The organism is Sporolactobacillus sp. STSJ-5 (assembly GCF_024385605.1).
Lineage (GTDB): Bacteria > Bacillota > Bacilli > Bacillales > Sporolactobacillaceae > Sporolactobacillus.
Window position 1 is genome coordinate 288,358 of sequence record NZ_JANFOJ010000002.1, and the last position, 57,671, is coordinate 346,028.

The following is a 57,671-nucleotide window of genomic DNA, read 5'->3' on the forward strand; positions in this document are numbered from 1 at the left end:
AGAACATTGGACAATTCAAGTTGCATTTGTCCATGCAGCTACTTCGGTTCATCAGTACATTATTAAGTGTTTATTTTTGAATGGAATTGCAGTTTATACTGATGTAATGCTTATGAATAATTATGAAAGCGCTATATTTATTTGGTGGAATTAGTCTCAGAGCTTTTTCAGAGCGGAAATATACGGGCTTCGGAGGACACCTATAAAAACGAGGGGTTAAACTAATGATCAAAGCTTTTAGTCACGCTATCCACTATCCACACAAAGAGAGATGATTGAGAAGAAGAAGGACCCCTCGTTTATGCGAATGAACAATGACAGAAAAGATCGTAATTTAAGAAAGCAATGAAAATAATTTTTAACGTATAGATGTCTAGACAAGTAATTCTAATGAGTGATAAAATAAAAGAAAAAAGGAAGCGATCGTATGACGACTAAAATTGAAGGATGTTCTATTTACAGTCAAAATGAATGGTTAGAAAAAAGCAGTCTTCTGATCGATAAGGACAAAATTGTCAGTATTGGATCAAATGAAAATCAGACGGCGGACCGGACATTGCAATTTCCTTCAACTTACAAGTGTTTACCGGGCATGATTGATATGCACATTCATGGTGCAAACGGTGCAGATACAATGGATGCAACTCCCGAGGCATTGAGTACGATAGCTACTGCTCTTGCTAAAGAAGGGACAACATCATTTTTAGCGACAACGATCACGCAGTCAGTTCCTCTAATAGAAAAAGCCTTAGTCAATGCTGGTGAATTGATCGGTCATCAGAAACGTGGAGAAGCGGAAATCATCGGAATTCATTTGGAAGGTCCGTTTATTAATAAGGAAAAGACCGGAGCACAGCCTGAAGAGTATATTCTTGAACCGGACTGTGATTTATTCGACCATTGGCAGCAACTCTGTGGGGACCGTATTAAGGAAGTAACGATGGCGCCAGAAGTTAAAGGCGGATTAGATTTTATCCGTCATTTAAAAAAACAAAAGGTTGTCGCGTCAATCGGTCATACGAACGGTATTGATGAGGATGTAATTCGGGCGATTGATGCAGGGGCAACACAAGTTACCCACCTGTACAATGGAATGAGAGGTATGCACCATCGCGAGCCGGGAATTCTTGGAGGAGCATTATTGCACCATGATTTATACACTGAGTTGATTTGCGACGGACATCATGTGTGTCAAGGAATGGTGAATCTAGCCTATAAACTAAAGGGCAGTGATCGAATGATTCTGATCACCGATTCCATGCGTGCAAAATGTCTGAATAAAGGCGTTTACGATCTTGGTGGTCAGGATGTGTTTGTTGATAATGGACTTGCCTTGCTTAAAGACGGTACGATCGCAGGCAGTGTATTGAAAATGAAGGATTCGTTGCGAAATATCCTTGCTTTTACTGATGCAACACTGAGCGATGTTGTACAAATGGGTGCGATTAATCCGGCACTGCAATGCGGCGTTTTTGATCATAAGGGATCGATTGAGAACGGAAAAGATGCTGATTTGATTGTTCTAAATGAACAAAACGAACTCGTTTTGACGATCTGCCGGGGAACAATTGCCTATCAAAAGAAAGAGGTGCATTAAGATGAAAATTATTGCTGTTAAGGATAAAAATGAGATGAGCAGGAAGGCTGCTGAATTAATCATAGAAACTGTTCGCAAGAAACCGAATGCTGTGCTTGGGCTTGCGACTGGAGGGACACCTGAAGGGACATACAGAGAACTTGTTGCCGATCATCGTCAAAACGGAACAAGCTATCAACAGATTACGACAGTAAATCTTGATGAGTATGCCGGTATTGATCCAAAGGATCCCAATAGTTATCATGCCTATATGGCAAGTCATTTTTTTAATCATGTTGATCTTCCGGAGAATCAGAGCTATCTTCCAAGTAGCTCAGATCTTTCAGAGGAAGAGTCCAAGCACTATGATGATTTGATTGCCAGTCTTGGAGGTATCGATCTTCAACTGCTTGGAATAGGTCGAAACGGTCATATCGGATTTAATGAACCGGGAACGCCTTTAACGATTGGCACACATGTAGTACAATTAACGGAATCAACGCGTAAAGCCAACGCTCGTTATTTCAGGAGTCTTTCGGATGTTCCTGAACGAGCAGTTACTATGGGCATCGGAACCATTTTAAAGAGCAAAAGAATTCTTTTGATTGCATCCGGGGAGGAAAAAGCTGAGGCAATGAGCAAGCTGATCCACGCGTCTTTGCCTGACAGCAGCTTTCCTGCTTCTGCCCTTACACAGCATCCGGATGTTACCGTGATTGCCGATGAACCTGCATTATCTCTAATATCGATGAGCAAGGATTGATGAAATGATTGACCGTAAATCTCCGGTACCGATGTATTATCAAATTGAACAATACATTGAGCAGTTAATTGAAAACAGGAATTTGAAATCCGGTGATCAAATCCCATCTGAACGAGAATTTACCGATCAGTTTCATGTGTCGAGAATGACTGTGCGACAGGCTGTTATGAATTTGGTACATTCGGGGGTACTTATACGTATTAAAGGAAAAGGTACGTTTGTTTCGGATCAGAACAAAATTGAGAAATCTCTGCTTGGATTAAACGGATTCTCAGAGGATATGATCAGCCGTGGGATGAAACCTGGCAGTATTATGCTGAGTTTCACACGTGTGTGTGCTTCTGTCAAAGTAGCGGATCATCTCGCATTAGACGAGCATGATGATGTATTTGAAATCAAGCGAACACGTCTTGCTGATGATGAGCCGATGGCAATCGAAACCTCATATATTCCAGTTAAAATGGTACCTAATCTCACTGAGGAACAAGTCAGTCCGTCACTTTATCAATATATTGAGAGGCAGTGCGGGCTTCCTTTTGATCATGCCATTCAATCGATTGAGGCATCTGTTGTTACAGCCGAGGAAGCGAAGGTTCTGGATATTCCAAAGGGTTCTCCGATTTTATTAATCGAACGCTGCTCCTATTTGAAAAATGGATGTCCAATCGAATTGACAAAGTCATTATTCCGGGCTGATCGCTATAAATTTATGGCGACACTTCCTAGGGAATAAGCATTTAACTGTGCTTATTCTCTTTTTTATTTTTTAATACTACGTTTAAGGAGATAATAGCCAATGAGGATGGCTTTAAAAACTATTTATGATAAGAAAAACTTATTAATTAGATTTAATTAAATAAAATTTACTTAATTAAAAAATTCCCTTATGATTAGAGTAGAGAAAAGTGTAAAAACAGACGGGATGGTGAAACAATGGTGGCAGCTGCAGAAACAAGGGCATTGAAAAAAAATGATTTTTTCAATGCTCGAAACACGTTTAAAAGCAATGGGAAAACCATAAGTTTTTATCAATTAACCGCTTTGTCGGAATATGGTGACGTCGAGAGATTGCCTTATTCAATAAAGGTGTTATTGGAAGCCGTTCTGCGACAATGCGATGGAAAAGTGATCAAAAGAGAACATGTAGAAAATTTAGCGAAGTGGGGAACTGCAACCCTTGATAAGAACATTGACGTTCCGTTTAACCCTTCACGAATTATTCTTCAGGACTTTACGGGAGTGCCCGCAGTCGTGGATTTAGCTTCTTTGCGTAAGGCTATGGCCGATTTAGGCGGAGATCCGGAAAAGATTAATCCGGAAAAACCGGTCGATCTTGTTGTCGATCACTCGGTTCAAGTTGATCGATTCGGATCGAACCAAGCGCTTCTTTTTAATATGGAGCGGGAATTTGAGCGAAACGAAGAACGGTATAAATTTTTGAAATGGGCGCAATCCTCATTTGAAAATTTTCGAGCAGTACCTCCTGCTACCGGCATTGTTCATCAAGTGAATCTTGAATATTTGGCTTCTGTAGTTCATGCAGTGGACGAGGGAAAAGGAGAACTATTGGCATATCCGGATACACTAGTCGGAACGGATTCGCATACGACCATGATCAATGGGTTGGGCGTTCTCGGATGGGGCGTCGGAGGTATTGAAGCCGAAGCAGGTATGCTTGGGCAGCCTTCCTATTTTCCTGTACCTGACGTGATCGGTGTTCGGATTGTCGGCAGCCTCCCTAATGGAGCAACTGCTACAGATTTAGCACTTCGAGTGACACAGCTCCTGCGCGAGGAAAGTGTTGTCGGAAAATTTGTTGAATTTTTCGGACCAAGTCTTTCACACATGTCGCTTGCTGATCGTGCAACGGTTTCCAACATGTCACCGGAAAACGGAGCAACTGCAACTTTCTTCCCGGTAGACCAGGTCACTTTAGATTACTTGCGCCTGACCGGACGTACGGAAGAACAGGTTCAGCTCGTTGAAGATTATTGCAAAGCAAATGGAATGTTCTATACACCGGAGGCAATGGATCCTCACTTTACAAAGGTCTTAGAGATGGATCTGTCAGAAGTCCAATCGTCATTGGCGGGACCAAAACGTCCGCAGGATCGAATTGCGTTAACAGGAATGAAAAATGAATTTGAATCCTCGCTAACACGTCCTGCAGGGAATCGCGGCTTTGGCTTTGACAAAGAGGAATTGACGAAATCAGCTGAAGTCGCATATGAAGACGGATCAAAAGAAAAGTTAAGTACCGGTGCTGTGGTCATTGCGGCAATTACGAGTTGTACGAATACAAGTAATCCGAGCGTCATGATTGGAGCTGGATTAGTTGCAAAAAAAGCGGTTGAAAAGGGATTGACAGTTCCGGCGTATGTCAAGACAAGCCTGGCTCCAGGCTCTAAAGTAGTAACCGACTACTTGGAGAAGGCAGGACTTATTCCTTACCTCGAAAAATTAGGATTTAATGTGGTTGGTTACGGATGCACCACATGTATTGGAAATTCCGGACCGCTTCCGCAAGCAGTAGAAAAAGCAATAACTGATCAGGATCTTACTGTATCTGCTGTTCTATCCGGTAATCGCAACTTCGAAGGACGTATCCATCCGCTAATTCGTGCCAACTATCTTGCTTCTCCGCCGCTTGTTGTGGCATACGCATTGGCAGGGACGGTTGATTTTGATATGGATCATGAGTCATTTGGAAAAGATCCTCAGGGGAATGATGTCTACTTTAAAGACATCTGGCCGTCAAGCGACGAAATCGAAGCAGTCATGAACCGTTCCGTTGGCCCTGAGAGCTTTAAGAAGGAATATGAGCGTGTTTTTGTTGAAAATGAGCGCTGGAATGCCATTCAGACAAGCGAAGGCGAACTGTATGATTGGGATGAAGCTTCTACTTATATTCAAAATCCGCCTTTCTTTGAAAGTCTTTCTGCAGAATTAAATGAAATTAAACCTCTTGAATCCATGCGAGTTATTGGGAAATTCGGCGATTCGGTGACAACCGATCATATTTCACCGGCCGGTTCAATTGCTCCAAAAAGTCCTGCAGGACAGTATCTGCTTGAGAAAGGCGTTAAGACCTACGATTTCAACTCGTATGGTTCCAGACGCGGCAACCATGAAGTCATGATGCGCGGAACGTTTGCTAATGTTCGGATCCGCAATCAAATTGCACCAGGTACTGAAGGCGGATTTACCACCTATTGGCCGACTCATGAATTGATGCCGATCTATGATGCTGCGATGAATTACAAAAAGAACGGTACGGACTTGATCGTCTTGGCAGGCAAAGATTACGGTATGGGGAGTTCAAGAGACTGGGCAGCAAAAGGAACCAATTTATTAGGAATTAAAGCGGTCATTGCACAAAGCTATGAACGAATTCATCGAAGTAATTTGGTGATGATGGGTGTGCTTCCTTTACAATTCTGTGAAGGACAAAGTGCTGATTCACTTGGATTAACCGGGGAAGAAGCCATTACTGTCTCAATAGACGAAAATGTAAAACCCGGTGATTCAGTTCAGGCAGAAGCAGCGTCCTCTGATGGCCGGAAAATTCAATTTGAAGTGATTGTTCGTTTCGACAGTGAAGTGGAGATTGATTATTATCGCAATGGCGGTATCCTTCAAACTGTTCTCAGAAGAAAACTTGCTGAATAATTTTTTCAACTAAATGTATTATTTATGTTTAAGTGGGCATGATAATGAACGAAGGAGTTCATTTAGTGCCTTCAAACATTCGGATTGTTTTCTAGGGAGTGGGTTCCGTTGGAAAGGTCTATGATTGATCCTATGGTTGTCACAAAGTTCTTTTTTTAAAGGATTTCCAGAAAAGATTCGATTTGGATGAAAAAACTTCATATGACTTCTTCAACAAAAAAGAGGCTGTCCTTTAAAAAGGACAGCCTCTTTCAAATGATTAATTCATTTGCTTCGGTAGATCAAATAGGAAAGCAATCAGTGCGCACATGCCGCGGTCAAAATTCTGCAGATGAAAGTGCTCATTCGGCGCATGAAAGTTTTCACTGTCCAGCCCAAATCCCATAAGTATGGGAGCAAGACCAAGCTTGTCATGAAATGTATTAACGATTGGAACCGATCCGCCCTGACGAGAAAGAATCGCCTTCGTGTGAAACGCTTCTTCGAGGGCATTATGTGCAGCTTTGAGAGCCGGATGATCCACGGGCATGCTGAATGGTTCCGCATGATCCATCAGCTCAACGTCCAGCTTCACACCGGCAGGAAGTTGTTCTCTAAGATGTTTTTTAAGAAGTGCACCAATGAGTGCAGGATCCTGATCAGGAACGAGTCGGCATGTAATTTTTGCTATTGCTGTCGAAGGAATAACTGTTTTTAAACCTTCCCCTTGAAATCCGCCAAAGAGGCCGTTTATTTCTAATGTCGGCCGCGACCATATACGTGCGACAGTAGAATAACCTTCTTCACCATATAATGAAGAAACATCAAGTTCCTTTTTCAATGCTTCGTCATTAGACAATTTCGTGCACGTGATCCGCTCCTCATCGGTAAGTGGTATCACTTGGTCGTAAAAGCCGTCCACCGTAACATGTCCTTTTTTATCATGCAAGGTTGCCAGCAACTCAACCATTGCATGGAGGGTATTTTGCACAGCACCGCCGTAGACGCCTGAATGCAGATCGCCCTTTGGACCCTGAAGACGAACCTCAAGCCCGCAGAGTCCTCGAAGTGCATAGCTTACAGCCGGCTGATCCATACTCAGCATGGTCGTATCTGATACAAGCAGTACATCCGCTTTAAGCAGATCAAGATGATCATCAACAAAATCGTCCAGATGTGCACTGCCGATCTCTTCCTCGCCTTCGAAACAAAATTTAATGTTAACCGGCAGTTCACCGGTTGCCTCAAGAATTACCTCTGCCATTTTTGCCAGCATAAATACCTGCCCTTTATCATCACTGGTTCCCCGGCCGTATATAATATTGTCCTTAATAACCGGTTTAAATGGATCGGTGTTCCATTTGTCGATCGGATCCACCGGTTGTACGTCATAATGGCCGTAGCATAGAACAGTCGGCTTGCCTGCGGCTTTAAGATAATCTGCATAGATGACAGGATGTCCCGCCGTTTCCAAAATCTGCACATGCTCCAGTCCTCCGTTTGCTAAATCATCGGCAAGCCATTGTGCAGCCTTTCTTACGTCTGCTTTGTGCGTAGAATCGGAACTGATGCTCGGAATAGAAAGAAATTCAATCATTTGTTTTAAATATCGATCACGATTTTTTTCAAGTATGTTGTTGATTTGATTATCCATGGAAAAGCCTCCTGTATTAAAATAACCTCTCTATTGTAACAGATTGATTTAGCGTAAGACAAAGTGGTGATCTGAGGTTTGAAAAAAGAAGTTGAGGGTAATACTACGTATATAACGAAAAATTCACATAATTTACGCTTATTCAAAAAAAACAGGTAAACTAATTAAAATGGTGGATAAGCAGAAAGGTGGTCTTGTAATGAGAAAACGTGACAGTATTAAAGAATTGATTCAAAAAAACAAGTCAGAAATTCTCAGAGATGAGAAGCTTTTGGAAAAAATCGAAGTTAAAATCGACGATAGGCATGCAGTAAAATAAATTGCGAGAAAATGATAACGGATTCAAGATAGCGGCAACTAAAAAACAGCGTTCATCGCTGTTTTTTGGTTTTTACTTAGTATACATATGTTAAACTGATTACAGTTCTTTGTATGCAGTTCAGAGGTGAATAAAAATGGCACAAAAAGAAATTGAAGTTGTTCCCTATAATGAGGATTGGATTAACGAATATAAAAGAGAAGCTGCACGTATCGCACATATTATGGGAACAAATTTGCAGGCAATTCATCATATTGGAAGTACGGCAATTCCAGGATTAGCTGCCAAACCGACAATTGATATTCTTGCTGAAGTACAAAGCTTGGGGGATACTGATCTCATTCAAGCTGGATTTTCAAAATTAGGTTATGAATCATTTGGCGAGCACGGTATTCACGGACGCCGTTATTTTGTAAAAAAAGACGGATTGGGAAATCACTTGATTCATCTTCATATCTTTGAAGCAGATACAGAGAATGTCATCAGGCATTTGGCATTTCGCGATTATTTGCGAACACATGATGATGATGCGGCTTTTTACAGCCAATTGAAGATCCAATTGGCAGAGCAATTTCCTGATGATCGTGAGGACTATTCAGCAGGTAAAAATGAAGCTTGCAAGCGAATTGAAGAAATTGCATTACAATGGTGGTATGAGGCATAACGCAAGGTAAGAGGGGTGCGAGTTATTAAAAAGAAAGTTATTTACAGTGCTATTGCACTACTAGCGGTCACTGCGGTATCCATTCTTATATTTCTGCACTTTGGGAAAAGTGCCGCACCAAAAAAAGAACCGAAACTATTGAACTATAAAATTGTTGCACTTGGCGATTCATTGACAGAAGGGGTAGGAGATCTTGAAAATCAAGGCTATGTGGGAGCAACGTATAAAGCACTCAAGGTAAAGAAAAATGTTAAGAATGTATCCATACGGGATTTGGGACATCGGGGCGATACATCCTCAGATCTGTTAAAGAAATTACAGCAGCCTAAATTTATTGAATCGATAAAGGAATCAAATACGGTATTCCTGACGATCGGCGGTAATGATATTGTTGCTGTTTTACACCAACATTTTCTCGATCTGCATCAAAGTGATTTTACAAAGCGCCGAAAGGTTTTTTCATCGAATTTAAACAAAATATTGTCTGAAATACGCGGGTTGAATCCGAAAGCACATATCTATTTTTTTGGTCTGTATAATCCGTTCGAGGATTATTTGGGTAAAGCGAATAAAGATTTTGTCCCGATCCTGAATGAGTGGAATACAAACAGCAAAAGAATCAGTGAAAGCTATGCTCCTATCTCTTTTGTGCCGACCAGTGATCTGTTCCAGGGGAAAACCGACAGTTTGCTCTATGATGATCATTTTCATCCCAATAAAGAAGGCTATGCAAAAATGTCTCATCGTCTGCTTCAGTATATTAAAAACAGTAACGTGAATAAACAACACTGACCGATATGTTTCTGTGGATAATGCATCGAATCAGGGATTGTCGGTTTTTACGGTAGGGGCATATAATCAGACTATAAAGGATTGAGGGGGAACCGTCAGTGGCAATTGTATTATATCAGGATCAGTTTATTGATCGCAGCAAGGCAAAAGTTGACATTGAAGACAGAGGCTATCAGTTTGGAGACGGCATTTACGAAGCGATGATGGTTTACAGCGGTCGTATTTTTTTATTAGATCCTCATATGAAGCGTCTTGAGCGCAGCGCACGCGAACTCAACTTAACATTACCATACAGTGCCGATCATATTGTTGATAATATAAAAAAATTAGTTGAACTGAATCATCTTGATGACGGCGTCGTTTATTTTCAAATCACACGAGGTGCGGCTCCTCGCCAGCATTTTTTCCCAGACAATACACCCACAGTCATTACCGGCTCGGTCTCAAGCAAGATACGTGATGTTTCTAAAAGACCTCAGGGAATTAAAGCGGTTCTCGCTGATGATATTCGCTGGCTGCGCTGTGATATTAAAACACTCAATTTGCTGGGCAACGTGCTTGCAAAGCAGAAAGCGCATGTGTCAGGTGCAGGTGAAGCCATTCTGCATCGCGGCTCAACAGTTACTGAAGGTTCCTCAAGCAATGTGTTTATCATTAAAGATGGAACACTAATAACACATCCCGCCGATCATCTTATTCTGAATGGAATTACACGGCTCTTTGTATTTGATCTCGCAAAAAAGTTGAATATACCGCTTGTTCAGCGAGAGTTCACCGTTGATGAACTGCTTGACGCCGATGAAGTATTCATTACAAGTACAAGCAACGAGGTGAATCCGGTGCTTCAGATTGATGATCACTTGATCAATGGCGGGGAACAGGGCCCAATCGAAAAGAAACTGATTGATGCCTACGATGCAGAGGTAGAGAGGATTCGAGCTGTTCCGCTCGCATAAATCATTTGTATCAGGGGCGTTAATAGAATAAGATGTCAAAATAAAAAGCGCGTCTCGCTAAATGCGAAACGCGCTTTTTATTTGCCCTTCATTCCATATGCATGATTGGCCACCAATGATGTCCATTCTTTTCAAGCAACTCATCCGCAGAAGCCGGTCCCATGGATCCAGCTTCATAATAGTCAACGGGAACTCGGCGTTTTTTCCAAGAATCAACGATTGAATCAATAATTTCCCACGAATAGGCAACTTCGTCCCATCGCGTGAAATTTGTAGAATCGCCTTTAATGCAATCAGCCATGAGCCTCTCATAGGCGTCTTGCATATTTTCCATCGCGAGTTCATTGTTACGAAATTTGAGCGAAATGGGAATCGTATTACCTGTTTCCCCAGTTTCTTTTACATTTAACTTAAGCGAAAGACCTTCATCTGGTGAGATATAAATCACGAGCAAATTTGGACCCACGTGATTGACATTATGGAAGTAAGGGTTCTTTGGCAATTTCTTAAACTGAATAACAATTTGAGTAGACTTTTCAGCCAGACATTTACCTGTACGGATATAAAAGGGTACCCCTTGCCAACGATAATTATCAATTAAAAACTTAGCAGCAACAAAGGTTTCGGTATCCGAATCGCTTCTAATATTGTCTTCATCCAAATAGGCTCTTAATTTTTTTCGATCTGGCGTTATCCCTCTGGAATACTGTCCGCGAACGATTTGTTCGACAACGTTGTTAATATGCATAGGACGGATTGCTTTTAAAACCTTGACCTTTTCGTAACGCACATCATTTGTTTCGAATCGGGCAGGCGGTTCCATTGCGATGAGTGTCAAAAGCTGCATAATATGATTTTGAACCATGTCTAGTAACGCGCCGGTTTGATCGTAATAATTAGCACGATCTCCGACACCAAGAGTTTCACTGAGCGTTATTTGAACGTTTGAGATATAACGGCGATTCCATATTGCCTCAAAAATAGGATTTGCAAACCGCAATACTTCAATATTTTGAACCATCTCTTTGCCGAGATAGTGATCAATTCGGTAGATCTCTTTTTCATTAAATGCATGAAGCAGACTTTCATTTAATTCTTTTGATGAATCAAAGTTATGTCCAAATGGTTTCTCAATAATTAAACGTTTCCATCCCGGAGTCGTTGATAATCCGGATTTTTTCAAATTTTGTGCGGCCTGTGCAAAATAGCACGGAGCAAGGGAAAGGTAGAATATCCGATTTCCATGCAGTTGGTAGCGTTCGTCAAGTTCATCACAAAAACTTTTTAATGCAACAAAATTTTCCGGACGTGTGATATCAAGTCGACGATAATAAAAACGTGATAGAAAATGCTTGCGCGGCCCAGCTTCTGAAGGCAGCGAGTCGTTAATCAAATCCCGAAATGATTCATCAGTGTGTGCACGGCGAGCTAAGCCGATTACTGCAAATTCTTGATCCCTGGTATAAAGTCGATAAAGAGCTGAATAAAGTTTTCTTCTGGCTAAATCACCTGTTGCTCCAAAAAGAAAAATTAATACTGGCTCTTTTGACGTTTCGATCATTATTGATTTCCCTCGTTCCTCGTTCATTATGCTTAAATGTTATCACACTTTTTAGCTAATGTGTTACACTTTATTCCTAATTCGTATGAAATGAATGTGAACAATGACCATTATTGACGGAATATAAAGGTTTCAATCTGTTTTTAATTGACGGAATATAAGGGTTTCAATCTGTTTTTAAAAGTTGCGTCCATTGCATTTCATGTCTGTACATGTTAAGGTGAATTTATGTGTTTAGGTAATCATAGGGATGGAAGAGGTTTACTTTTGAAAACAATGATGAAATCTCGTTCAATGTTTAGTAGGCATTTTCCGTCCGCCGCGGGGAATGCCTAATCATTTGTTTGATAAAACTAAACAGGATAAAAGGAGATAGTATAGCTTAATGAAATTTGCAGAACTTAAAATTAGTGAAGAAATCAAAAAGGCGACCGAAAGAATGGGATTTACAGATATGACTCCTATTCAAGAGCAGGCGATTCCGGTTGCTGAAACAGGTGTAGATTTAATTGGTCAAGCACAAACCGGCACAGGAAAAACAACTGCTTTCGGTATTCCAATGATCGAGGCGGCGGATCCTCAGGATACGGATATTCAAGGCGTGGTGATTACACCTACGCGTGAACTTGCGATTCAGAATGCTCAGGAGCTTAGTGCTCTAGGCTTTTATAAAAAGGTTAGAACAGTCGCAATTTACGGTGGACAGGATATTCAAAGACAGATCCGCGATTTAAAAAGGCGTCCGAGCATCATTTCCGCAACACCAGGCCGTTTACTCGACCATATTAAAAGAAGGACAATCCGTTTAGATCAAATTAAGATGATTGTTCTTGATGAAGCAGATGAAATGCTGAACATGGGTTTTATTGAAGATATCCATGAAATTTTGGAAAGCACTCCGCAAAATCGTCAGACGCTTCTGTTCTCAGCAACAATGCCGAGACCAATTCAGCTGCTTGCAGAAAAGTTTATGCACGAACCGCAAAAGGTTCAAGTTAAAGCAAAAACGCTGACAGTATCATTAATTGAACAAAATTATGTAAAGGTTAGAGAAGCAGAAAAGTTTGATGCTCTGACTCGCTTCCTGGACATTCAAACACCTGAACGTGCAATCGTCTTTGGACGCACAAAACGTCGGGTTGATGAATTAATGAGAGCATTGCAAAAACGCGGTTATGAAGCGGAAGGAATCCACGGTGATTTAACACAATCAAAGCGTGACCTTGTGCTTCGCCGTTTTAAACAAAATGAAGTCAAACTTCTGATTGCAACAGATGTCGCTGCTCGCGGTCTGGACATCAGCAATGTGACACATGTCTACAATTTTGATCTTCCACAAGATCCGGAAAGCTATGTACACAGAATCGGACGTACCGGACGTGCCGGCAAAACCGGTATGGCACTTACGTTTATTACACCGAGCGAATTTCCACATCTTCGTTCCATCGAACGCTTGACAAAGCAACCGATGAAGCAAATTAATGCACCGAGCTATGAAGAAGCACTAGCCGGTCAACAAAAATTGGCAATTGATAATTTAAAGGAGACACTCGAATCCGGAAATTATCATGCTTACGCCTCAAAAGCGCAAGGACTGCTTGACGATTTTGATGCGGCTGATCTTGTAGCTGCTGCGTTAAAGCTTATTACCAAAGAACCAGATACGACTCCAGTGCGTCTGACACGTGAGCAACCGTTGATGGTAAAGCGTTCTTCTGGTCGTCAACAACGAGGCGGAAAAGGAAGAAATTCTTACCATTCACGGGAACGTGATCACCGCCAAGGTAATAATAATAGGGGAAGAAGTAAACAAAAATCGCAACGTTATTAATCAATAATGTTGATCATTCTGAAGAAGCCGTATAGGCTTCTTTTTTTTATTGTTTGATTTTGTTTTAACTGTTAAATATAACCAAATTAATCAAAATAATTAGAAAAAAAGAAAGAAAATTAATCTAAATGGTTGTAACTTTCAGAAAAGTAGTGTAGAATAATAAAAAGTGCAAAGGGGGCAATAAAGATGAACAATGATCACTCTTTCCAGGATAATACGAAGGCGCTTGTTGTATACAAAGAACAGCAGGCGAAGGTCTCAGTTGTCGAAATGTATGCCCAGATGATCCTTGATGAAATGGAATTCAATCAAAAAGTGAAGAATTTACGAGAGAAGATTGATGAAAGTTTGGATTCAAGGAACGAAGCACTTTTTATGAAGCTCACTACGGAATATACGGCATTAACCCGCTGATACTCTATATATGCGCGGGTTTAATAGAAGGAAACGAATGGTGGTTGTCAGTCAAGGGTGAACGATTCATCTTTTTTCCCCACGTCATTCATTTGTTTTCACAGGTTATTAAAAAACGGACTCGATTAATGCGAGTCCGTTTTTTATATGCTCCAACCAGTTGATTTGTTAAGCCCTAGTGCTGCTTTTCAATCGTTTGTCCGCCAGTAGGCCATTCAGCAAGGAGCATACCGAGCAGAATAAGCAGCGATCCGGTTAATTCGCTTGGACCAAAACGAGCATTTTGGAACAGAACAGAAGTCCATGCAGCAAATACAGGTTCCATAATATAAATGATCCCGACATGGGTTGCAGGCGTTTCCTTTTGCAGAGCTGTCTGAAGAAGAAAGGCAAATGCCGTTGCAAAGAGTGCCATAAATAGAACGACGATAATCACATCACCCTGGAATAAGATATGTAAATTAAATGCCTCTCCGCCTTCGAAAATATAACCTGTAATAAAAGCGAATAGGGCAACAAAAGCAAGTTGAACGATGGTTAATGATAGGCTGTTGAATTGTTCGGTAACTTTTGCTGTGAAAATAATATGCAGAGCAAAGGTGACAGCACTGACCAAGACGATGACATCACCTTTGTTGAGAGAAAACTGACCTCTTGTGGTTAAAAAGAACAGTCCGACAGCGGCGAAAATCACACCAATGACCGCTGCTTTATGCGGTGCGTTTCGTAATAAAATTGCTGAAAAAATGGGGACAAGTACGACACTTAATCCGGTAATGAATGCGGCATTGGATGCGGATGTATAAAGAAGACCAATCGTTTGGCACACATAACCTGCAAACAAAAAACCGCCAAGAAGCGCTCCAGAACCAATTAATTTCCAACTGTAGAGGACATTCGCAGACTTACGTTTCTTAGAAGTGAAAAATTGCCATGAGATAAGGAAAAGGGCAGCGAAAAAAAATCTCCAGGCATTGAAGGTCAACGGTGTTAGTTGGTTAAGAATATTTTGCACAATAATGAATGTTGTGCCCCATACAAATGTAATTCCAAGTAAAGCAGAATCGGCGAAGAGTACACGTTTAAGAGTCATGAATCAGCCTCCTTTTTTTGTTTTGCACGCATTTGTTTTTGGATTGCGAGTCGAGCGAGCGCATCAGCATTTTTATTTTGTTTATCGGGAATCCATTTGCAGAAGAACAGGTCGAAGCGATCAACTAAGGGCAACGCTTCATTAAGATAAGGAATAAACTGCTCGTTTTTAACATGGCGTTTTTCTATGGCTTCGTTGACGAGTTGCGAATCGGTACGAAACGAGACTGTTCTATAACCCATTTCAAGGGCATAATGCATCGCAGCGACACAAGCGGCGAACTCCGCCTCATGATTGCTAGTAAGTACGCCGAATGGCAGCGAACGACGAATTTCCTTTCCGTTTCCTTCATTTATATAGATCCCGCCTCCTGCAAGGCCAGGATTGCTGATCGCAGCACCATCAAATGAGATTTCAATCACATCAGTCACGTCCTCTACTTCGTACAAACTTAATTTTGTCACGTGAAATCGTAACCTGTCGTTTTAGCTTCGCTCACATTATGTTATCATAATAAAGGAAAAAATGGCTGGACAATTTTATTATTGGATGGGTGATAAAAAGAATGTCAGAAACGTCAAAAACGGTGAAATCAGATATTGAGATAGCCCAAAATGCAATGCTTAAACCGATTGGAGACATTGCTGATCAGCTGGGCTTGGATGAGAGTGACTGGGAACCTTACGGACGCTACAAGGCAAAGGTATCCGCGGATACGCTGAATAAAATGAGTGGTTATCCTGAAGGAAAAGTTATTTTAGTAACCTCTATCAATCCGACGCCAGCCGGAGAAGGAAAATCCACAGTTACAGTTGGACTGGGACAAGCATTGAATAAAATCGGTCGAAAGACGGTAATTGCACTACGTGAACCATCGCTTGGTCCGACAATGGGTGTGAAAGGCGGGGCAGCTGGCGGAGGTTATGCACAGGTCGTGCCAATGGAAGATATAAATCTTCATTTTACTGGTGATTTTCATGCAATCACTACGGCTCACAATGCCTTAGCGGCTTTTCTGGATAATCATATTCATCAAGGGAATGCGCTCAATATTGATACGCGCCGAATCGTTTGGAAACGTGTACTTGACTTAAATGATCGTGCACTCAGACATGTGATCGTTGGGCTTGGCGGCGTTACAAATGGTGTACCGCGCGAGGACGGCTTTGACATAACAGTTGCTTCCGAAATCATGGCAATTCTCTGCCTATCAGTGAATCTTGAAGATTTGAAAAAAAGGCTCGGCAGCATGCTGATCGCCTACACTTACGAAAGAAAACCAGTATTTGTCAGAGACTTAAAAGTTGAGGGTGCATTGACATTACTGCTTAAAGATGCTATTCATCCAAACCTCGTCCAAACCTTGGAAAATACACCGGCATTCGTTCATGGCGGTCCATTTGCCAATATCGCTCATGGTTGTAACAGTGTACTCGCTACGAAAATGGGTGCAAAACTTGGCGATTATGTGGTTACAGAAGCTGGATTTGGTGCAGATTTAGGTGCAGAAAAGTTTCTGGACATTACGACACGTGCAGGACATTTCAAGCCGAGCACTGTTGTTATTGTGGCGACTATTCGCGCGCTAAAGATGCATGGCGGATTGACCAAGGACGAATTGAAGCACGAGGATGTCGATGCACTTGCACGCGGAATGGAAAATCTCGCTTGCCATATTGACACGATTAAATCATTTGGTTTGCCCTATGTTGTGGCAATCAATCACTTCATTTTTGATACGGATCGCGAAGTTGCTTATGTTGAAAATTGGTGCCGTACAAATAACCATCCTGTTGCCTTGGCGAATGTTTGGGAATGTGGCGGAGAAGGCGGTAAAGAGCTTGCACAATTGGTTGTCAATACTATTGAAAACCAAGAAAACCATTTTAAACCGCTGTACAATTTAACGGACTCTATTGAGAAAAAAATTCAAACGGTTGTTACGAAGGTGTATGGCGGAAAAGATGTTGAATTTTCCTCGAAAGCAAAGAAACAAATAAAAGCATTCATTAAAAACGGCTGGGATCAATTTCCTGTCTGCATAGCAAAAACACAATATTCACTATCTGATAATCCGAAATTACTTGGAAGGCCAAAAGATTTCACCATCCATGTTCGTGAACTTAAAGTGTCAGTCGGTGCAGGATTTATTGTTGTCATGACAGGAAATGTATTGACCATGCCTGGTTTGCCAAAACAGCCCGCAGCTCTAAATATGGATATTGATCAAAATGGAAAAGTAATCGGTTTATTCTAATTGGATTGACGATCAATAAGAAATTTAAACAAACCAGTGCCAAAATAGGCACTGGTTTGTTTGATTTGGTGAATTCTATTAACAAGATATCATTAAAGTTCAGAAACGCGTTCTGCTGCAGCTGTCCCAGCTGCATGACCGGTGACAAATGCAGAGGTAATATTATAACCGCCAGTATAGCCATGAATATCGAGAATCTCCCCGCAAAAATACAAACCGGGCATTTTTTTTGATTCCATAGTTTTGGGGTTGACTTCTTTAAGCGAGACACCGCCACCCGTAATAAATGCTTTCTCAATGGATAAAGTACCTGAAATATGGATAGGAAATTGTTTTAATGCTTCTGCCATTTTTCGAATATCTTCTTTAGCTAGCTCGTGAAAATTCAAATCCGGTGATAGATGAATCTGTTCAAAAAGAAACATCAAGTAGCGTTCAGGGATGATACCTTTCCAAACATTTTTAAGCGCTTTTTTCGGATTGGATTCAGTTAGGTTCAGCAGCAGGCTGCGTAACATGTCGCTGTTCAGATCAGGTTTGCTGTCAATGGTAACGATAACATCCGGTGTCTTAAACTTTTTTAATGCTTTAACAACAAATTGGCTTAGTCGCAAAATTGCTGGTCCTGACAGACCAAAATGAGTAAAAATCATATCCCAACGGTGAGTTTGTATGGCCTTTCCCTTGGGGTTAACTAAAGTCACGGCAACATCAGTTAAAGATAGACCCTGAAGTGTTTTTTGTTGAATAAACGGTTCGTTCGAGGTAAGCGGTACCTCAGTAGGATAGAGTTCAGTAATCGTATGTCCGGCCGCTTTTGCCCAAGCATAGCCATCTCCAGTACTACCGGTTTGAGGCACTGACTTTCCTCCGACAGCAACAATGACCGAATCCGATGAGTACTTTTTGCCGTCCAATGTTTTAACACCTTCGACATGGTCGGAATAAAGAACGGCTTGAATCGGCGTGTGTATGTTTAGCGTGATCTTCAAATCGTCCATGCGTTTTAAGAGCGCATCGACGACTGATTTCGCGTTATTGGAAATTGGAAACATGCGTCCATGGTCTTCCTCCTTCAGTCCAACGCCAAGCTGTTCAAAAAAACGGATAATATCCTGATTATCAAATGACGAGAAGGCACTGTACAAAAATCGGCCATTGCCGGGAATATGCTTAATCAATTCATCTATGGGCATAGCGTTTGTTACATTGCAGCGGCCGCCGCCAGAAATCGCCAACTTTCTTCCTAACTTGTCTCCTTTATCGAGCAGCATGACACGGGCACCGTGCTCTGCAGCGGTAATTGCCGCCATTAATCCTGATGGCCCGCCGCCAACAACAATCACATCATAATCCATTACTATTTCCTCACCTTTACTTTTTCCTATCGTAACCTTAACAGAATACACATAACATTTCACCTTCAAAATAATACTGCCCGTGTTTTTTGGGACTGTATGCCGCTATGATGGCGATCAACAGGTGAATTTTGTGTGAGTCCGGGAATTATTAGTGGTGTGATAATTGTCACAGTTAATTAAATCTGATAGGATATACAAAGAAAAACTTGGCTTTGAATGGTAAAAAGCCGTTGATTATAAATGAGGTGAACCAATTGACTGAAAGAAGACCATATCGTGTACTGCTCTATTACCACTATGTCACAATTGAAGATCCGAAATTGTTTGCAGAGGAACATTTACATTTTTGCAAAGAGCTTGGGTTGAAAGGGCGTATCCTAGTCGGCAAGGAGGGCCTGAATGGGACAGTGTCCGGAACAGTAGAGCAAACACAAACATATATGGATACGCTTCATCAGGATCCGCGTTTTAAAGATATGCCCTTTAAAATTGATGAGACAGATGGACATGTGTTTAAAAAAATGCACGTGCGGCCACGCAAAGAAATTGTTGCGTTGAAGTTAGATGATGATATAGACCCGCATAAGATGACTGGAAAACACTTAAAGCCAAAAGAATTTTACAAAGAAATGCAAAATGAAGATGTGCTCCTTATTGATGCACGGAATGATTATGAAACGCAAATCGGCCATTTTCATGATGCAATATTGCCGAATATTCGCAACTTCAGGGATCTTCCTAATTGGATTGAAAAAAACTTATCAGATTATAAAGATAAAAAAGTGCTGACCTATTGCACCGGCGGTATCCGTTGTGAAAAATTCAGTGGCTATTTGCTGCGTGCCGGGTTCACAGATGTCAGTCAGCTGGATGGCGGCATTGTCGAATACGGAAAGGACCCTGAAGTTCAAGGGAAGAGCTATGACGGGAAATGCTATGTATTTGACCAGCGTATTTCTGTCCCCGTTAATCGAACCGATGAGGACGTAATCGTCGGTCATTGCGCACATTGCGGCAAGTCCTGTGATCGAATTGTCAATTGTGCCAATCCGGAATGTAACAAACAGTTTATCTGCTGCGAGGAATGCGAGAAGACGCATCATCGTTCGTGCAGCGATGCTTGCGATCACCATCCGAGAAATCGCTATACTGTTCAACATACGCATGAACCGCATCCAGCAACGATAATATAAGATGAATGATTGCATAAAAAACCGGACAAACTGCCCGGTTTTTTTAATAAAATCTTTCTTTAAAGATTATGCAGTTCGCCGATGTGAAATCACTTCCCAAAAATAATACGTATTGACTATGTATTTTACACGTGTGAAATACGTGTTATAATTTATTTGAGGTGATCAATGTGAGTAAAGATCAATATATTTATCCGGCGGTATTTACAAATAACGGAGAACAGTTGACAATAACTTTTCCGGATTTACCCGGCTGCTCGGCAGAAGCAAAGAGTGTCGAAGAAGGATTTGCGAACGGAAAAGAAGCCCTTGCGTTATTTATTTATGCACTTGAGGAAAAAGGGGAGCAACCTCCTGTTCCCTCAGAGGTTGCCGCTATTCACAGCGGCCAAGGTCAACTTGTAACGCTTATTGAAACATGGATGCCGCCATTTCGAAAAAAGATGGAAAACCAAGCAGTGAAAAAGACGCTGACGATACCTAAATGGCTGGACGATGCTGCGAAGGAAGCGGATCTGAATTATTCACGAATTTTGCAAGATGCTTTAAAAGAAGAGCTAAACTTGGATGAGAGTGATCATTCATTTTCCGTTCAAGATAAATTAAATAGGCAATTAAAGAAAGTGAAGAAGAGTTTGAAAGATTTATCAAAAATACGTGTGCATGTCAATATGGCAAATGATGATGAGCAGACCAATGAGGAGCCTGTCACAGAAACGGTTAAGAAGGAAATTGAGCATGTGAAACAAGAATTGAATGAAGCTGCCGATCGTTTGAAGAGTTCTGAAGAATATCAGCGATTAAATGAAAAGATTAATCGAATTCTAGAAAAATTAAATAGGTGAAGTATTTTTACTCAGTTGAAAAGAGCCTGTATAGGTTCTTTTTTTGTCTTAGAAAAGAAATGTTTATTTGGAAATCTTAAATTGCGCTATTTGCTCTCATATTTTACAATGGAATGATCTGATTCTCAGTAAGGAGATTCAAAGGAGGACGTTATGGGCAAGAGGGAAACAAATAAAAATGTGGTACTTGCCGGATTAATGATCGGTACCCTTCTGACAGCCATTGAGGGAACAATAGTCAGCACGGCGATGCCCAAAATAATTGGTGATTTACAAGGAATACGCTTTATGGATTGGGTCTTTTCCATTTTCATGCTCACATCTGCAGTTACTGTGCCGCTATTTGGGAAGTTGTCAGATCTTTTCGGCAGAAAGAAGATTTTTTTCATTGGTACGCTTCTTTTCTTAATTGGCTCTGTCCTGTGCGGATTTGCTTGGAACATGCAAGGATTAATTGTCTTCCGCGGAATTCAAGGCATTGGCGCCGGTGCTGTAATGACACTCAGCACGACCATAATCGGAGATATATATCCTGTAGAAAAACGAGCAAAAATGTTCGGAATGATGGGGATGATCTGGGGTGTGGCAGGAATCTTGGGTCCTCTCGTAGGAGGATTCTTCGTCGACATTTTATCCTGGCATTGGATTTTCTTTATTAATCTGCCTTTCGGCGCATTAACAATTCTTCTTGTGCAATTCGGTCTTCACGAAGATTGGAATCACGAACGCAAGTCGGTTGACTTTGTCGGGGCGGGGGTGTTCGCAATGAGCATGATCCTGCTGCTTATTGCGCTACAGCGTATCGGAGAGAGCGGTTTGAATGATTTCATAAATATTATGTTCATCAGCTTATCAGTTGTGCTGATTGGATTGTTCTTGTTTATTGAAAAGCATGCAGAAGATCCAATGATTCCGCTCACACTTTTAAGAATGCCGGTCGTGTTCTTTACCAATCTAATTGCACTGATTGCAAGCGCAATCCTTATTGGCAACGATATCTATATGCCAATGTGGCTTCAAGGATTACTTGGATACAGTGCAACTGCATCCGGATTTGTATTGACACCTATGTCCCTTGCTTGGATGTCCGGATCCTTTTTATGCGGTCGGCTGATGCCAAAATTCGGACTGCGGAAAAGCGTGAGTGTCGGTGCTCTATTTCTTCTAATCGGCACTGTTTGGCTGACAACGCTTCGTTTTGGAAGCGAGCCGTTTGTACTCTATATAATTACTGCGATACTTGGGTTAGGTTTTGGCATCACTTTAACACTGACAACGATTGCCGCACAGTCTGCCGCAGGAAAAAAGATGCGCGGTGCGGTTACGGCATCGAATCAATTTTTTCGCAGTATTGGGCAAACAATCGGTGCTGCTTTTTTTGGCATGTATTTCAATGCGCAGGCAGCTCGTGCAATTTCTGAAAAAGGCGAATCTGAATATTCGGTTGATCAATTAAATCAACTTGTCCATCCTCAGGGTCACGAACAGCTGCAATTAACTGTGCTGCACGTGCTTCGTGAAATTCTCATGCTTGGCATCCATCATCTGTTTATGGTGTTCATGGTCTTGGCATTGATCGTGCTTTGTATTACATTACTGCTGCCAAGGCAGCTGTACACTCATCAAAAGGAGTAAAACGAAGTTCCGGCAGCAATTCGAATTCCATCCATCTGCGTGCCATCTGCGAGTGCGGACAATGATAAATAGTTAGGTCGTGTCGCATTGCTCATAAGAAATGCAGAGGTAACAGCACCGGGACGCCGATATTGATTTAATTCGGCAATCATTTGACTTGCCGGCAAGATACCAACCCCATGACCGAAATACATTTCATCTGATAGATCAACGACATTTTCACCTTGCCATTGAGGTGTTTGCGGACTGACATCTGGATTTTTAAAATAGCGTACATCACCCGGAATCCCTCCTCCGACACGCGGTATGTTTCTTAGTGGGAAGAAGGGATGATTTTGCCAATCCCATAAATAGAGGTGTTGAAAGACCTCGTTGAATCGCTCGGCTGGAATTGTATCGATTAATGCTTTATAAAAAATAATCATCATTGCTGTTGCACATTCGAATGCATAGGCTTCACCGTTAACAAAAATGTCATTAACAGCTTGTGATGCCGGTACTCCAGGCTTCAATTCAAATCCGCCGTCTCCTGTTAATGTCCAGTAGTAATCATTGCACTCCGAGTAATAGAAAGTCGCAAAGGATGCGCGGCTTGCAAGGAGGGCATGCGCGGCTTCAATGGTCTCATTTCTGAGTTTGATTTCAAAATTCAGTTCATGACGTGACGGATAAGCAAACCACTCATGCGATTCCGCCATGGCTCTGAATATGACTGGTGCGAATCGGCCGTTTGAGGCGAAACTTCCATAATCGTCGGCTGAGAGTTGCTGGTTTGCCGCAATGATCATAGATAATACCCCCCATGTGCAGCAGTGTTGATGGATTGAAGCTGATCTTTCAGCGGCTGAACCACCCAGGATCGCCAAATTTTCGGCTGCTGTTTTCTTAAACGTATGGAGTAGGCTGACAAACTCGTTTGCAGGCGGGGCTGTAATTTAAGAAAGTCGAAATAGTTCTTTTTTTCGTTAGGCAAAAGCGCCTGAATAGGTTCACCACTGCGGGAGGAAACTGATTTTCCAAGATATTTTGCACTATAATGGATCCTGTATGGACGTCCTCCGGGAACAGCATCATTTGTTTCACCCGTATAAACTAAATAGTGGGCGTTTTCTTCATACCAGGTTTCAAAGGCGAGCAGTGCCGATTGATTATCAAGGGAATGACGGACTTCCGGAATAAAGGCAAGCATTTTACGCGCGTAATTGCTTTCAACGGATTGATCGGATAAGAAGTAGTTTGATAGATAGACAAGACATAGAGGATTTGCCGTCTCCCACATGGCACTGATTAAATAATGGCGCTGGCTTTTATTTTTATAACGATAAATGACCAGATCAACCATTCCCTTTAGCCAATTTTCATGATACGTATGCAAAAGATTAATTGCCGTTTGGTCAATAACTTGTGTGTAGTCGGTCGACACAATGTTTTTCCATCCGGTATTCAGTATCCAGTACATGGATTCGACTACTTCATCATGCTGGTCTGCAAATGAGGCAGGATGGTTGTTTCCTAAATCTGCACCATGGAGCACATTACGTATTTGCGCCAAAGCGATACGAGCACGAGGGGTTAACGCATTACCGCGCGTTTCTACTTGGTCTCTAAGCATAAAAAGAACCGGAAACTCCAATCCGGGATCATTAATCATGGTGAATGCCTGCTCTTGATCGGTTTGGCAGATGTGATTCCATTCATCGATGAGGGCGTCAGGCTGCTGACGCCTCAACTGGTTTAATGGATTGTTCTGCTGCTTTTCAGCGCTCATCGCAATTACCTCCAATGTAGTAAACCTTGTATCAAGCTTATGTGCGTATCAATGAATTATTCGTGCGTCTCAACGGGCATTCCATTCAGATCCGTCTAATGATTCGACAATAGGAACAAGAAAAACATTCACTGTTATTTCTGAAAAGAAATGATTATGTTAAACTGAGAATTAGTAATCGAAAAGCGGGGGATCATCTGTGGAACAATATTTAAATCTTTGCCGTAAAATACTGTCTGAAGGTCATGAAAAAAGTGATCGGACCGGCACCGGAACAATCAGCATCTTTGGCTATCAGATGCGTTTCAATCTGCAGGACGGATTTCCATTAATGACGACAAAGAAACTGCACTATAAATCAATCATTTATGAACTACTGTGGTTTCTAAAGGGAGATACGAATATCAAGTATCTTCAGGAACACGGCGTTCGGATATGGAATGAATGGGCAGATGAACATGGCGATCTCGGCCCGGTTTACGGTCATCAGTGGCGATCTTGGCCAGGAAAAAATGGCGAAACCATTGATCAGATAACAAATGTAATCAATGAAATTAAAAAAAACCCGGATTCCCGTCGATTGATTGTCACGGCATGGAATCCTTTAGACATACCTAATATGGCGCTGCCGCCTTGCCATTGCTTGTTTCAATTCTATGTTAATGACGGACGGCTGAGCTGTCAGCTTTATCAGCGCAGTGCGGATCTGTTCCTTGGTGTGCCGTTTAACATTGCTTCCTATGCATTGTTAACGCATATGATTGCTCATGTTACAGGGCTAGAGGTTGGCGAGTTCGTACATACTTTTGGGGATGCTCATATTTATCTTAATCATCTCGATCAAGTAAAAACACAGCTTGAACGTAAGCCAAGAGCGCTTCCTAAGCTAGCAATCAACCGTAAAGTTTCATCTATTTTTGATTTCGACTATGATGATTTCCAGTTTCTCGGCTATGATCCATATCCTGCAATTAAAGGCAAGGTGTCAGTATGATTTCCTTTTTAGTTGCTATGGATCAAAATCAGCTGATCGGAAGAGAGAATCAGTTGCCGTGGCATCTGCCGGACGATCTGCGCTATTTTAAGCAGACGACGATGGGTCACCCGATCATCATGGGAAGGAAGACGTATGATTCCATAGGGAAACCGCTTCCCGGACGGGAGAATATCGTTTTAACGCACAATCCGGAGTTTAATCAGAATCAAGTTAAGTGCTTTTCGTCGGTAGAGAGCTTTTTAAAAAGCGGTACGGCATTTGGGCGTGAATGCTTTATTATTGGCGGTGCGGGTATTTTTAAAGCTTTCTTGCCTTATGCAGATCGCCTTTATATCACTCATATTGACGCAGAATTTGAGGGCGACACATATTTTTCTGGTTTTCAAAAGCAAAATTGGCGGTTATTACGAAGTACGGAAGGGGTTATGGATCGTAACAATCGATTTCCCCACACGTTCTGTATCTATGAACGCGCGTGATTAAGAAGTTCATGTAATTATCAGCTTTCACTTCTTTTTTCAGTATGCATAAACTGTTAAAAAGAGTGACGGAGTTGATAAAAATGATCATTTCATGGCTGCATCTTTTGCTTTCTTATGGATTAATCGGATTGATCATGGGTTCCCTGCTTGGCCTGCTCCCGTTCTGGCGTGCGTGGCAAATCAAACATTTTGCCGCCTTTTTTATTTTTTTGATCGCATGGCTTCCAATTATTGTTCTGGCATTAATTTGTGCCCCGCTGGCAAACCGATATCGTTTCCTGCAAGGCAGTGACTGCTGAAGGGAGGCTCCTAATGGAGGAGCCTCCTGTTTTACGCATTTGTATTCTGAACAGTCATTAAGAAAAAACATAGCTTGGCAATCAGCCCAACAGAGTTCTGAGTTCGTGATACTATTCTCTATTCAGATTGGATCTTGTTACATATTCATGGCAAAGCAGTTCAAACTATTTGTTAATCATATTCGTTTTCTGATTTTGAAAAGATATTTTTGTAAATGGCCCATTGAAATTCGACCTGCAAATTTAATGAAGAATTGCATAAATAAGATTGTTTTGTGCGTTCAAGTAAATTTATTTTCTTGACAAATATATGAAATTGCTTTAAATACTTATAATAAACATGTAAGATAAATCTAATGCATGTTTTTTGAATGAACGGATCATACCGACAGTGAGCAGAAGATTGGAAATTATGAACTTTTCATGCGAAAATGAAACTGTTAAAAGATGAGTACTCATTGAAAATCTTATTGTTTTGCTGTAATGGGTGAACGAAAATAATTGTCAATTTGAGCACTTGTTTTGACGTAATTTTTTTACGGCATATATGACAATGGCGATAAAGAAAAAAGTTGACAAAAAAAGGAGAATGAACAGGTATGGCTTCTAATGTATCAGAATTGACCACCTACATGGCGTACCTCAATGGTGAATGGAAAAAAAGTTCATCCGGCGAGACGATTGCCATTCAATCCCCTTACCTGAGAGAAACGATCGGTTATGTTCAAGCGGTCACACAGGATGAAGTGGATGAAGCAATAACTGCAGCACATGCTGCACAAAAAGACTGGGCGAAGCTGACGCAGAGTGAACGCGGTGCTTACCTTGACCAATGGGCCGATGAGTTGGTAAAGAATAGTGAAGAAATTGCCAAAGCAGTAATGCAGGAAGTAGGTAAGGGATTTAAGGATGCTCAGAAAGAAGTTGTACGTACAGCAGACTTGATCCGTTACACTGTACAGGAAGCATTGCACATGCATGGTGAAAGCTTGAAGGGCGATGGATTCCCAGGCGGCGATCAAAAGAAAATCGGAATCGTTGAAAGAGCGCCATTAGGTGTAGTGCTGGCCATCGCTCCGTTTAACTATCCCGTTAACCTTGCAGCCTCCAAAATTGCTCCGGCATTAATGACCGGTAATGCTGTTATTTTTAAACCGGCTACTCAAGGCTCAATCAGCGGTATTAAGATGATTGAGGCACTAGATAAAACGGGCCTTCCAAAAGGACTCCTTAGCTTGACGACCGGCCGTGGATCGGTTATTGGCGATTATTTAGTTGAACATAAAGGAATTAACATGATCAGTTTTACAGGCGGTTCAGCAACCGGCCGCCATCTGTCAAAACAAACAGCAATGATTCCGCTTGTACTTGAACTTGGCGGAAAGGACCCGGCACTTGTTTGTGATGACGCAGATATGGATGTAGCTGTCAAAAGCATTATGAATGGTGCTTTTTCGTACTCAGGTCAACGATGCACGGCAATCAAGCGCGTGCTCGTAAACGAAAAAGTTGCCGATGAACTTGTTTCGCGGCTGAAAGCGGAAATTGAAAAGCTGACTGTCGGTTCTCCGGAAAAAGACAGCACGATCGTTCCGCTGATCGATGACAAGTCTGCAGACTTCGTTCAAGGTCTGATCGATGATGCGCTCGCAAAAAAAGCCACTCTCGTAATCGGCAATGAGCGCAAGGAAAATCTGATTTATCCTACACTTTTGGATAACGTCACCGAAGATATGGATATCGCTTGGATCGAACCTTTTGGTCCTGTATTACCGATTATTCGTGTAAAATCTGATGAGGAAGCAATTGAAATTGCAAACAAATCGGAATTTGGTCTACAAGCAAGTATTTTTTCACAGGATATCGACCGTGCTCTTGCAGTGGCTCGGCAAGTTGAAGCTGGAACGGTTCAGATTAATGGACGTACGGAACGTGGCCCGGATCACTTCCCATTCCTTGGAGTAAAGGCATCCGGCATGGGTGTTCAGGGAATCCACCACAGTCTCTTGTCTATGTCTCGTGAACGTGTCACTGTTTTAAACTTGAAGTAATTTATGCAATAGTAAGATGGGAATCGGCATCAGCCGATTCTCTTTTTGTTTGTTTTCAAAGAAAAAGCACACCGCCAATTGGGTGTGCGAAACTGGATAGGGCAGTGATTAATAGAAAAACGGTCCTGGTCCCGGTCCATAGAATCCGCCGCCATATGGGGGACGAGGACCTGGTCCCGGTCCATAAAATGGTCTTGGAGGGCAGTAAGGGCAAGGTCGAACACCGATAATTGAACTGAGCCCGACACCGAGCAATCCGCCGGCAAAGCCTCCCAGGAACGCCTGAGGGCCAAAACCGAAGAACCTTTCATCACCGTTTCGCGTTTCGTCAGGTCGTTCATTTGGCGTCTGCTGATCATTGGTCAGGGGCTTTAAATATACATTGTCCTGGTCAAACGATTCAATAATTCCAACGTGAACTGATCCGTCATTGCACTGTATTTCTACAGGTTGATTGACCAGATTTTCCCAATAGCTTGGATATGACATGTTCGTTCCTCCTATAATCAATTCCTTGCCGGCAAAGTAATTCCGCGCAAAGTATAGTAAAACAATGGCCTATATCTAAACTATGCAGATACCGAGAAAATGGGTAGGCAAATGCCTTAAAATGGGCACATGATCAATTTTTTTGAGTCAGTACTATTGGAAAGTCAAGGAGATGAAGACTTGTACATTCAAATAAGAAAGATTGAAAAAAAGGACAGAACAGAAGTTAAAAATCTTCTCGGAAAATATTGGAATGGGCCCGCGATGGCCATTCACGGTGAATTAATTGATATGCTGACATTGCCGGGCCTATTGGCTTTTGCCAACGACCAAGTCGCAGGTATGCTGACATACAGACAAGATGCGAAAGGAATAGAAATCATCTCTTTGAACAGTTTTATTGAGAATCAAGGTATTGGTTCAGCGCTGATCAATGAGATGGTGCAGTTAACCAAAAACGAATGTTCGCTTAGGGTGACAACAACGAACGATAATATACATGCGTTGTTTTTTTATCAAAAGATGGGATTCACACTGTCATCACTTCATCTGGGTGCGGTGTCTAAAGCAAGAATATTGAAGCCGTCAATTTCTGCTGCAAACGAAGATGGTATTCCCATTGAACATGAGATTGAACTTGTTTTGCGTCAGTGACGAATTGCTTTTCATCAAAATTAGGTATAAAATGAAAAAGTATTTACAAGGGGAGTGGAAATATCAATGATTTTATCTGATTGTCTGCAACTTAAATTGGCTTGATACGGGTGAGGTCTGTGCTCATCGAATGTTAAAAAGGCCAATTGGTTGTGACAATAGATAAGGGATGTTTCTGTTTCTGACGGTTGAAAGTCGAACTAAAAGGGGCGAAGCGTCAATGCTTCGCTCCTTTTTATGCGGATCGAAAAATATCCTGTCTATCTGCTCGCTTCTTGATCGGCCGCAAATCAGAGGAGTGAACTTATGTTACTTATTGAAGCGAAGGATGTCGCTTTTTCTTATGGAGACAAATTGATTTATCAAGATATGAATTTCAGGCTGATGGAGGGCGAACATATCGCACTGGTCGGTCATAATGGTGCCGGAAAATCTACCTTTCTTAAATTGCTGCTTGGTGAATTATTGCCGGATAATGGAGGCATCAGCAAGAGGAAGGACTTAAAAATCGGTGTTATTGAGCAACATCTAAATTTTGGCAAAGGAAAGAGCATTTATGAAAGCCTGCAAGATGCGTTTAAAGAACTGTTTGACGCAGAACGCACGATGAATGAACTTGCTGTCAAAATGCAGGAACCTAATGCGGATCCTTCCTATATTGACGAATACGGCCAGCTACAGGAGCTTTTACTGGCAAACGATTTTTACACTATCGACGCAAAGATTCATGAGATGGCTGATGGGTTAGGATTATCGGCAATCGGACTTGAAAAAGACGTAACACAATTGAGCGGAGGTCAGTTGACCAAATTGTGTCTTGCAAAGTTACTGCTTGAGAACCCGGATGTACTGCTGCTTGACGAACCGACGAACTATCTCGATGTTGTTCATATTAATTGGCTGACAAATTATCTCAACGCCTATTCACATGCTTTCATTGTGATTTCCCACGACACGCAATTTCTGAATCAAATTGCCCAATATGTCTATCACTTGGAAAACCAGCAATTGATTCGTTATGTTGGCAATTATCAATCCTATCTTAAACAGCATGAAGCGCGGCAGGAACAGCAAGAGATTGCGTTCCGTCAGCAACAACGAGAAATTAAAAAACTGGAAACCTATATTCAGAAAAACAAGGTGCGTACGGCTACGGCAAAGCAAGCGAAGAGCAGGGAAAAACAGTTAGACAAAATTGAGCGACTTGATCCACCTTCACAGTTGCGAAAGCCGCATTTCCATTTTAAAGTGGATCGTCAGCCGGTACGAATGATTTTCGCAGCGGAGAATCTTGATGTCGGCTATGATCGCCCCTTATTTCCACGCGTTAATGAAAAAATTATGCGCGGCGAGAAGATTGCTATTATCGGACATAATGGCATTGGAAAGACCACGCTTCTCCGAACGCTGCTTGGCGAGTTGAAGCCGATATCAGGATGTGCCGAACAAGGGGAGCGTGTGATGCCCGGCTACTTTTCACAACTCTCGGCGCCGCCTCATTTAACGCCACTGGAATGGATGATGGAACAATTTCCGGAGACTCCTGAAAAAGTTCTGCGTCAGCATCTGGCTCAATGCGGAGTATTTGCCGAACATATGCGGCAACCGATGGATACATTGAGCGGCGGTGAGGAAACAAAGGTCCGAATTGGAAGACTGATGCTGCAGAAAAGCAATGTCCTGATTTTTGATGAACCGACAAACCACCTTGATGTATTCGCAAAGGAAGCATTGAGTAAGGCGCTTGAGGTTTATGACGGCACTGTTTTAGTAGTAAGCCATGAACCTTCGTTCTATGAAAAATGGATCACAAGGGTTTGGGACATTGAACAATGGTCAAAAAAGAAGAAAAAGTAAGCCATGATTGTGCAATGAAATGGATCAATAGACAGATCTGTTCAGAATCTGCTAAGGTAGTCACATGAAATGTTTCGATTAGGATGATCATGATGAGTGATAAAACACCGGTTGATTTAGATAATAAAACATTGGCTACAGTGGCCCAAATTTTTAAAGCAGTGTCTGAACCGACGCGTGTTCGGATTCTCTATTTGCTTTCGCAGCGCGAGTGTTCTGTTTCGGAGATTTCCGATCTTTTAGCTCTGCAGCAATCAACTGTTTCTCATCAGCTTAGTTTTTTAAAACAACTGCATCTGGTTAAATCACGTCGCGAGGGAAAAGTCATTTTTTACTCCGAGGAAGACGAACACGTCATGAATCTGCTTGCACAGACGATTGACCATACGAGGCACCGGTACATCAAGAAATAGGTGAGAACGGGCGGGGGAATGATGATGAATGCCGCCGCTCCAAGCGCTTCTTAGACATACAGTATTAGAGAATAACCAGTGAATGGGAGGGAATGAAAGTGCCCAATCAATCGATTTATTCTCAGTGCTGTGGTCTAGTGAATCAGCCGGTTGAAATCCGTTGCCATGATGGCTCAGTCCATCGAGGCATGCTGACACGTGTTGACGAACGGACTGCATATTTGCAACCTGCTGGAAGTGTTTTATCAAACAGTCCTGGTTTGTTCCTCTGGGGAAGCGGAGGATGGGGATATCCAATCGCACTAGCATCAATCGCAGCTATTTTGGCAATTGGATTTTTTTGGTGAAGAAATGGATAGGGAGTTTCTCCAAGTGGGAAGCTCTTTTTTCGTGGGAAACGAATATTATGCTTTTTTAGTGAAAAATGGTATGCTGTGTTGTAAAGGATCAAGAATGATTTGCTACAAAAGAGGTGATTCTCATTGAATAAACGAGAAGCCATGGTTTTATTAAAAAACAAAGGGTACAAACATACAGATAAACGAGAGGATATATTGGATTTATTTGATCGCAAAGGTGGATATCTTTCAGCAAAGGACATTCAGATTGCGTTAAAAGATGATTATCCGGGGATCAGCTTCGATACAATTTATCGTAATTTATCGCTGTTTCAAGATTTAATGATTCTTGAAGAAACGGAGCTTGACGGTGAAAAAATGTATCAGTTCCATTGTAAGGAGCATCATCATCACCATCTTATTTGTCTTCGTTGCGGTAAAACGAGAACCATTGATGTGTGCCCAATGCAGGACTTGTCACAAATTGATCCCGAATTTCAAGTGACCGGACATAAATTTGAAATTTACGGATATTGTAAAAATTGCCGCGAAAAAATAGAAAAAGATGAAAAATCAACTCATGATTCAATAACGGTAAGCCCAATGACTTGATGGGTTTCCGCTATTTTTTTTATTAAAGATTCCTTCTCGCTGGTGCAGTCAATCGAAACGAGTATGTAGGTATGCGGCTTTTGTTTCAATACTTTTGTATAACAGCAATCAATAATAAAACCGAGTAAAAAACCGAAGACGCTTGAGGCAATTCCCCAGATGATCGGACCAAGCGGCAGTAGAAAACCTACACTTGCGCCAATGACTCCGAAAATAGTTGCGAAAATAAATCCCAAATCTGCCAAACTTGTTGTTTCAGTAGGATCTTTATAACCTGATTTTGGTTTTGATTGAGTTGGCGCTTTCAAAACAAAGCAGGAAATATCGCTTTTTTTAATTTTATTTCTTTGAAGTTCGGTCAATAATAGTTCAACTGAAAGTGATGGATGAAATAGGCAGATGATGTTGCTCATTGATCTTTGCCCCCTTTCTCAGATATTCAGTCGTGATCGATTTGCTCCCCACTCTCGACGTAAATAGGTGCTGAGTTCTTCCTCGAAAAGGCGATTACTTTCACTTGTTTTCGAATATGCGTCGTAAGCACTGCCCCAAATAAGCGAAGGAATAAAAAGAAACCATTCAGCATCAAGTAACTGAATCGACTCGTTGAATTCTGCATGGTCAATAATGAACAGTTGAATGCTCTGAAGTTCATGGCAATTAACATAAATAGCCACCGACCACGCCAAAAGTGAAATTGCGGGAATAAGACGACGTGTATAAAGTTGTCCCAATCCGGGAAGTAAAAGTGACCAAATAGAAGCTGCCCAGGGCAGACGCTTATCTAAAAAACAAGTTTCTATTGAACGTAAATCAAGCACGTCCATTTCTACTGGCTGGTTTTTAACTAATGTATATAAGAGATTCAATTTTGTAGCCGTACGATAGCTGTCCCAAATACAATAAAAATAAAAAGGAATGTAGATGAGTACCCATTGCGTATTGAGAACATTTGTTGCATGTTCGTAATCACCTACGAAGGAATAAACCATTGCTAAGTTTAATTTTGAATTGAAGTTGATAATGATTTCAAAAAGAAATAAGACATTCCCTTTAATATGCATATCCAAAAGCATATGACCAAAACCTGCAAATGCTGCTGACCACCAAGCGACCACCGCCGGACGATGATGGGACAAACTTGCGGATCCGAAGCAGTCTAAAATTGCTCTCTTTCTTCTTACCATTTTTAAACTCCAATCTAAACATTAGGATTGATGGTGGATGTACACTACATCATTAAGCATTTTTCTTGTTAGTTTTCCTCTAAGCATGTAATTCATACATGACAAATTGGCGACTCAATTATTATGATCAAAGATCACTTTTGTTCTCATTAATAAGTACTTTCCCAATTCATCCCATCGTCGGTTCTTAGCACAATTTTTAAAATATTGACAAAGTAAATGAGTCCTAATATACTTATTTTGTTCCTATAAATTTTCATGATTTTAGTCATCTGCGGTATTCCTGCCGTTAGTCTTTTGTGGTACTTGATTGTGGCTGAGGAAGGACACTAAGGTAATGACTCATTATAACAATTCGAATTATTTATTTTTCAATGAAAAGCCGACACGGATCAATCAGATCGCTTTACAATTCAACTCATTTTTTTGGGGTATTGTGGTGTGTGAAGCAAATGGCAGAAGTGTTGATTATTTTGTGACGATTCAGTTGACTATGCAATGTGTTTGCTCTGTTTTATTGGGAGTACTGATAAATAATCTTCTAATTGTTCTTGATATTCAGCAAAGATATATTGGTTCTTGCCAAAAAGCGTTAATGGCGGCTTTTAGTGATGCGCTCAAGGAAAACAAACGCAAAAAAGAAGCCTATAGGCTTTGTCTATATCGTCCTCGAAAAAATCCAGTTCAAAATGATTTTGAACTGGATTTTGTGGTGTTTGGGCATGAAAGGAGAAACGTCAATGATTATTCCAAGGCGATTATATGAGGGAGATACAATAGGTGTGATCAGCCCTGCCGGTTCCCCGGACATGCAGCGACTTGAGAAGGGATGTGAATGGTTAAAACAGCTTGGTTTCCGGGTTCGTTTGGGCAAAAATATAGATAAGAAATACGGTTATTTGGCTGGATCCGATGAAGAACGGTTGGCTGATTTCCATGAGATGTTTGCTGATGATACGGTACGTGCGATTATTTGTTCAAGAGGCGGTTATGGTACTGCACGATTCGCAGATCGAATTGATTTTGACTTGATCCGAAAGCATCCGAAAGTTTTCTGGGGATATAGCGATATTACTTATTTACATACGGCAATTAGGCAGCAAACCGATTTGATAACCTTTCACGGACCTATGCTTGCTTCGGATCTCAGTGCTCCCGATGTTCCGCTGCTCTCAAAACAGTTGTTTTCCCAGCTATTTCAACCCATGTCATTGCGCTATGATGAACATTTGTCTCCGCTCTCCACGTTACATGGCGGTACTGCTGAAGGAAAGCTAGTCGGTGGCAATTTATCACTTTTAGTCAGCTCAATTGGTACACCATTTGAGATTAACATGAAAAATAAACTGGTCTTAATTGAAGATATCGGAGAAGCACCCTATCGGATTGACAGTATGCTTAATCAATTGAGACTAACAGGAAAATTAGATCAAGCAGCCGGATTTATCATCGGCGATATTCACCAAAATCTACCGGACGATAAAAAGGATACGCTCACATACCAAGAAGTTATCCGGACTTATTTAGGATCTCTGGGAAAGCCTGTGGTCAGCGGCTTTTTCATTGGACATTGTGCTCCGAATTTTTCCGTTCCACTCGGCGTTGACGCCATGCTCGATGCCGATCGGAAACAGCTGTGGATTCAGCCGGGCGTGATGTAACCGATTTTTGACTTAATGAAATCCTGAAAGGGCGAATAGGATGAAAATCGTTGATGTACAAACAAAAAGACTGGCGATACCACTGGTCAAACCATTTAAAACCGCACTTCGAACGGTGAATACAGCTGAAAGTACAGTCGTGTTTATCACCTGTGATGATGGAACAACAGGAATTGGTGAGGCTCCTCCGACACATGTGATTACCGGTGAAAGTCTTGCAAGTATTGAATACGCTGTAATGGAAGTTATTCGTCCGAAAATTATCGGACTTGAAATTGAACAAAAAGAACGGATTAATCATGCGGTAGATCAAGCGATTTTGCATAATTCAAGTGCAAAAGCGGCTATCGATATTGCTGTGTATGATTGCTTGGCAAAAAGATCAGGGCTTCCGCTTTATCAGCTGCTCGGAGGCAATGACAATAAACTTGAAACGGATTTCACTGTAAGTGTTAATCCTGTAGATGAAATGATTCAAGATGCAATTGGCTACGTTAAAAAAGGATTTACAACACTGAAAATAAAAGTAGGCAATTCGACAGTAAAAGAAGATCTTGAACGCGTTCAAGGTCTCAGACGGGCTGTAGGTTCTCATATAAAATTAAGACTCGATGCGAACCAGGGGTGGAACGCCAAATCTGCCGTTGCCATTATTCATAAAATGGAGGATATGGATTTAAATATTGAGTTAATTGAACAGCCTGTACCTGCATGGGATTTTGAAGGAATGAGATATGTTACGGAACATGTAGACACATTAATTATGGCTGACGAAAGCATTTTTAGTCCTGCGGACGCAGCGAGGCTTCTGGCAATGCATGGATGCGACATTGTGAATATTAAATTGATGAAGGCAGGCGGCATTTATGGTGCTGAGAAAATCAATAACCTTGCGGAAGCGTATGGCGTTGAATGCATGGTCGGCTGTATGGTTGAGTCAAATGTTGCGGTTACGGCAGCTTGTCACTTTGCTGCTGCAAAAGCAAATGTGACGCGCTGTGATCTTGATACACCACTCATGTTTGCATCCAATCCGGTCATTGGCGGTGCCATTTACAACTATAGTTGCATCTCACTGCCTGATACACCTGGATTAGGTATCCAACGGGTTCAAATCAATTGAGGGAGAAGATTCAATTGAAAAGAAGGAGAGTATCTGTTCCAGTGGCGACGATCTGGACAAATCCGGAATCAGTTCGGACTATTGATGTGGCCGTTGTTAATGACCGACCTGACATGGCTGCATGGTTACGGTCAATGACGCGTGATGAAACCATTGCATTGTGCAAGGAAAAAAGGCTCCAAACTCAAGTACTGTTCGGTAATGAACTAATTATTGACGAAATAAAGGGGGCATGGGCAAAAGTTCACGTTCCCAGCCAACCGTCGACTAAAGATAAACGTGGATATCCGGGTTGGATGCCGATCCGTCATTCTATTGAAACTGACATGAGTACAAATTGCGCGTTGGTCATGGTTCAGAGTAAAATGGCAACATTCTTTACGACTCAAAAAGAACCGGTGTTTGATTTAAGTTTCGGAACATTTTTGCCTGTTCTCGAAACAGGGGACATCGATCTTATGGTAGACAGCCCTATCGGCCCAGGCTTTATCCACAAAAAGGATGTTCTTCTTCCTGAACAGCAGCATCTTCTTTCCGGCTCTGAAATAGTAAGAAATGCTGAACGATTTTTGAACCTTCCTTACCTATGGTCCGGAATGAGTGCATATGGTTATGATTGTTCCGGATTCAGTTATTCGATGTTTTATGCAGGCGGTTATTTAATTCCACGGGATGCAGATGATCAATCGATTCTAGGCAAGGCTGTTTCATTTGAGAATGTGCTACCGGGAGACTTGCTTTTTTTTGCTTATGAGAGAGGGAAGGGTTATGTCCACCATGTCGGCATTTATGTTGGAAACGGTAAAATGATCCACTCTCCAACGCCTGGTGCAATTATCAGTATTACAGAACTTAAAGAATCAAAGTATGAAGAAGAATTGTGCACGATTCGTCGTTACTGGAAGGAATGAATCGGGTTCAGTTTTAAATTAAGATATAGATGATGAACGAGGTGAGAAGATTGGTTGATTTAAATAAGAAATTGTACAATGATATTAAGGCAATCGTACTTCCTCTTGGTGAGAAAATTGAGATTGAAGCAGCGGGATCAGATGGCTTTTTCTTATCTTATCAAGCAAATATTCCAATGGTGGCTGCAAGCTTGATTAAGCTTCCGATTTTACTGTATACATATGAACAATTAACGATCAGATCCACTATTCTTGAAAAAATGATTCATTTGGATGAAAAGCAAATCGTCAGTGGGTCCGGTGTTCTACAGGTCTTATCTCGTCGCGATTGGACGATCAAAGACTTGCTCGCTTTGATGATTAATGTATCGGATAACACTGCGACGAATGTGCTTATGGATTTCTTAGGTATCGACAACATTCAGTCATGGGTGGAAGAACAGGGTCTGGCAGAGACAAGAATTGAGCGAAGGATGATGGACGAACGTGCGCAGCAGGAAGGGCGCACCAACTGGATAAGTGCTCATGATGCGAATTGGATGATTAGACGAATATTTTCCGAGCATGATCCGTTGCCAGATGAGGCAAAATCATGGATGCTTCACCAACAATTTAGAGACAAGCTGCCAGGACTGTTTAATGAAAAAGATCAGCCGGTGACGGTTTACAATAAAACCGGTGAAATGAACGAAATTGATCATGATGCCGCCTTTTTTGTTTGCGGCGGACATTCCGTTGCCGTGAGTGTACTGACAAGTGATTTTGAAAACCGCCAGTCTGCCTTGGCTGCGATACAAAATATTGGTCAACGGATTGCTGATTATTTAGTTGAAATTGCTCAATCAGTTGGTTGACGTTAATATCCATACATTGACATTTTTTTGAAGCGGCATTAGAATAAAGTTAATTTGATTTATGCAGTGCAAGATTGTAAGTTAATAAAACAATGATGCTGTTGCTTATGCCTCTCCGGAACTGGGAGGCTTTTTGTTTAACGGTGCATTGTTGGTTCCGGTTTTAGGGATAATGTATATCGTAGGCATTTTTAAGTCTGCCTGATCGGAGGTTTAAGTATTGAATTCAATGAATTTTATCCGCTTGGCTGCTGCTTGTCCGGTAACTCAAGTCGCGAATGTTGATTCGAATGTAAGAAACATTAAAAAATGTGTTGATCAAGCTGTTGGAGAACATGCAAAACTCGTTGTTTTTCCGGAATTGTGCGTAACATCCTACACATGTGCCGATTTGTTCCTGCAGAAACAATTACTTGATCAAGCAGCTTTGGGCGTAAAGGAATTATGTGCCTACAGTGCCGGAAAAGATATACTGATTGCTGTTGGTGCCCCACTCTATGCAGAGACAGTGGTCTATAATTGTGCGTATATTTTATTTGATGGAAACGTGCTGGGCATTGTTCCTAAGAGTTACATACCGAATTATGAAGAGTTCTACGAAAGACGCTGGTTCTCATCAGGAAGAGAAATTATCGGTCATACGGTTGATTTATCTTTTCAAAAATCAATACCATTTGGCATTGATCTTCTCTTCCAAAGCGGGCCGTTTCAAATTGGATTTGAAATTTGCGAGGATTTGTGGAGCGTTGTGCCACCAAGCAGTTATTTGAGCCTTGCTGGCGCGCAGTTGATCGGAAATCTGTCCGCATCAAATGAAGTGGTCAGCAAAGCTGACTACAGAAAAGCGCTTGTTGCCGCGCAAAGTGCAAAATGCATGGCTTCTTACATATACGCCGGTGCAGGTACGGGTGAATCATCCACCGATGTTGTTTTTGGAGGAGAACTATTAATTGCTGAAAACGGAAATATGCTGACTAAGAATAAACGTTTTCAAAGGGAGAACCAAGTCGTTACATCAATTGTTGACATTGATCGGCTGAATCTGCAACGAATCAAAAACATTAGCTTTAGAGAAGCATCATCAACGGTTCCTTGGAAGGCGAGAAAAATTCCTTTCTCCTTTAAAAACACGGAATTTGGAATCTTTGATCGAGCAATTGACAAACATCCGTTTGTTCCTTCTGATGCAAAGCAAAGAGAACAACGTTGTAGCGAAATTTTCAATATTCAGGCTGCAGCACTAGCCAAACGAATGGAACATACTGGATTAAAAAAAGCGGTCATCGGTATTTCCGGTGGACTTGATTCCACCTTGGCATTGCTCGTTATTGCAAAGACTTATGACCTACTTAATTACGATCGGAAAGATATCATCACTGTAACGCTTCCTGGTTTCGGTACGACTGATCGCACGTATCAAAATGCCGTATCTCTGTGCAAGAAACTTGAAACTGATTTTCGAGAAGTTAATATTGTAGCGGCGTGCCTGCAGCACTTTAAAGATATCGGGCATGATCCGGCAATTCATGATGTAACTTATGAAAATGTTCAAGCACGTGAACGTACGCAGATCTTGATGGACATTGCCAATAAAGAAGGCGGGCTTGTTATTGGAACCGGTGATTTGTCTGAGCTCGCGCTTGGTTGGAGTACCTATAATGGCGATCATATGTCGATGTACGCTGTCAATTGTTCTGTTCCGAAAACCCTTGTCCGTTATCTTGTCCGTTATGTTGCCGAAGAAGAGACAAGCAAAGAGATCAGTACTATTCTTCTTGACGTTCTTGATACTCCGGTGACCCCTGAATTGCTGCCGAAAGACGGTGAAGGGAAAATTGCACAGAAAACCGAAGATATTGTAGGTCCTTATGAATTACATGATTTTTTCCTATACTATTTTGTTCGCAGTGCATTTACTCCAGCAAAAATACTCTTTTTGGCAAAATCAGCATTTGCAGGCTCTTATGATGATGCGACCATTCGAAAATGGCTGACTGTTTTTATTCGACGCTTTTTCTCAATGCAGTTCAAACGTTCGGCAATTCCGGATGGGCCAAAAGTCGGGACAGTCAGCTTGTCGCCGAGAGGTGACTGGCGAATGCCTTCTGATGCCAGCCGTGATCTTTGGCTGAATGAACTATAAATCAAACGAAAGTGAGGCGAGCATGTGATCCGCTCATTTTTCGCTTATTATAAACCCTATAAAAAACTATTTTTCCTCGACTTTTTCTGTGCAGTACTGCTTGCCTTGCTCGAACTTGTTTTCCCTGTAGCAGTTAATCAAGTCATCGATCGACTGCTACCTGGAAAGGATTGGTCTATTATTATGCTTGCTTCAGCTGGTCTGCTCCTTTTTTATGTGATTAATACAGTCACTCATTATGTTGTGACCTATTGGGGGCATATGCTGGGAATCAAGATTGAAACGGATATTCGCCAGGAACTGTTCGAACATATTCAAAGGCAATCGTTTCATTTTTTCGATAATAACAAAACAGGACATATGATGTCGCGTCTCACTACCGATCTTTTTGATATTGGCGAGACCGCGCATCACGGACCGGAAGATATATTTATTGCCTTGATGTCTTTGTTCGGAGCATTTTTCTTAATGCTGACGATTAATTGGAAATTGGCGTGCATCACGTTTATTCTTGTCCCGATTCTTGGAACGTTTATCATTGTGTTCAACATGAAAATGACTCGAGCAACTGACCAAATTTATCAGGATATTGCCGTATTTAACGCCAATGTTGAGAATGCGGTTGGCGGAATTCGTGTGGTACAAGCATTTTCGAATGAAAACTACGAACGAAAACAGTTCCGAGAAAATAATAAATTATATCAGAGAGCGAAACTATTTTCCTATAAGATTATGGCTACAAGTGTGACAACCAACTACTTTTTCATGAGGCTGATCACTCTATTTACATTAATCAGTGGCTCCTGGTTTGTCATTCACGGTGAATTAAGCAGCGGACAATTTGTTGCCTTTTTGTTGCTTTCCAATATTTTTGTTCAGCCGATTGAAAAATTTAATGCGATTATTGAACTGTATCCTAAAGGGATTGCCGGTTTCAAACGATTTATGAACCTAAAAAGTCTTGCACCGGAAATCGTAGATAAAGAGGGTGCACTTGAAGTGGATTCCGTGAAAGGCGGGATTGACTACTGCGATGTCAGCTTTGGGTACGAAGGAAAGAAACAGGTGCTGAATCACATTGATTTGCACATTCATGCCGGAGAAACAGTTGCATTTGTCGGTCCGACAGGTGCTGGCAAGACGACTCTGTGCAGTCTGCTTCCTCGATTTTACGATGTGACCGAAGGCAGGATTATGATTGACGGTATTGATATTCATGACTTTAAACTTTCCTCATTGCGCCATCACATCGGTTTAGTACAACAAGATGTCTTCCTTTTTTCTGGAACGCTACGTGAAAATGTAGCGTACGGGAAACTAGATGCAACCGATGATGATATTTGGCGTGTAATCCGGCTCGCGCAATTAGAAGATACAGTGGCGAATATGCCCAACGGTTTAGACACGGTTATTGGTGAACGAGGTGTCAAATTATCCGGCGGCCAAAAACAACGCCTTTCGATCGCACGTATGTTCCTTAAGGATCCGTCAATTTTAATTCTTGACGAAGCGACTTCCGCGTTGGATACTGAGACAGAGGTCGCAATTCAGCAGTCGCTTGAATTATTGTCCAAAGGACGCACAACGCTGATTATTGCTCACCGTCTGGCAACAATCAAAAATGCAGATCGAATTATTGTCGTTACTAGTGACGGAATTACTGAGCAAGGCACTCATGATCAACTGATCAGTCAAGACGGTGTTTATCGTCGCTTGTACGAATCACAGTTCTCATTGACAATGTAATGGTTTAAGGCAATTAATCGTTGACAGGACTTCCGGCAAAAACTTTGCCGGTTTTTTATTAACTTCTTTTAAAGTGCAGTTGAATGGAGGCTGATTTATGTTAACTTTAGAAAAAGGAGATAAAATAGGCATTTTTTCACCATCATCCCCAATAACGGCAACTTCGCCTTTGCGTTTTGCACGTGCAAAACGGTTCCTTGAATCAAAGGGATTTCAAATTGTTGAAGGATGCTTAACGGGAAAGCAAGATTTTTATCGCTCCGGTACGATTCTTGAGCGAGCAGAAGAATTGAATGCACTAATTCATGATGAAAACATAAAAATGATTATGTCAACTATTGGTGGAACAAATTCAAATTCTTTGCTGCCCTATATCGATTATCAAGCATTTAAAAGAAATCCAAAAATAATGATAGGCTATTCCGATACGACCGCTATTCTTCTTGCCATCTACGCGCAAACGGGCTGTTCTGTTTTATATGGGCCGGCTCTAGTCTCTTCTTTTGGTGAATTTCCGCCTTTTGTGGATCAAACATACAAGTATTTTGAACAAATAGCTGAAAAGACAAATGATTATCCGCTCCAACTCACTTCTCCGGACTATTGGACTGACGAAGCGGTGAATTGGGAGGTAAAGACCAAGGAAAAGGTAAAGTACAGAAATCGTTGGATCGGGATTAATGGTGCTAAGGCTTCCGGGCGGCTCATTGGCGGTAACCTAAATACCATGAATGGATTTTGGGGAAGTCCCTATATGCCTGAAGTAGAAAAAGGCGATATCCTGCTCATTGAGGATTCGATGAAAAATGCGTCACAGGTAGAGAAGAATTTTTCATTACTTAAAGTTAATGGCGTCTTTGAACGGATCGGCGGTATTTTGCTTGGCAAACATGAACGATTTGATGATGAAGGTTCAGGACGGAGTCCGATGGATCTGCTTTTGGAAGTCTTAAATGGTAAGAAATTGCCGATCATCGCTGATTTTGACTGCTGTCATACACATCCGATGATGACAATGCCAATCGGCGCGGAGGTTACGATTGATGCGTGTGAAAGACATCCATCGGTGCAGATCAATAAGCGTTTATAAAGGAGACGGCACGAAGTGAATAAGATTTGCAAAAGCTATTGGAATCATTTTTTGCGAGATAAAAAAGAAGAAAATTCAGTTACAGCATGGAAATTCGGAAGTGACTCTGACAAATTGGCTGATCTGGTCGCAAGAGGCATAAAAACGGCAACCTGTTCAGCTTATGTGTTCTATGAATTAGAACATGAAAAATTACCCCAGAAGGGTGAATACAACATTATTCTTAATAGTCATGACGAGCCAGTTTGTATCACAAGAACCAATGAAGTGGCAATTATTCCGATGGATGAAGTGTCTGAGGAGCACGCTCAGGCAGAAGGGGAAGGGGATTGCACTTATCAATACTGGTGGACGGTGCATCAGGAATTTTTCACGCGAGAACTTGCATCACTGGGGCAATCATTTAGAAAAGACATGCCTCTTGTTTGTGAACGATTTACATTGGTCGATGTGCGAACGCAAAAAAGTACCTCTCCGAGTAGAGAGGTAAATGATTTATAATAAGAGCCGCAAAATTACTAAATGAATTAAGGGTTAAGCAATGCCATTACAATTCTGAAAATCAGACTTCAGCTGCTGCTTTAAGCAATTCCTTAGCACACTTGTATTCCAAGCCATGTGCATCGGCAACTGCTTTAAATGTTACGAAGCCGTCTAAAGTGTTCAATCCTTTGAGCAGTGCTTCATCTTCGAGACATGCTTTGGCATAGCCTTTGCTGGCGATTTTCGCAGCGTAAGGAATTGTAACATTAGTTAGTGCAAGAGTCGATGTATTTGGAACAGCACCAGGCATGTTTGCTACCGCATAATGGATGACACCGTGCTTCGTATACGTTGGATCATCATGAGTTGTGCTGTGATCGGATGTTTCAACAACGCCGCCTTGATCGATAGCAACGTCTACGATCACAGAATTTTCCTTCATGTTCGCAACCATTTCTTCAGTAACTAGTTTAGGAGCTTTTGCGCCGGGAATCAGTACGGCACCGACAACAAGGTCAGCCTCTTTAACTGATTCAGCAATGTTGTAAGGATTCGACATGACTGTATTCAGTGAATTGCCGAAAATATCATCAAGGTCACGTAATCTGTCAGCACTTATGTCAAGAATTGTGACATCGGCTCCGAGTCCAACTGCAATTTTCGCAGCATTCGTACCAACAATACCACCGCCGATAATGGTTACTTTGCCACGTGAGACACCTGGTACTCCGCCGAGCAAGATACCTTTTCCGGCTTCGTCGCTGAATTTTTCAAGATATTGAGCCCCGATTTGAACGGCCATTCTTCCGGCAACTTCACTCATTGGCTGGAGGAGAGGCAATACGCGATCTGCACGTTGAACCGTTTCATAAGCGATGGATACAACCTTGTTTGCAACAAGCGCTTTTGTCAATTCAGCACCGACTGCAGGAGCGAGGTGAAGATAGGTAAAGAGAATCAATCCTTCATGGAAGAAATGATATTCTTCTGGTTCCGGTTCCTTTACCTTGATCACCATTTCAGCTGACCATGCTTTTTCAGCAGATGTAATAACCGCGCCAGCTTCTTCATACTGTTGATCGGAGAATCCTGCACCTGCACCCGACAGAGTTTCAACATAAACAACATTGCCTTCTTGAACCAAATGGTACGTACCTGCAGGGGTGATGGCGACACGACGTTCGTTGTTCTTCAATTCTTTCGGAATACCGATAATCATGAATGAATTCCTCCCAGTTATTATGTCTTTTCAAAAGATTGAATAATCAGACACCGTAATCTGAGCACCACAACCATTTTTCAACTAATCATGGCGGTTCATACAGTCTGTGTTATTCCTTACCTAGAATGTTACAAACAATAAGGAGTCATTTCATCATACGTTTTGTCTAGTCTTTTGGTATAAAACTTGACATTTAGCGTCTGTGTCAGATATTATGACATTAAAATGAACTATAACACAACATATATGGAGGGCTGAGGCAAATGGATGAAATGCCTTTTTGTGTGAATGATGTGCTTGAACGCCCACTTTTTCAAAGAGCGGCATTGATTGCAGGTGCTCATGGCTTGTTTCGAGAAGTCCGTTGGGTACATATACTTGAAATTACGCATGCTGCCCCTTATGTCAGTAAGCATGACTTGATTCTTACAACCGGTCTGTGGTTAAAACGTTCCGCAAAATCAGGATTGGAGTATATGCGTCAGATTATTGATCACGGCACCTCCGGACTTTGTATTGAGTTTGGAACGACGATTGATGAAATACCGGATAAGATCATTGCCCTATGCGATGATCATGATTTTCCACTCATACTGTTTCGTCAACCGATTCGCTTTGAAGAAATCACACAGGACATCCATTCGTTTTTAATCAACCAACACTTTGGTCTGTTGAAAAATTTGGAGCAATTTTCTCAAAAACAGCAACAGCTGATTTTGCAGAGTACGGACATTCCCGCAATTCTGCGCCTTTTACAGAGTTACTCTGATCGGCAAATTGTCTACTTATCGACTATTGAATCCAATAAATTTTACCCAACTGTATCGGAGGAAACCGCCCATACCATTAACACGTTTTGCAATGAGAAAAAGAAAAATTTTGACCGAATTCAGGAGACGGAAATTTGGAAAATGGACGAAACACGTTTTTTACTCATTCAGCCGGTCGTCTGCTTCGGTCAAGTGTTCTCCTGCGTCGGTATGCTCCTTCATCAAGCACATCCAACTGAGTATATGAAGCTGCTGATCGATTATACTGCAAAAGCAGTGGCGACGGTATTGCTGCGTACTCAATTTCTTGAAGAAAAAATATTGAGCAATCAGAATGAACTTATTCAGGATATTCTCAGCAAACGGATCGAAAATGAAGACCAAGCACAGATGAGAATGGGACTTCCATCACCAAACGGTGAAAAATATATCTTTGTCGGCGGCATTATTGAATTTGAACATAATGTGATTGAGGACGGACCTGAGCGCATGGAAGCCCGCAACCAAGATATTCTGGTTCTCACTCGATCCTTATTAAAACGATACCAAATGCATCACCTGCTGATGATGAAAAATAATCAAGTCTATTTCATTTGCGCTAAGGAACGCGTGACCTCGGAGTCACTCGCAGGACTGTATAAAAATATACAAGGTTTGATTAACGGATTGGATAAATATATAAATCAAGCGCTGCCCAGTTTGAAATTCCATGTCGGTATTGGAAAATCGCGAACACGATTATCGGAAGTGTGGATGAGCTTTAAAGAAGCCTATCAGGTAATCGAGATTTCTCAAACAGTTCCTGCAATGGGAAAATGTAATTTTTATGGAAATCTTGGCGTTTATCAGCTGCTTAATGCTGTTCCTGAGCCTATACTGAATGAGTTTATTCACGATCAACTCGGGCAAATCATTGATTATGATCAAAAGCATCATCTTAATTTAGTAGAGACACTGTCCATGTACTTTAAATGTATGGGATCAAAAGGAGAGACAGCGAAGAAACTGTTTATTCACCGGCAGACCTTATACAATCGTCTGGAAAAAATTCGAGACATTCTAGGTGATGACTTCTTTGAACCAGAGCGACGCCACTGTCTGGAAATGGCGCTGCTTGGCTATCCTCTGCAGGCTATTGAAGAGCAATAATTGAATTGTACAATGTTCAGTGGCGTCCTAATTACAAGGACGTTTTTTTACTGCTATACTGAAAGTATTCACCTTTGGCTGAGACAGAAAGAGGGTTTTTCATGGGCTATCTGACTATTTACTGGAGAAGATACAGAATCAGGTTCTTATTTGCAATTTTATTTCTGTCGCTCGAAGCTCTGGCAGATTTGCTGCAGCCGGCATTGATGGCGCGAATTGTCGATCAAGGCATTGCACAGATGGACATGCCTCAGATTGAACGATACGGACTTCTGATGCTTTTGATTACAGCAATCGGAGCAGTTTGTGCGAGTATGCGCAACATACTTTCGGGTATTGTATCCCAACGATTTGCCCAAGATTTGCGTCAAGATTTGTACATAAAAATCCAAAATCTGCCGCAATCCGGAATTGATCAATTTGGCGGTGCTTCGTTGATTACTCGGCTTACAAACGATGTAACTCGGGTTCAAACCTTTGCCAATGGTCTCATGCGTATTATGGTCAAAGCGCCTCTTGTCGGTATCGGCAGTCTGATCATGGCTGTTCATCTGAATGCAAAACTCTCACTGGTTTTGCTTGGGATTGCACCGATTATTGCACTGCTGATTGTTTTAAATATGAAGATCAGTTATCCGTTTTTTCGAAATGTGCAACTTGCGCTTGACCGGGTCAATCGATCAATGCAGGATTACTTATCGGGTATCCGTGTAATAAAAGTTTTTAATCGTTCTGCTTATGAACAGAAACGGTTTCAAATAAATAATCAAAAACTCGGTCATCTTTCTTCTTCTGCTTCAAAGGTAGGAAGTGTATTCAGTCCCATGATCAATCTGACTGTAAACACGGGGATTCTAGCCATTCTATGGTTTGGAGGAATCGGTGTGGATCATGGAACAATGCAGGTCGGTTCAATCATTGCCTTTACTAATTATATGATGCAGCTCCTGTTCGCAATTATGATGGTGAACAACGCCTTTAATATGCTTGTGCGTGCAAGAGCTTCAGCGGAACGCATCGGCGATGTTATGAATCACAAGTCGGATGAGCGGTTTCCCAAAAATACAAATCAGAAATTGGGCCAGGAAAATAGAGGAGCCCTTCATTTTCAACATGTAACCTTCTCATTTCATAAAAATCAAGGACCTGTATTAAAAGATATTCATTTTCAGGTCAAACCAGGAGAAACACTCGGAATTATTGGCCCGATCGCATCAGGAAAGTCGACGCTTGCTCAATTGATTCTTCGCTTTTATGATCCCGATCAAGGGGAAATTCTTTTTAACGGACATGATATCAAAAAATATACGGAAGAAGAACTGCGGAAGAAAATAGCCATTGTGCCTCAGCAGCCATTGCTTTTCAGCGGTTCAGTCATTGAAAATATTCGCTGGGGGGACGATCAGGCGAGCAATGAATCGGTCTATCAAGCCGCAAAGATTGCGGATGCAGATCGCTTTATTCGCCGATTCCCGCACGGCTATGAATCATTGATTGGCCAGGGAGGCGTTAATTTATCCGGCGGACAGAAACAGCGCATTTCTATTGCACGTGCACTCGTCCGTAAACCAGATCTTCTTATATTGGATGATGCAACAAGTGCTGTCGATGCGCATACGGATAAAACAATTCGCAGTCAATTAAGACAGTCATTAAGAAACCTGACCTGTATTATTATCTCGCAAAAAGTGTCTTCAATAAAAGACGCTGATCAAATCGTGGTTCTTAATGAAGGCCGCATTGAGGCCATTGGAAAACACGATGATTTATTATCACGTTCATCATTTTATCGAGAGGTTTACACGACTCAGCTGAGCGAAGGAGGAGTCCAGCATGGATGACAAAAAATCCGGTGCGAGTCGAGCGAATACTGCAATTCCGGGAAGAGGCGGCAGAAAAAGAGGCCCGGCTCGGTTTGCTCCAGTTGAAAAACCAAAGCAAATGCGAGAGACGCTGCATCGTTTAGGCATTTATTTTGCTCAGGAGAGGCGTGCATTGTGTATCGTGTTTGGTTTAGTCCTTCTCGATTCAATTGTCACCTTGCTGATTCCCTACTTTATCGGAGTGGCTATTAATCAAATCGGTGTTCACACAGGTTCTGTTCATTTTTCAATGCTGATTAAGCTATTGCTTGTTTTGGCTGTCTTTTATTTGTCTGATGGCATATTGACTTTCATTCAGGGATGGCTCATGGCCTCGGCAGGGCAACGTATGGTTGTCGCACTTCGACAAAGTCTTTTTGGAAAATTGCAGAAGCTTCCTATCTCATTTTTTGATCGGCATAATCATGGGGAAATCATGAGCAGGCTGACCAATGACATTGAAAATATTGATGTAACGATTTCTCAGTCTACGGTGCAATTAATGAATGATGTGATCATGATTGTCGGTTCACTTGTAATGATGATCTGGATCAGCCCGTCATTAACCCTTGCTAGTCTGATTATGGTCCCACTTGTTATTATCCTGACAAAAACAATTGCTGTTCGCACTTCTAAGTTGTTTGTGGAGCAGCAGAAGGAATTGGGAACTTTGAACGGGCATATTGAGGAATCTATATCCGGACTGTCAGTCATTAAAGCATTCAGCCATGAACAGAAGGAGATCGACCGTTTTACACAAATGAATCAACGACTGACCGATGTCGGCATGCACGCACAAATTTGGTCCGGGTATTTAATGCCGCTTATGAACGTCATCAATAATCTTGGCTTTGCCGCGGTCGCGTCGGTTGGCGGCTTTTTAGCTGTTAAAAATATGATCACCATTGGCATGATTGCGAGCTTTCTTACGTATTCGCGGCAATTTTCAAGGCCGTTAAATGATGTCGCCAGCATTTTCAACACATTGTTATCTGCAATTGCCGGTGCAGAACGTGTTTTCGATATCATGGATCAAAAAGAGGAAGTTCCGGACCATATCAATGCTCGACCAATAAGCAGCAAAAACTGCAAGGGTGACATTGATTTTCATAATGTCTCATTTGGTTACAATCCGAGCAGAATGATTGTGAAGCAGGTTTCATTTCATGCGCATGCCGGTGAAACCATTGCGCTGGTTGGGCCAACAGGTGCAGGCAAGACGACGCTTGTAAACCTGCTGACGCGCTTTTATGAGCCGAATGGCGGCAGTATTCGTGTCGACGGCGTTCCGATCACCGATTATCGACGCGCGGATTACAGAAGCTTATTTGGCATGGTGCTTCAGGATACCTATCTTTTTCACGGCAGTTTTACAGACAATTTGCGTTACGGACGACTTGACGCAACGGATGAAGAAATCAAAAACGCCGCCATTGCGGCACATGCGGATTCATTCATTATGGCGACAGAACATGGGTATGATACGATTCTTCAAGGCAATGGAGAAAATCTGAGTGAAGGACAGAAGCAGCTGCTTACGATTGCTCGTGCTTTGCTCTCTGATCCGGCGATTTTGATTATGGATGAAGCAACGAGCCATGTCGACACACAAACCGAACATGAAATTCAAGAAGGCATGTTGCGGCTGATGCACGGAAGGACAAGCGTAATCATTGCGCATCGACTTTCTACCATTCGTCATGCGGATATAATTCTTGTTGTTGAGGATGGGATGATTGCCGAACAGGGGAGTCATGAAGAATTATTGAAGAAGAAAGGCATCTATTTTTCGATGTACAGCGACCAGTTTTCTGTCTAATTGCAATCAATCTTGCGGTAGTGGTTTGGTTATATTGCGTCAAAACGTGTAAAACTGGGTTGTTGTTCATTACGGTTAAATTGGTGAGATGAACTGTCCGCACCGTTAAAATTAATGGTGAGAGCGAATAGGCAAGCAACGATGGATCTCTTTTACCATCGTTGCTTTTTTATGTTTGTATCAAAGTCTAAATGAGTGATTACGTTAAAAATAAGAGTAAAGAAACAGTAAACAATAAAGATATAGCATGCGGAAAGTAAAGAAAAACCGATTGAGAATGAGGTGAAATGACCGGATAGATAGGCGACGAATCGTTTCGGGTAAAAGACATCCCAGGAATTGAGACGCAGAAAACGCCCGATGTACATCGCAAATCCGCTTAAGATGAAAATGGACAACATTATAAAATTGGAAATCGGGTATACGTATTTTCTTAGAAATCGATGATGGATGATCCATAGTGAAAGCATACCTGCACATGTGCCGGTAAAAATACCGGCACCGATCTGAATAAGACTTAGCCAGGATAAGAAATCAGTTGAATAAATGATCGCTTGTTGTGCCGAAGCATAGAATGAAATGCGTTGCAGATGAATGAAGTCTGTAACCAGATAGGGTGCATTGGGAAAGAAAATGAGCCACAACAAACCTAGCAGCCATGTTCGGAGCCAGTCATGCACATCATCGGCAAGACACATGCAGATTGCGAAGAACAACGGAAGAAGTGACAAGAACAGGTTCCAGAGCATCATGACATGTATTGTCCGTTTGGTGAGCGCATATAAAAGCAAGCTGATAAGAATATAGAAAACAACACAATAGATGATTGGGTTTGGCGTATGGCGTCTTTTACGGAACATATGATCGAAATCCTTTCAATGAAGGTTGCCGGTTCTTAGGATTATATTAAGCTCGGACAAGTTTTACTCATGTTCCGCTTGTTAAGTGCCATTACTTTGAAATTGACATGAATAATTGAGAAGGGTTATCTTTAAAAAAGACATAAATTGTTCACATTGGTAACGAGATCAGACATCAGGTGATAAAGTGACGCGAACAAATCAGATGAATATATATCATGCAATTTGCTCTGCAATTGATATGGCTAAAACACTAGGTGGGAAACATGTGGTCAGTGAAATAAAAGAAATTGAATCAATAGATCCCATCCGATTTTATCATGCCGCTGAAAAACAATTTTGCGGGAAACGCTTTTTTTGGGAGAACCAGACGGACGGAACGATCTTAATCGGAGCAGGTATTGCTGCTTCAATCACCACAGAACGTCGCGAGAATTACGAGATGATACGAAAAAATTGCGATGATTTGTTAAAAAGGGCGCATGTCCTGGGTTCCTGCGGAGCAGAGGCAACTGGCCCTCTTTTGGTGGGCGGATTTGCTTTCGAAGCTGAAAAGCAGCCTTCGGAGGACTGGAAACCTTTTGGCTCAGGCTACTTCTTTCTGCCTGCATTTTTACTAACGATTCAAAAGGGCTGCTGCTACCTGACACGGTCGGTTGTCTGCACGTCCCATGATGATGCTGATCAATTAACTCAGCAACTTGTGCATGAAGAAAAAGAGTTATTCAGTCTTCTAAATGCTGATTTCTCTGATCTTAACGTGTTGAACTCGCTGGTTAAACAAATCGATCAGGATATAAAAGCTTGGAATCATCTTGTGGGAGAAGCGATTCGAACCATGGGAGGGACTGAATTAAAAAAGGTCGTACTTGCGCGCTCCCGAAGGCTGAAATACCAGCACAAGCTTTCGAGTGAATTATTGATTCATGCTTTGCGCACGCAACAAGACCAAACCTGTGTGTTTTGTCTTGAGAAAGGCTCTTCGGCTTTTGTTGGAGCGACTCCGGAACGATTGATCAAGAAACAGGGCAGAACCATTTATTCTGCATGCCTTGCTGGATCTGCAGCACGTGGAAGTACAGATGAAGAAGATGCAAGCCTTGGGAAATGGTTGCTGAATGATCGTAAAAACCGTCTTGAACATCAATATGTCGTCTCTACGGTCCGGCACTCTCTAAATGAACTATGTGAACAGCTGACGATTCCGGAGCAGCCTAGACTTATGAAGAACAAGAATATTCAGCACCTGTATACACCGGTTAAGGGGTACTGCAATGAATCGGCTTCACTTTTTGACTTCGTTGAGTGCTTGCATCCGACACCTGCGCTTGGCGGATTTCCACGAGCACAAGCCCTATCTTGGATCAGCAAGCATGAGCCAATTGATCGCGGTTATTATGCCGCACCAATCGGCTGGTGCGACGCGCGCAATAACGGAGAATTTCATGTCGGAATACGTTCAGCACTGATTCATGAAGATGAAGCGGTTTTATTCGCCGGATGCGGTGTGCTGAAGGACTCAATACCAGACCAGGAATATAAAGAAACAGCCATTAAGTTTCGTCCAATGCTCAATGCGCTTTCAAGGAGGCACTTATGAATCATCAAGAGTTAGTGACGCACTATCTTTCTTCATTTGTTCATACATTATCACGGCAGCATGTAAATACAGCTGTAATCAGCCCGGGTTCTCGATCAACACCTCTTGCTATTCTCTTTGAGGAGCATCCGGCGATTCGAACCTACCTGGACATTGATGAACGTTCAGCAGGCTTTTTGGCACTCGGATTAGCAAAAGCATCGAAACATCCTGTCGTATTAATCTGCACATCCGGAACTGCAGCCGCAAATTACTACCCGGCAATCATTGAGGCTTATTTTTCACATGTGCCGCTGCTTGTTATTACTTCGGACAGGCCATATGAGCTACAGCATGTTGCTGCACCGCAAACAGTGGATCAGCAGGGAATGTATGGTAGTCATGTGAAACAGTATTTTCAACTTGAACTTTCTGAGCTTGATCTGGGCTTGCTTTCCTATAACCAGGCTCTGACGAGTCGGGCCGTCGCTATTGCGAACGGTCTCCCAAAAGGACCAGTACACCTAAATGTCCCTCTCAGAGAGCCACTCGTCCCATGCAGTCTGAGTGAAACGTCAAAACTGAACATAAATGCTCGTTCTGCAATACCAGTGAAAAGAGGAGTGCTTGCGCTTGACACGTTGCAGCTTGCGGATCTATCGGAACGTATTAATCATTCAAAACAAGGCGTAATTATCTGCGGAGATATGGGATCTGATCTGTCACTACCCGTGATCACGGAATTCGCTGAACGATCAGGTTTTCCAATTCTTGCGGATCCGCTTTCTCAGCTGCGCCGAGGATCCCATTCTATGGATGCCGTTATTGAGACCTATGACACCTTTCTTCGCAATGAACAGATTGCATCCGTATTCAAACCGGATCTAATTATTCGTTTTGGTGCTCCGCCGGTCTCTAAGGCACTCAAACTGTGGATGGAACGTCAAGTTTGTACTTATTTTGTTATTGACAGTGGAATGGAGTGGAGAGATCCGTCGGGCAAGGCTACAGAGATGATTTATTGTAATGAACAGCGTTTTTGTGAGGATTTGAGTCCGCTAATCCAAAAAAAGGGCGAATGCAAATGGCTTAGCTTTTGGCAGACAATTAATAATAAAACGAAATCAGTACTCCTGAGTATACATGACGAACAGACATTGAGTGAGGAGAAAATTTTCTTGAAACTGGTTGAGTGGCTTCCGGAGCAAGCAAATCTGTTTGTCGGAAACAGCATGCCGATTAGAGAATTAGACAGCTTTCTGTTCAATCGGCCGCAGTCCGCCCACATATTTGCCAATCGCGGCGCGAACGGGATCGATGGTGTGGTGTCGACTGCAGTCGGTGTTGCTTTGGCCAATCATCGTGCAATTCTCGTGATTGGTGATCTCAGCTTTTTCCATGATATGAACGGTTTGCTGGCTGCCAAACAATATCATGCGAACTTGACGATCATTCTGATCAATAATGATGGCGGAGGTATTTTCTCGTTTCTTCCTCAGGCATCTGATAAAACACACTTTGAAACCCTCTTCGGTACCCCGCATGGGTTGGATTTTTCACACGCTGCACAGTTATACGGTGCGCATTATACGAAAATCAGCAATTGGGAAATGCTTGATCAGCTGCTGACTGCATCTGAAGACGCAGAAGGGTTGAACATTATTGAGATCCCGACAAAACGAGCTGAGAATGTTGAGAAGCATCACTCACTGCAAAAGTGTCTAGATGAACAATTAAGGCGAGAAACAGCTTATGAAAGCTGAACTTCGTGGTGTAGTGTATCATTATGAACTAAAGGGAAGCGGGGTACCGCTGCTTCTGCTGCATGGCTTTACCGGAAGCGTGGAGACGTGGCGTTTCCTAGAAGATGTGATGCTTAAGGATTATCAACTGATTCTTGTCGATATTATCGGTCACGGACAAACTGGTTGTCCTAAGGATGCGCAGCGATATTCAATTACTGAGACTGCCAAAGACATGAATGCATTGCTTGAACTGCTGGAATTTGAACGTGTACATGTCCTCGGTTATTCTATGGGCGGGCGACTTGCACTCAGTTTCGCATGTCTTTTCCCTGAACGTATCTCAAGTTTAAGTTTAGAAAGTTCTTCACCGGGACTGAAAACGGAGGTAGAACGGCGTGGGCGGCGTTTGCATGATAAGGAATTGGCAGATTCCATCCGTAAGCATGGCATTCCCGCATTCGTCAGTCGTTGGGAACAGCTTGCTCTGTTTGATTCGCAAAGAAAGCTTTCACAACGAAAACGTGCTGCACTCCGTGCTCAGAGACTATCGAATCAACCAATCGGACTTTCGAACAGCCTCATTGGTATGGGCACGGGAGCACAGCCCTCGTGGTGGGGACATTTGTCTTCATTGCGTTTTCCCATTTTATTGATTACCGGATCCATTGACAATAAATTTTGTATGATCGCATCTGAGATGCATGATCGCATGCCGAATGCTGAATGGCAGGTCGTTCCAAACGCCGGTCATGCCGTTCATCTAGAACAGCCGTTCCTTTTTAGTCAATATGTACATATCTTTGTGCAGAATCATACATCGGACTTTAAGAGAGGGGGAAGAAAATGAACCTTCATTCCATTACCGTACGTGTGATTTCATCCACTTTGAATGCGCCGTTTATGACACATCTTCAGCGAGTGACGCGCAGAGAGGCATTGATCATTGAAGTGATGGATACAGATGGGCGTGTCGGTTATGGTGAAGCGGATCCTTTTTCGAGTCCCTGGTATTCGGAAGAGACCATTCAAACATGCAGGCTTATGCTTAAAGAGTTTTTGATTCCTATTCTACTTGCTAATCGTTCGCTTCAACCTGAAAAATTGGACCAAATTTGGGCAGGGGTCCGCGGCAATCATATGGCTAAATCTGGACTCAGCCAAGCAATTTGGGATCTGTACGCAAAACAACAAGGTGTGTATCTAGGAAAACTGTTTGGTTCAACAAAGTCGACTGTTGAAGCTGGCGCGGTCATCGCTGCAAATGATCCGGAGCGTGCAGTTGATCAAATCGAAACCCTTGAAAAAACGGGTCATTACAAACGCTACAAAATAAAGATTTCACGTAAAAATGATTTTGAATTATTGACGAAAATACGACATCATTTTCCCGACCTCCCTTTAATGGCAGATGCAAATTCTGATTATAGTCTTGCGGATGCAGATCATCTGTGTCATTTGGATCAATTTCACTTAATGATGCTTGAACAGCCGCTTGCTTATAATGATTTAACGGATCATGCAATTCTTCAAAAGATAATTAAAACACCCATATGCCTGGATGAAAGCATCGGTTCTTATCAGGATGCTGCCAATGCAATTCAACTTCAAAGCGGACAAGTAGTCACCATTAAAATGGGACGTGTCGGCGGCTGGTCTCAGGCCGTGCGCATTCTCAACCTGTGTGTGACTCATTCGATTCCTGTTTGGTGCGGGGGAATGATTGAATTCGGTATTGCTAAGGCGCATAATATAGCGCTCGCTTCATTGGACGGTTTTTCACTGCCAGGAGATTTATTTGCTTCCCATCATTACTGGAAGCAGGATATTGTCACCCCAGCGATTGCCATTGATCAAGGTATGGTCATGGTTCCCAATGAACCGGGGATTGGCTTTGTCGTTGATCGTCCGGCACTTGATGCTTTGACTGATCATCACGAAGTTTATTGCAAAAAAGTAAAATAATGAAAGTAATGTTAAAATGGCTCAAATGTCTTTGACAAACTAAATAGATAAATAGGATACTAGTATATGGTTGTATTAAGTGATTAGGAAGCTGGGGGAGGAACACAATGGAACTGCGAAACGTGCTCTTTGATTTTGACGGAACGCTTGCAAACACCTTGCCGCTGACGGTTTACGCGATGCAAAAGGTGTTTAAGAACTATGACGGACAGTCATACGACGCTCATGAAATTGTAGCTATGTTTGGTCCGCCGGAAGAGGGAATGATTAAGAAAAACCTCAAGAACCAATCGGCTGCTGCAGAAGCGATTGAGCTTTACTTTAATTTGTATGAGAAAGAACATGAAAACTATGTTAAAAAGAATGCCGAAATTTTTGATATGCTGCATCTTCTGAAAGACAAGGGAATAAGGATCGGATTGATCACAGGCAAGGCACGTCGTTCCTATATAATTTCTGAAGAAAAGCTTGGATTTAAAGGCATATTTGACAGTGTCATTACAGGTGATGACGTCATGAATCCGAAACCGGACCCTGAAGGAATCAAACAGACGCTGATTAAATTTGAAGCCGATCCCGCTAAATCCATCTATATTGGCGATGCGAACGGAGATACTTTAGCTGGAAAGGCAGCTGGCATTCATACTGCAGCTGTACAATGGCTTGAAATGTCGCAATCGGACACTTACCCGGCAAATCCAGAATTTTATTGGACAAAAGTAAGCCAATTTGTCAACCTTCTGAAAAGCAGTAATTAATCTATGATCGTGGAATCTGCATCAAAATTCGCAAAATTAACCTTACAAAACTGATCAATTGCATCCATGTGCAGAGCGGGTCGATCGTTGATAAGAAGTGTCGGCACACCGAATTCTTCTGCGTATTCCGGAAGAAAATTGATCGGAGCGACTCCTAGTGAGGTTCCAAGTACCAGCAGACGATCTGCATGATTGACTGCCTGCTCCACGGCACGAAGGTCA

54 protein-coding genes (2 of these 54 only partly in view) are annotated in these 57,671 nt (G+C 42.0%); 41 read left to right on the forward strand and 13 right to left on the reverse strand.

Features of this window, described 5'->3' with window-relative positions:
- The 5 genes from NOM01_RS03545 to acnA form a co-directional block, all read left to right on the forward strand.
- Positions 1-66, forward strand: partial view of a hypothetical protein gene (locus NOM01_RS03545; protein ID WP_255746455.1) — the end only. The gene continues 108 nt to the left of window position 1, outside the view; 66 of the gene's 174 nt are visible here — the last part of the coding sequence; its start codon lies beyond the left edge, outside the window; it ends in the stop codon at positions 64-66.
- A 361-nt stretch (positions 67-427) separates the two neighbouring features.
- Positions 428-1,597, forward strand: coding sequence for an N-acetylglucosamine-6-phosphate deacetylase (gene nagA, locus NOM01_RS03550; RefSeq protein WP_255746457.1), 1,170 nt, complete (start codon positions 428-430; stop codon positions 1,595-1,597).
- 1 nt (position 1,598) lies between these two features.
- A complete protein-coding gene (nagB, locus tag NOM01_RS03555) occupies positions 1,599-2,339 on the forward strand; it encodes a glucosamine-6-phosphate deaminase (RefSeq protein ID WP_255746460.1) in 741 nt (246 codons plus the stop codon).
- Positions 2,340-2,343: 4 nt separating this feature from the next.
- Positions 2,344-3,072 (forward strand): GntR family transcriptional regulator, encoded by a 729-nt coding sequence (locus NOM01_RS03560; RefSeq protein ID WP_255746462.1) that lies wholly within the window; start codon positions 2,344-2,346, stop codon positions 3,070-3,072.
- A 227-nt stretch (positions 3,073-3,299) separates the two neighbouring features.
- Positions 3,300-6,008 (forward strand): aconitate hydratase AcnA, encoded by a 2,709-nt coding sequence (gene acnA, locus NOM01_RS03565; RefSeq protein WP_255746627.1) that lies wholly within the window; start codon positions 3,300-3,302, stop codon positions 6,006-6,008.
- A gap of 259 nt (positions 6,009-6,267) precedes the next feature.
- Here acnA and NOM01_RS03570 read toward each other — a convergent pair whose 3' ends face one another.
- On the reverse strand, positions 6,268-7,641 hold the full coding sequence (locus NOM01_RS03570; protein WP_255746464.1) for a dipeptidase: 1,374 nt from the start codon (positions 7,639-7,641) through the stop codon (positions 6,268-6,270).
- 199 nt (positions 7,642-7,840) lie between these two features.
- Between NOM01_RS03570 and NOM01_RS03575 the strand changes: the two genes are divergently transcribed.
- The 4 genes from NOM01_RS03575 to dat all read left to right on the forward strand — a co-directional run bounded on the left by NOM01_RS03575 (position 7,841) and on the right by dat (position 10,372).
- Positions 7,841-7,960: an FbpB family small basic protein gene (locus tag NOM01_RS03575; RefSeq protein WP_255746466.1), complete on the forward strand. Its 120-nt coding sequence runs from the start codon at positions 7,841-7,843 to the stop codon at positions 7,958-7,960.
- A gap of 136 nt (positions 7,961-8,096) precedes the next feature.
- Positions 8,097-8,624, forward strand: coding sequence for a GrpB family protein (locus NOM01_RS03580; protein ID WP_255746468.1), 528 nt, complete (start codon positions 8,097-8,099; stop codon positions 8,622-8,624).
- A 15-nt stretch (positions 8,625-8,639) separates the two neighbouring features.
- Positions 8,640-9,416: an SGNH/GDSL hydrolase family protein gene (locus NOM01_RS03585; protein ID WP_255746469.1), complete on the forward strand. Its 777-nt coding sequence runs from the start codon at positions 8,640-8,642 to the stop codon at positions 9,414-9,416.
- Positions 9,417-9,514: 98 nt separating this feature from the next.
- On the forward strand, positions 9,515-10,372 hold the full coding sequence (dat, locus tag NOM01_RS03590; protein WP_255746471.1) for a D-amino-acid transaminase: 858 nt from the start codon (positions 9,515-9,517) through the stop codon (positions 10,370-10,372).
- Between the two features lie 88 nt (positions 10,373-10,460).
- Here the strand turns inward: dat and zwf are convergent, their stop codons facing one another.
- Positions 10,461-11,933: a glucose-6-phosphate dehydrogenase gene (gene zwf, locus NOM01_RS03595; RefSeq protein ID WP_255746472.1), complete on the reverse strand. Its 1,473-nt coding sequence runs from the start codon at positions 11,931-11,933 to the stop codon at positions 10,461-10,463.
- A 385-nt stretch (positions 11,934-12,318) separates the two neighbouring features.
- On the opposite strand from zwf, the gene cshA reads away from it, so the two are divergent.
- Positions 12,319-13,764: a degradosome RNA helicase CshA gene (gene cshA, locus NOM01_RS03600; protein WP_255746473.1), complete on the forward strand. Its 1,446-nt coding sequence runs from the start codon at positions 12,319-12,321 to the stop codon at positions 13,762-13,764.
- A gap of 189 nt (positions 13,765-13,953) precedes the next feature.
- Complete coding sequence (locus NOM01_RS03605; RefSeq protein ID WP_255746474.1) at positions 13,954-14,181, forward strand: IDEAL domain-containing protein; 228 nt, start codon at positions 13,954-13,956, stop codon at positions 14,179-14,181.
- A gap of 175 nt (positions 14,182-14,356) precedes the next feature.
- Here the strand turns inward: NOM01_RS03605 and NOM01_RS03610 are convergent, their stop codons facing one another.
- Positions 14,357-15,274 (reverse strand): DMT family transporter, encoded by a 918-nt coding sequence (locus tag NOM01_RS03610; protein ID WP_255746476.1) that lies wholly within the window; start codon positions 15,272-15,274, stop codon positions 14,357-14,359.
- Positions 15,271-15,696, reverse strand: a complete 426-nt coding sequence (locus NOM01_RS03615; protein ID WP_255746628.1) for a reverse transcriptase-like protein — start codon at positions 15,694-15,696, stop codon at positions 15,271-15,273. The genes NOM01_RS03610 and NOM01_RS03615 overlap by 4 nt, the downstream gene beginning before the upstream one ends.
- 143 nt (positions 15,697-15,839) lie before the next feature.
- On the opposite strand from NOM01_RS03615, the gene NOM01_RS03620 reads away from it, so the two are divergent.
- Entirely contained in the window at positions 15,840-17,531 is a 1,692-nt protein-coding gene (locus NOM01_RS03620; RefSeq protein WP_255746478.1) for a formate--tetrahydrofolate ligase, read from the forward strand.
- 92 nt (positions 17,532-17,623) lie between these two features.
- On the opposite strand, the gene NOM01_RS03625 is transcribed toward NOM01_RS03620, so the two are convergent.
- Entirely contained in the window at positions 17,624-18,889 is a 1,266-nt protein-coding gene (locus NOM01_RS03625; RefSeq protein ID WP_255746480.1) for a BaiN/RdsA family NAD(P)/FAD-dependent oxidoreductase, read from the reverse strand.
- A gap of 257 nt (positions 18,890-19,146) precedes the next feature.
- On the opposite strand from NOM01_RS03625, the gene trhO reads away from it, so the two are divergent.
- The 3 genes from trhO (at position 19,147) to NOM01_RS03640 (ending at position 22,565) form a co-directional block, all read left to right on the forward strand.
- Complete coding sequence (gene trhO, locus NOM01_RS03630; protein ID WP_255746481.1) at positions 19,147-20,085, forward strand: oxygen-dependent tRNA uridine(34) hydroxylase TrhO; 939 nt, start codon at positions 19,147-19,149, stop codon at positions 20,083-20,085.
- 170 nt (positions 20,086-20,255) lie between these two features.
- Positions 20,256-20,930, forward strand: coding sequence for a type II toxin-antitoxin system HicB family antitoxin (locus NOM01_RS03635; RefSeq protein ID WP_255746482.1), 675 nt, complete (start codon positions 20,256-20,258; stop codon positions 20,928-20,930).
- Between the two features lie 153 nt (positions 20,931-21,083).
- On the forward strand, positions 21,084-22,565 hold the full coding sequence (locus NOM01_RS03640) for an MDR family MFS transporter (RefSeq protein ID WP_255746483.1): 1,482 nt from the start codon (positions 21,084-21,086) through the stop codon (positions 22,563-22,565).
- Here the strand turns inward: NOM01_RS03640 and NOM01_RS03645 are convergent.
- Together NOM01_RS03645 and NOM01_RS03650 are read right to left on the reverse strand one after the other, a co-directional pair.
- Complete coding sequence (locus NOM01_RS03645; protein WP_255746484.1) at positions 22,553-23,353, reverse strand: protein-glutamine gamma-glutamyltransferase; 801 nt, start codon at positions 23,351-23,353, stop codon at positions 22,553-22,555. The genes NOM01_RS03640 and NOM01_RS03645 overlap by 13 nt on opposite strands.
- Positions 23,350-24,333 carry a hypothetical protein gene (locus NOM01_RS03650; protein ID WP_255746485.1) on the reverse strand — a complete coding sequence of 328 codons (984 nt, stop codon included), beginning with the start codon at positions 24,331-24,333 and terminating at the stop codon, positions 23,350-23,352. The genes NOM01_RS03645 and NOM01_RS03650 overlap by 4 nt, the downstream gene beginning before the upstream one ends.
- 199 nt (positions 24,334-24,532) lie before the next feature.
- Here NOM01_RS03650 and NOM01_RS03655 point away from each other — a divergent pair, with 199 nt between their 5' ends.
- From NOM01_RS03655 to NOM01_RS03670, 4 genes are all read left to right on the forward strand, one after another.
- Entirely contained in the window at positions 24,533-25,327 is a 795-nt protein-coding gene (locus NOM01_RS03655; protein ID WP_255746486.1) for a thymidylate synthase, read from the forward strand.
- Complete coding sequence (locus tag NOM01_RS03660) at positions 25,324-25,809, forward strand: dihydrofolate reductase (protein WP_255746487.1); 486 nt, start codon at positions 25,324-25,326, stop codon at positions 25,807-25,809. The genes NOM01_RS03655 and NOM01_RS03660 overlap by 4 nt, the downstream gene beginning before the upstream one ends.
- 83 nt (positions 25,810-25,892) lie before the next feature.
- Positions 25,893-26,111 carry a hypothetical protein gene (locus NOM01_RS03665; RefSeq protein WP_255746488.1) on the forward strand — a complete coding sequence of 73 codons (219 nt, stop codon included), beginning with the start codon at positions 25,893-25,895 and terminating at the stop codon, positions 26,109-26,111.
- Positions 26,112-26,710: 599 nt separating this feature from the next.
- Positions 26,711-28,162, forward strand: a complete 1,452-nt coding sequence (locus tag NOM01_RS03670; protein WP_255746489.1) for an NADP-dependent glyceraldehyde-3-phosphate dehydrogenase — start codon at positions 26,711-26,713, stop codon at positions 28,160-28,162.
- A gap of 108 nt (positions 28,163-28,270) precedes the next feature.
- Here the strand turns inward: NOM01_RS03670 and NOM01_RS03675 are convergent, their stop codons facing one another.
- Positions 28,271-28,651 carry a hypothetical protein gene (locus NOM01_RS03675; RefSeq protein WP_255746490.1) on the reverse strand — a complete coding sequence of 127 codons (381 nt, stop codon included), beginning with the start codon at positions 28,649-28,651 and terminating at the stop codon, positions 28,271-28,273.
- Positions 28,652-28,831: 180 nt separating this feature from the next.
- Here NOM01_RS03675 and NOM01_RS03680 point away from each other — a divergent pair, with 180 nt between their 5' ends.
- From NOM01_RS03680 to NOM01_RS03700, 5 genes are all read left to right on the forward strand, one after another.
- Positions 28,832-29,305, forward strand: coding sequence for a GNAT family N-acetyltransferase (locus NOM01_RS03680; protein WP_255746491.1), 474 nt, complete (start codon positions 28,832-28,834; stop codon positions 29,303-29,305).
- 306 nt (positions 29,306-29,611) lie between these two features.
- A complete protein-coding gene (locus NOM01_RS03685) occupies positions 29,612-31,162 on the forward strand; it encodes an ABC-F family ATP-binding cassette domain-containing protein (RefSeq protein ID WP_255746492.1) in 1,551 nt (516 codons plus the stop codon).
- A 92-nt stretch (positions 31,163-31,254) separates the two neighbouring features.
- On the forward strand, positions 31,255-31,575 hold the full coding sequence (locus NOM01_RS03690; RefSeq protein WP_255746493.1) for an ArsR/SmtB family transcription factor: 321 nt from the start codon (positions 31,255-31,257) through the stop codon (positions 31,573-31,575).
- 92 nt (positions 31,576-31,667) lie between these two features.
- Complete coding sequence (locus NOM01_RS03695; protein WP_255746494.1) at positions 31,668-31,922, forward strand: hypothetical protein; 255 nt, start codon at positions 31,668-31,670, stop codon at positions 31,920-31,922.
- A gap of 135 nt (positions 31,923-32,057) precedes the next feature.
- On the forward strand, positions 32,058-32,525 hold the full coding sequence (locus NOM01_RS03700) for a Fur family transcriptional regulator (protein ID WP_255746495.1): 468 nt from the start codon (positions 32,058-32,060) through the stop codon (positions 32,523-32,525).
- Here NOM01_RS03700 and NOM01_RS03705 read toward each other — a convergent pair.
- Both NOM01_RS03705 and NOM01_RS03710 read right to left on the reverse strand, forming a co-directional pair.
- Positions 32,492-32,938 carry a hypothetical protein gene (locus NOM01_RS03705; RefSeq protein ID WP_255746496.1) on the reverse strand — a complete coding sequence of 149 codons (447 nt, stop codon included), beginning with the start codon at positions 32,936-32,938 and terminating at the stop codon, positions 32,492-32,494. The two genes, NOM01_RS03700 and NOM01_RS03705, sit on opposite strands and share 34 nt — an antisense overlap.
- An 18-nt stretch (positions 32,939-32,956) precedes the next feature.
- A complete protein-coding gene (locus tag NOM01_RS03710; protein ID WP_255746497.1) occupies positions 32,957-33,712 on the reverse strand; it encodes a hypothetical protein in 756 nt (251 codons plus the stop codon).
- Between the two features lie 337 nt (positions 33,713-34,049).
- On the opposite strand from NOM01_RS03710, the gene NOM01_RS03715 reads away from it, so the two are divergent.
- From NOM01_RS03715 to NOM01_RS03755, 9 genes are all read left to right on the forward strand, one after another.
- Complete coding sequence (locus tag NOM01_RS03715; RefSeq protein ID WP_255746499.1) at positions 34,050-34,478, forward strand: DUF3870 domain-containing protein; 429 nt, start codon at positions 34,050-34,052, stop codon at positions 34,476-34,478.
- Complete coding sequence (locus NOM01_RS03720) at positions 34,453-35,373, forward strand: S66 peptidase family protein (protein ID WP_255746501.1); 921 nt, start codon at positions 34,453-34,455, stop codon at positions 35,371-35,373. Before NOM01_RS03715 ends, NOM01_RS03720 begins: the two co-directional genes overlap by 26 nt.
- 40 nt (positions 35,374-35,413) lie before the next feature.
- Positions 35,414-36,496, forward strand: a complete 1,083-nt coding sequence (locus tag NOM01_RS03725; protein WP_255746502.1) for a mandelate racemase/muconate lactonizing enzyme family protein — start codon at positions 35,414-35,416, stop codon at positions 36,494-36,496.
- Between the two features lie 14 nt (positions 36,497-36,510).
- Complete coding sequence (locus NOM01_RS17115; protein ID WP_304654747.1) at positions 36,511-37,407, forward strand: C40 family peptidase; 897 nt, start codon at positions 36,511-36,513, stop codon at positions 37,405-37,407.
- A 50-nt stretch (positions 37,408-37,457) separates the two neighbouring features.
- Complete coding sequence (locus NOM01_RS03735; protein WP_255746504.1) at positions 37,458-38,261, forward strand: serine hydrolase; 804 nt, start codon at positions 37,458-37,460, stop codon at positions 38,259-38,261.
- 229 nt (positions 38,262-38,490) lie between these two features.
- Positions 38,491-40,404 carry an NAD(+) synthase gene (locus NOM01_RS03740; RefSeq protein WP_255746631.1) on the forward strand — a complete coding sequence of 638 codons (1,914 nt, stop codon included), beginning with the start codon at positions 38,491-38,493 and terminating at the stop codon, positions 40,402-40,404.
- A gap of 24 nt (positions 40,405-40,428) precedes the next feature.
- Positions 40,429-42,150, forward strand: coding sequence for an ABC transporter ATP-binding protein (locus tag NOM01_RS03745; protein ID WP_255746505.1), 1,722 nt, complete (start codon positions 40,429-40,431; stop codon positions 42,148-42,150).
- Between the two features lie 97 nt (positions 42,151-42,247).
- A complete protein-coding gene (locus NOM01_RS03750) occupies positions 42,248-43,240 on the forward strand; it encodes a S66 family peptidase (protein WP_255746506.1) in 993 nt (330 codons plus the stop codon).
- Between the two features lie 15 nt (positions 43,241-43,255).
- The gene (locus tag NOM01_RS03755) at positions 43,256-43,741 is read left to right on the forward strand and encodes an ASCH domain-containing protein (RefSeq protein WP_255746507.1); all 486 of its coding nucleotides are present in this window, start codon (positions 43,256-43,258) and stop codon (positions 43,739-43,741) included.
- 61 nt (positions 43,742-43,802) lie between these two features.
- On the opposite strand, the gene ald is transcribed toward NOM01_RS03755, so the two are convergent.
- Positions 43,803-44,942, reverse strand: coding sequence for an alanine dehydrogenase (ald, locus tag NOM01_RS03760; RefSeq protein ID WP_255746508.1), 1,140 nt, complete (start codon positions 44,940-44,942; stop codon positions 43,803-43,805).
- Between the two features lie 266 nt (positions 44,943-45,208).
- On the opposite strand from ald, the gene NOM01_RS03765 reads away from it, so the two are divergent.
- From NOM01_RS03765 to NOM01_RS03775, 3 genes are all read left to right on the forward strand, one after another.
- On the forward strand, positions 45,209-46,864 hold the full coding sequence (locus tag NOM01_RS03765; protein WP_255746509.1) for a PucR family transcriptional regulator: 1,656 nt from the start codon (positions 45,209-45,211) through the stop codon (positions 46,862-46,864).
- A 101-nt stretch (positions 46,865-46,965) separates the two neighbouring features.
- Positions 46,966-48,705 (forward strand): ABC transporter ATP-binding protein, encoded by a 1,740-nt coding sequence (locus tag NOM01_RS03770; RefSeq protein WP_255746510.1) that lies wholly within the window; start codon positions 46,966-46,968, stop codon positions 48,703-48,705.
- Positions 48,698-50,545, forward strand: coding sequence for an ABC transporter ATP-binding protein (locus tag NOM01_RS03775; RefSeq protein WP_255746511.1), 1,848 nt, complete (start codon positions 48,698-48,700; stop codon positions 50,543-50,545). The genes NOM01_RS03770 and NOM01_RS03775 overlap by 8 nt, the downstream gene beginning before the upstream one ends.
- A 152-nt stretch (positions 50,546-50,697) precedes the next feature.
- On the opposite strand, the gene NOM01_RS03780 is transcribed toward NOM01_RS03775, so the two are convergent.
- Positions 50,698-51,405: a DUF1361 domain-containing protein gene (locus NOM01_RS03780; protein ID WP_255746512.1), complete on the reverse strand. Its 708-nt coding sequence runs from the start codon at positions 51,403-51,405 to the stop codon at positions 50,698-50,700.
- A 268-nt stretch (positions 51,406-51,673) separates the two neighbouring features.
- Here NOM01_RS03780 and NOM01_RS03785 point away from each other — a divergent pair, with 268 nt between their 5' ends.
- The 5 genes from NOM01_RS03785 to NOM01_RS03805 all read left to right on the forward strand — a co-directional run bounded on the left by NOM01_RS03785 (position 51,674) and on the right by NOM01_RS03805 (position 57,449).
- Positions 51,674-53,005, forward strand: a complete 1,332-nt coding sequence (locus tag NOM01_RS03785; protein WP_255746513.1) for an isochorismate synthase — start codon at positions 51,674-51,676, stop codon at positions 53,003-53,005.
- The gene (gene menD / locus NOM01_RS03790; RefSeq protein WP_255746515.1) at positions 53,002-54,747 is read left to right on the forward strand and encodes a 2-succinyl-5-enolpyruvyl-6-hydroxy-3-cyclohexene-1-carboxylic-acid synthase; all 1,746 of its coding nucleotides are present in this window, start codon (positions 53,002-53,004) and stop codon (positions 54,745-54,747) included. Before NOM01_RS03785 ends, menD begins: the two co-directional genes overlap by 4 nt.
- Positions 54,737-55,576, forward strand: coding sequence for a 2-succinyl-6-hydroxy-2,4-cyclohexadiene-1-carboxylate synthase (gene menH, locus NOM01_RS03795; RefSeq protein ID WP_255746517.1), 840 nt, complete (start codon positions 54,737-54,739; stop codon positions 55,574-55,576). The genes menD and menH overlap by 11 nt, the downstream gene beginning before the upstream one ends.
- Positions 55,573-56,691, forward strand: a complete 1,119-nt coding sequence (menC, locus tag NOM01_RS03800; protein ID WP_255746518.1) for an o-succinylbenzoate synthase — start codon at positions 55,573-55,575, stop codon at positions 56,689-56,691. The genes menH and menC overlap by 4 nt, the downstream gene beginning before the upstream one ends.
- A gap of 107 nt (positions 56,692-56,798) precedes the next feature.
- A complete protein-coding gene (locus NOM01_RS03805; protein WP_255746519.1) occupies positions 56,799-57,449 on the forward strand; it encodes an HAD family hydrolase in 651 nt (216 codons plus the stop codon).
- Here the strand turns inward: NOM01_RS03805 and NOM01_RS03810 are convergent.
- Positions 57,446-57,671 carry the 3' end of an SIR2 family NAD-dependent protein deacylase gene (locus tag NOM01_RS03810; protein WP_255746520.1) on the reverse strand. It continues 509 nt past the right edge of the window, so only the last 226 of its 735 coding nucleotides appear in the window; its start codon lies off the right edge, out of view; its stop codon occupies positions 57,446-57,448. The two genes, NOM01_RS03805 and NOM01_RS03810, sit on opposite strands and share 4 nt — an antisense overlap.

What these genes read in the sequence shown, in the direction of transcription:
- NOM01_RS03725 (WP_255746502.1), top strand. Translation starts at nt 35,414, where the DNA reads ATGAAAATCGTTGATGTACAAACAAAAAGACTGGCGATACCACTGGTC.
- NOM01_RS03685 (WP_255746492.1), top strand. Translation starts at nt 29,612, where the DNA reads ATGTTACTTATTGAAGCGAAGGATGTCGCTTTTTCTTATGGAGACAAA.
- NOM01_RS03610 (WP_255746476.1), bottom strand. Translation starts at nt 15,274, where the DNA reads ATGACTCTTAAACGTGTACTCTTCGCCGATTCTGCTTTACTTGGAATT.
- cshA (WP_255746473.1), top strand. Translation starts at nt 12,319, where the DNA reads ATGAAATTTGCAGAACTTAAAATTAGTGAAGAAATCAAAAAGGCGACC.
- NOM01_RS03805 (WP_255746519.1), top strand. Translation starts at nt 56,799, where the DNA reads ATGGAACTGCGAAACGTGCTCTTTGATTTTGACGGAACGCTTGCAAAC.
- ald (WP_255746508.1), bottom strand. Translation starts at nt 44,942, where the DNA reads ATGATTATCGGTATTCCGAAAGAATTGAAGAACAACGAACGTCGTGTC.
- NOM01_RS03775 (WP_255746511.1), top strand. Translation starts at nt 48,698, where the DNA reads ATGGATGACAAAAAATCCGGTGCGAGTCGAGCGAATACTGCAATTCCG.
- NOM01_RS03575 (WP_255746466.1), top strand. Translation starts at nt 7,841, where the DNA reads ATGAGAAAACGTGACAGTATTAAAGAATTGATTCAAAAAAACAAGTCA.
- NOM01_RS03665 (WP_255746488.1), top strand. Translation starts at nt 25,893, where the DNA reads ATGATCATTTCATGGCTGCATCTTTTGCTTTCTTATGGATTAATCGGA.
- NOM01_RS03670 (WP_255746489.1), top strand. Translation starts at nt 26,711, where the DNA reads ATGGCTTCTAATGTATCAGAATTGACCACCTACATGGCGTACCTCAAT.
- NOM01_RS03645 (WP_255746484.1), bottom strand. Translation starts at nt 23,353, where the DNA reads ATGATCATTGCGGCAAACCAGCAACTCTCAGCCGACGATTATGGAAGT.
- nagB (WP_255746460.1), top strand. Translation starts at nt 1,599, where the DNA reads ATGAAAATTATTGCTGTTAAGGATAAAAATGAGATGAGCAGGAAGGCT.
- NOM01_RS03625 (WP_255746480.1), bottom strand. Translation starts at nt 18,889, where the DNA reads ATGGATTATGATGTGATTGTTGTTGGCGGCGGGCCATCAGGATTAATG.
- NOM01_RS03765 (WP_255746509.1), top strand. Translation starts at nt 45,209, where the DNA reads ATGGATGAAATGCCTTTTTGTGTGAATGATGTGCTTGAACGCCCACTT.
- NOM01_RS03695 (WP_255746494.1), top strand. Translation starts at nt 31,668, where the DNA reads ATGAAAGTGCCCAATCAATCGATTTATTCTCAGTGCTGTGGTCTAGTG.
- NOM01_RS03580 (WP_255746468.1), top strand. Translation starts at nt 8,097, where the DNA reads ATGGCACAAAAAGAAATTGAAGTTGTTCCCTATAATGAGGATTGGATT.
- NOM01_RS03620 (WP_255746478.1), top strand. Translation starts at nt 15,840, where the DNA reads ATGTCAGAAACGTCAAAAACGGTGAAATCAGATATTGAGATAGCCCAA.
- NOM01_RS03715 (WP_255746499.1), top strand. Translation starts at nt 34,050, where the DNA reads ATGACTCATTATAACAATTCGAATTATTTATTTTTCAATGAAAAGCCG.
- NOM01_RS03770 (WP_255746510.1), top strand. Translation starts at nt 46,966, where the DNA reads ATGGGCTATCTGACTATTTACTGGAGAAGATACAGAATCAGGTTCTTA.
- NOM01_RS03650 (WP_255746485.1), bottom strand. Translation starts at nt 24,333, where the DNA reads ATGAGCGCTGAAAAGCAGCAGAACAATCCATTAAACCAGTTGAGGCGT.
- NOM01_RS03780 (WP_255746512.1), bottom strand. Translation starts at nt 51,405, where the DNA reads ATGTTCCGTAAAAGACGCCATACGCCAAACCCAATCATCTATTGTGTT.
- NOM01_RS03560 (WP_255746462.1), top strand. Translation starts at nt 2,344, where the DNA reads ATGATTGACCGTAAATCTCCGGTACCGATGTATTATCAAATTGAACAA.
- NOM01_RS03710 (WP_255746497.1), bottom strand. Translation starts at nt 33,712, where the DNA reads ATGGTAAGAAGAAAGAGAGCAATTTTAGACTGCTTCGGATCCGCAAGT.
- zwf (WP_255746472.1), bottom strand. Translation starts at nt 11,933, where the DNA reads ATGATCGAAACGTCAAAAGAGCCAGTATTAATTTTTCTTTTTGGAGCA.
- menH (WP_255746517.1), top strand. Translation starts at nt 54,737, where the DNA reads ATGAAAGCTGAACTTCGTGGTGTAGTGTATCATTATGAACTAAAGGGA.
- NOM01_RS03640 (WP_255746483.1), top strand. Translation starts at nt 21,084, where the DNA reads ATGGGCAAGAGGGAAACAAATAAAAATGTGGTACTTGCCGGATTAATG.
- NOM01_RS03570 (WP_255746464.1), bottom strand. Translation starts at nt 7,641, where the DNA reads ATGGATAATCAAATCAACAACATACTTGAAAAAAATCGTGATCGATAT.
- NOM01_RS03660 (WP_255746487.1), top strand. Translation starts at nt 25,324, where the DNA reads ATGATTTCCTTTTTAGTTGCTATGGATCAAAATCAGCTGATCGGAAGA.
- menC (WP_255746518.1), top strand. Translation starts at nt 55,573, where the DNA reads ATGAACCTTCATTCCATTACCGTACGTGTGATTTCATCCACTTTGAAT.
- NOM01_RS03605 (WP_255746474.1), top strand. Translation starts at nt 13,954, where the DNA reads ATGAACAATGATCACTCTTTCCAGGATAATACGAAGGCGCTTGTTGTA.
- nagA (WP_255746457.1), top strand. Translation starts at nt 428, where the DNA reads ATGACGACTAAAATTGAAGGATGTTCTATTTACAGTCAAAATGAATGG.
- NOM01_RS03705 (WP_255746496.1), bottom strand. Translation starts at nt 32,938, where the DNA reads ATGAGCAACATCATCTGCCTATTTCATCCATCACTTTCAGTTGAACTA.
- NOM01_RS03740 (WP_255746631.1), top strand. Translation starts at nt 38,491, where the DNA reads ATGAATTTTATCCGCTTGGCTGCTGCTTGTCCGGTAACTCAAGTCGCG.
- NOM01_RS03690 (WP_255746493.1), top strand. Translation starts at nt 31,255, where the DNA reads ATGAGTGATAAAACACCGGTTGATTTAGATAATAAAACATTGGCTACA.
- NOM01_RS03675 (WP_255746490.1), bottom strand. Translation starts at nt 28,651, where the DNA reads ATGTCATATCCAAGCTATTGGGAAAATCTGGTCAATCAACCTGTAGAA.
- menD (WP_255746515.1), top strand. Translation starts at nt 53,002, where the DNA reads ATGAATCATCAAGAGTTAGTGACGCACTATCTTTCTTCATTTGTTCAT.
- NOM01_RS03720 (WP_255746501.1), top strand. Translation starts at nt 34,453, where the DNA reads ATGATTATTCCAAGGCGATTATATGAGGGAGATACAATAGGTGTGATC.
- NOM01_RS03750 (WP_255746506.1), top strand. Translation starts at nt 42,248, where the DNA reads ATGTTAACTTTAGAAAAAGGAGATAAAATAGGCATTTTTTCACCATCA.